The sequence below is a fragment of the Trueperella sp. HMSC08B05 genome (assembly GCF_001808405.1).
In the GTDB taxonomy this organism is placed as follows: domain Bacteria; phylum Actinomycetota; class Actinomycetes; order Actinomycetales; family Actinomycetaceae; genus Trueperella; species Trueperella bernardiae.
The window spans coordinates 189,129-244,526 of record NZ_KV793231.1; the positions used below are offsets into that span (position 1 = coordinate 189,129).

Annotated in this window: 57 protein-coding genes, 2 tRNA genes and 1 pseudogene (2 of these 60 running past the window's edge); 12 read left to right on the plus strand and 48 right to left on the minus strand. The window is 66.3% G+C overall.

The window, feature by feature from the left end; translation table 11 throughout:
- Positions 1-1,455, minus strand: partial view of a 30S ribosomal protein S1 gene (gene rpsA / locus HMPREF3167_RS02050; protein ID WP_062612544.1) — the 5' portion only. Its footprint begins 12 nt before the window's first position; only the first 1,455 of its 1,467 coding nucleotides appear in the window; the start codon lies at positions 1,453-1,455; its stop codon lies off the left edge, out of view.
- A gap of 131 nt (positions 1,456-1,586) precedes the next feature.
- Positions 1,587-4,280, minus strand: coding sequence for a DNA polymerase I (polA, locus tag HMPREF3167_RS02055; RefSeq protein WP_062612548.1), 2,694 nt, complete (start codon positions 4,278-4,280; stop codon positions 1,587-1,589).
- Positions 4,281-4,350: 70 nt separating this feature from the next.
- Between polA and HMPREF3167_RS02060 the strand changes: the two genes are divergently transcribed.
- Positions 4,351-4,716: a PaaI family thioesterase gene (locus tag HMPREF3167_RS02060; RefSeq protein ID WP_062612551.1), complete on the plus strand. Its 366-nt coding sequence runs from the start codon at positions 4,351-4,353 to the stop codon at positions 4,714-4,716.
- Between the two features lies 1 nt (position 4,717).
- On the opposite strand, the gene HMPREF3167_RS02065 is transcribed toward HMPREF3167_RS02060, so the two are convergent.
- The 9 genes from HMPREF3167_RS02065 to hisF all read right to left on the minus strand — a co-directional run bounded on the left by HMPREF3167_RS02065 (position 4,718) and on the right by hisF (position 12,010).
- Positions 4,718-5,314, minus strand: coding sequence for an ANTAR domain-containing response regulator (locus HMPREF3167_RS02065; protein WP_068538511.1), 597 nt, complete (start codon positions 5,312-5,314; stop codon positions 4,718-4,720).
- A 120-nt stretch (positions 5,315-5,434) separates the two neighbouring features.
- Positions 5,435-5,516: transfer RNA gene (locus HMPREF3167_RS02070), tRNA-Leu, on the minus strand.
- Positions 5,517-5,571: 55 nt separating this feature from the next.
- Positions 5,572-6,999: a pyruvate kinase gene (gene pyk, locus HMPREF3167_RS02075; RefSeq protein WP_062612553.1), complete on the minus strand. Its 1,428-nt coding sequence runs from the start codon at positions 6,997-6,999 to the stop codon at positions 5,572-5,574.
- Positions 7,000-7,043: 44 nt separating this feature from the next.
- Complete coding sequence (lgt, locus tag HMPREF3167_RS02080) at positions 7,044-7,994, minus strand: prolipoprotein diacylglyceryl transferase (protein ID WP_062612555.1); 951 nt, start codon at positions 7,992-7,994, stop codon at positions 7,044-7,046.
- Positions 7,994-8,803: a tryptophan synthase subunit alpha gene (gene trpA, locus HMPREF3167_RS02085; RefSeq protein ID WP_062612557.1), complete on the minus strand. Its 810-nt coding sequence runs from the start codon at positions 8,801-8,803 to the stop codon at positions 7,994-7,996. The genes lgt and trpA overlap by 1 nt, the downstream gene beginning before the upstream one ends.
- On the minus strand, positions 8,800-10,014 hold the full coding sequence (gene trpB / locus HMPREF3167_RS02090; protein WP_062612559.1) for a tryptophan synthase subunit beta: 1,215 nt from the start codon (positions 10,012-10,014) through the stop codon (positions 8,800-8,802). Before trpB ends, trpA begins: the two co-directional genes overlap by 4 nt.
- 10 nt (positions 10,015-10,024) lie before the next feature.
- The gene (gene trpC, locus HMPREF3167_RS02095; protein WP_070445195.1) at positions 10,025-10,837 is read right to left on the minus strand and encodes an indole-3-glycerol phosphate synthase TrpC; all 813 of its coding nucleotides are present in this window, start codon (positions 10,835-10,837) and stop codon (positions 10,025-10,027) included.
- A gap of 61 nt (positions 10,838-10,898) precedes the next feature.
- Entirely contained in the window at positions 10,899-11,249 is a 351-nt protein-coding gene (gene hisI, locus HMPREF3167_RS02100) for a phosphoribosyl-AMP cyclohydrolase (protein ID WP_062612565.1), read from the minus strand.
- Entirely contained in the window at positions 11,246-12,010 is a 765-nt protein-coding gene (gene hisF, locus HMPREF3167_RS02105) for an imidazole glycerol phosphate synthase subunit HisF (RefSeq protein ID WP_070445196.1), read from the minus strand. The genes hisI and hisF overlap by 4 nt, the downstream gene beginning before the upstream one ends.
- Before the next feature lie 49 nt (positions 12,011-12,059).
- Here hisF and HMPREF3167_RS02110 point away from each other — a divergent pair, with 49 nt between their 5' ends.
- Entirely contained in the window at positions 12,060-12,608 is a 549-nt protein-coding gene (locus HMPREF3167_RS02110) for an AAA family ATPase (protein WP_062612569.1), read from the plus strand.
- On the opposite strand, the gene HMPREF3167_RS02115 is transcribed toward HMPREF3167_RS02110, so the two are convergent.
- From HMPREF3167_RS02115 to HMPREF3167_RS02140, 6 genes are read right to left on the minus strand one after another with little or no spacing between them, the layout of a single operon-like run.
- Entirely contained in the window at positions 12,609-13,481 is an 873-nt protein-coding gene (locus HMPREF3167_RS02115; protein WP_070445199.1) for an FKBP-type peptidyl-prolyl cis-trans isomerase, read from the minus strand.
- Positions 13,474-14,844 (minus strand): Pup--protein ligase, encoded by a 1,371-nt coding sequence (gene pafA, locus HMPREF3167_RS02120; RefSeq protein ID WP_236698633.1) that lies wholly within the window; start codon positions 14,842-14,844, stop codon positions 13,474-13,476. The genes HMPREF3167_RS02115 and pafA overlap by 8 nt, the downstream gene beginning before the upstream one ends.
- The gene (locus HMPREF3167_RS02125; protein WP_070445201.1) at positions 14,841-15,023 is read right to left on the minus strand and encodes a ubiquitin-like protein Pup; all 183 of its coding nucleotides are present in this window, start codon (positions 15,021-15,023) and stop codon (positions 14,841-14,843) included. The genes pafA and HMPREF3167_RS02125 overlap by 4 nt, the downstream gene beginning before the upstream one ends.
- Positions 15,024-15,062: 39 nt before the next feature.
- Positions 15,063-16,649, minus strand: coding sequence for a depupylase/deamidase Dop (gene dop, locus HMPREF3167_RS02130; protein WP_062612575.1), 1,587 nt, complete (start codon positions 16,647-16,649; stop codon positions 15,063-15,065).
- Positions 16,646-18,292, minus strand: a complete 1,647-nt coding sequence (arc, locus tag HMPREF3167_RS02135) for a proteasome ATPase (RefSeq protein ID WP_070445205.1) — start codon at positions 18,290-18,292, stop codon at positions 16,646-16,648. The genes dop and arc overlap by 4 nt, the downstream gene beginning before the upstream one ends.
- A complete protein-coding gene (locus tag HMPREF3167_RS02140; protein WP_062612578.1) occupies positions 18,289-19,377 on the minus strand; it encodes a tRNA (adenine-N1)-methyltransferase in 1,089 nt (362 codons plus the stop codon). Before HMPREF3167_RS02140 ends, arc begins: the two co-directional genes overlap by 4 nt.
- A gap of 50 nt (positions 19,378-19,427) precedes the next feature.
- On the opposite strand from HMPREF3167_RS02140, the gene HMPREF3167_RS02145 reads away from it, so the two are divergent.
- On the plus strand, positions 19,428-20,249 hold the full coding sequence (locus tag HMPREF3167_RS02145; protein ID WP_068538282.1) for a RecB family exonuclease: 822 nt from the start codon (positions 19,428-19,430) through the stop codon (positions 20,247-20,249).
- Between the two features lie 50 nt (positions 20,250-20,299).
- Here the strand turns inward: HMPREF3167_RS02145 and HMPREF3167_RS02150 are convergent, their stop codons facing one another.
- On the minus strand, positions 20,300-20,953 hold the full coding sequence (locus HMPREF3167_RS02150) for an HAD family hydrolase (protein WP_062612583.1): 654 nt from the start codon (positions 20,951-20,953) through the stop codon (positions 20,300-20,302).
- 8 nt (positions 20,954-20,961) lie between these two features.
- Positions 20,962-21,795, minus strand: a complete 834-nt coding sequence (locus tag HMPREF3167_RS02155; protein WP_070445208.1) for an undecaprenyl-diphosphate phosphatase — start codon at positions 21,793-21,795, stop codon at positions 20,962-20,964.
- A 51-nt stretch (positions 21,796-21,846) separates the two neighbouring features.
- Between HMPREF3167_RS02155 and HMPREF3167_RS02160 the strand changes: the two genes are divergently transcribed.
- On the plus strand, positions 21,847-22,782 hold the full coding sequence (locus tag HMPREF3167_RS02160; protein ID WP_070445211.1) for an aldo/keto reductase: 936 nt from the start codon (positions 21,847-21,849) through the stop codon (positions 22,780-22,782).
- Here the strand turns inward: HMPREF3167_RS02160 and HMPREF3167_RS09770 are convergent.
- From HMPREF3167_RS09770 to HMPREF3167_RS02190, 6 genes are all read right to left on the minus strand, one after another.
- Positions 22,779-23,135, minus strand: coding sequence for a hypothetical protein (locus tag HMPREF3167_RS09770; protein ID WP_062612589.1), 357 nt, complete (start codon positions 23,133-23,135; stop codon positions 22,779-22,781). The genes HMPREF3167_RS02160 and HMPREF3167_RS09770 overlap by 4 nt on opposite strands.
- 47 nt (positions 23,136-23,182) lie before the next feature.
- Positions 23,183-24,508: a M20/M25/M40 family metallo-hydrolase gene (locus tag HMPREF3167_RS02170; RefSeq protein ID WP_062612590.1), complete on the minus strand. Its 1,326-nt coding sequence runs from the start codon at positions 24,506-24,508 to the stop codon at positions 23,183-23,185.
- Complete coding sequence (locus tag HMPREF3167_RS02175; RefSeq protein WP_068538275.1) at positions 24,505-25,728, minus strand: glutamate--cysteine ligase; 1,224 nt, start codon at positions 25,726-25,728, stop codon at positions 24,505-24,507. Before HMPREF3167_RS02175 ends, HMPREF3167_RS02170 begins: the two co-directional genes overlap by 4 nt.
- A 2-nt stretch (positions 25,729-25,730) precedes the next feature.
- A complete protein-coding gene (locus tag HMPREF3167_RS02180) occupies positions 25,731-26,459 on the minus strand; it encodes a glutamine amidotransferase-related protein (RefSeq protein WP_062612593.1) in 729 nt (242 codons plus the stop codon).
- Between the two features lie 30 nt (positions 26,460-26,489).
- Positions 26,490-27,332 (minus strand): shikimate dehydrogenase, encoded by an 843-nt coding sequence (gene aroE, locus HMPREF3167_RS02185; protein ID WP_070445214.1) that lies wholly within the window; start codon positions 27,330-27,332, stop codon positions 26,490-26,492.
- Positions 27,333-27,389: 57 nt separating this feature from the next.
- Positions 27,390-27,474 (minus strand) — tRNA-Leu (locus HMPREF3167_RS02190).
- Between the two features lie 142 nt (positions 27,475-27,616).
- On the opposite strand from HMPREF3167_RS02190, the pseudogene HMPREF3167_RS02195 reads away from it, so the two are divergent.
- Positions 27,617-28,048 (plus strand): annotated as a pseudogene (locus HMPREF3167_RS02195) (hypothetical protein); the annotation flags it as partial.
- A gap of 220 nt (positions 28,049-28,268) precedes the next feature.
- Here HMPREF3167_RS02195 and HMPREF3167_RS02200 read toward each other — a convergent pair.
- From HMPREF3167_RS02200 to HMPREF3167_RS02225, 6 genes are all read right to left on the minus strand, one after another.
- Positions 28,269-28,802 (minus strand): GNAT family N-acetyltransferase, encoded by a 534-nt coding sequence (locus HMPREF3167_RS02200; RefSeq protein ID WP_070445217.1) that lies wholly within the window; start codon positions 28,800-28,802, stop codon positions 28,269-28,271.
- A gap of 197 nt (positions 28,803-28,999) precedes the next feature.
- Positions 29,000-29,458 carry a hypothetical protein gene (locus tag HMPREF3167_RS02205; RefSeq protein WP_062612600.1) on the minus strand — a complete coding sequence of 153 codons (459 nt, stop codon included), beginning with the start codon at positions 29,456-29,458 and terminating at the stop codon, positions 29,000-29,002.
- A gap of 28 nt (positions 29,459-29,486) precedes the next feature.
- The gene (locus HMPREF3167_RS02210) at positions 29,487-30,668 is read right to left on the minus strand and encodes an MFS transporter (protein WP_062612601.1); all 1,182 of its coding nucleotides are present in this window, start codon (positions 30,666-30,668) and stop codon (positions 29,487-29,489) included.
- A 72-nt stretch (positions 30,669-30,740) separates the two neighbouring features.
- A complete protein-coding gene (gene dnaE / locus HMPREF3167_RS02215; protein ID WP_070445223.1) occupies positions 30,741-34,091 on the minus strand; it encodes a DNA polymerase III subunit alpha in 3,351 nt (1,116 codons plus the stop codon).
- Positions 34,088-35,629: a DNA polymerase Y family protein gene (locus HMPREF3167_RS02220; RefSeq protein ID WP_070445226.1), complete on the minus strand. Its 1,542-nt coding sequence runs from the start codon at positions 35,627-35,629 to the stop codon at positions 34,088-34,090. Before HMPREF3167_RS02220 ends, dnaE begins: the two co-directional genes overlap by 4 nt.
- On the minus strand, positions 35,626-36,321 hold the full coding sequence (locus tag HMPREF3167_RS02225; protein WP_062612605.1) for a hypothetical protein: 696 nt from the start codon (positions 36,319-36,321) through the stop codon (positions 35,626-35,628). The genes HMPREF3167_RS02220 and HMPREF3167_RS02225 overlap by 4 nt, the downstream gene beginning before the upstream one ends.
- Before the next feature lie 138 nt (positions 36,322-36,459).
- Between HMPREF3167_RS02225 and HMPREF3167_RS02230 the strand changes: the two genes are divergently transcribed.
- The gene (locus HMPREF3167_RS02230) at positions 36,460-36,990 is read left to right on the plus strand and encodes a YbhB/YbcL family Raf kinase inhibitor-like protein (RefSeq protein ID WP_062612606.1); all 531 of its coding nucleotides are present in this window, start codon (positions 36,460-36,462) and stop codon (positions 36,988-36,990) included.
- Positions 36,991-37,026: 36 nt separating this feature from the next.
- Complete coding sequence (locus HMPREF3167_RS02235) at positions 37,027-37,497, plus strand: tRNA (cytidine(34)-2'-O)-methyltransferase (protein ID WP_070445229.1); 471 nt, start codon at positions 37,027-37,029, stop codon at positions 37,495-37,497.
- Here the strand turns inward: HMPREF3167_RS02235 and HMPREF3167_RS09775 are convergent.
- Positions 37,478-38,998 carry a hypothetical protein gene (locus HMPREF3167_RS09775; protein ID WP_070445232.1) on the minus strand — a complete coding sequence of 507 codons (1,521 nt, stop codon included), beginning with the start codon at positions 38,996-38,998 and terminating at the stop codon, positions 37,478-37,480. The two genes, HMPREF3167_RS02235 and HMPREF3167_RS09775, sit on opposite strands and share 20 nt — an antisense overlap.
- 172 nt (positions 38,999-39,170) lie before the next feature.
- Here HMPREF3167_RS09775 and HMPREF3167_RS09780 point away from each other — a divergent pair, with 172 nt between their 5' ends.
- On the plus strand, positions 39,171-39,461 hold the full coding sequence (locus tag HMPREF3167_RS09780) for a helix-turn-helix transcriptional regulator (RefSeq protein WP_062612613.1): 291 nt from the start codon (positions 39,171-39,173) through the stop codon (positions 39,459-39,461).
- Here the strand turns inward: HMPREF3167_RS09780 and HMPREF3167_RS02250 are convergent.
- The 5 genes from HMPREF3167_RS02250 to glgA all read right to left on the minus strand — a co-directional run bounded on the left by HMPREF3167_RS02250 (position 39,458) and on the right by glgA (position 44,025).
- The gene (locus tag HMPREF3167_RS02250; protein WP_070445236.1) at positions 39,458-40,264 is read right to left on the minus strand and encodes a TrmH family RNA methyltransferase; all 807 of its coding nucleotides are present in this window, start codon (positions 40,262-40,264) and stop codon (positions 39,458-39,460) included. The two genes, HMPREF3167_RS09780 and HMPREF3167_RS02250, sit on opposite strands and share 4 nt — an antisense overlap.
- Before the next feature lie 72 nt (positions 40,265-40,336).
- Positions 40,337-41,443 (minus strand): SPFH domain-containing protein, encoded by a 1,107-nt coding sequence (locus tag HMPREF3167_RS02255; protein WP_062612618.1) that lies wholly within the window; start codon positions 41,441-41,443, stop codon positions 40,337-40,339.
- A gap of 17 nt (positions 41,444-41,460) precedes the next feature.
- A complete protein-coding gene (locus tag HMPREF3167_RS02260) occupies positions 41,461-41,895 on the minus strand; it encodes an NfeD family protein (RefSeq protein ID WP_062612621.1) in 435 nt (144 codons plus the stop codon).
- Positions 41,896-41,954: 59 nt separating this feature from the next.
- Positions 41,955-42,743, minus strand: a complete 789-nt coding sequence (locus HMPREF3167_RS02265; RefSeq protein ID WP_070445239.1) for an ABC transporter ATP-binding protein — start codon at positions 42,741-42,743, stop codon at positions 41,955-41,957.
- A 73-nt stretch (positions 42,744-42,816) separates the two neighbouring features.
- Positions 42,817-44,025, minus strand: coding sequence for a glycogen synthase (gene glgA, locus HMPREF3167_RS02270; RefSeq protein WP_070445244.1), 1,209 nt, complete (start codon positions 44,023-44,025; stop codon positions 42,817-42,819).
- A gap of 107 nt (positions 44,026-44,132) precedes the next feature.
- Here glgA and glgC point away from each other — a divergent pair, with 107 nt between their 5' ends.
- The 3 genes from glgC to HMPREF3167_RS09345 all read left to right on the plus strand — a co-directional run bounded on the left by glgC (position 44,133) and on the right by HMPREF3167_RS09345 (position 46,609).
- Positions 44,133-45,380: a glucose-1-phosphate adenylyltransferase gene (gene glgC / locus HMPREF3167_RS02275; RefSeq protein ID WP_062612629.1), complete on the plus strand. Its 1,248-nt coding sequence runs from the start codon at positions 44,133-44,135 to the stop codon at positions 45,378-45,380.
- Between the two features lie 97 nt (positions 45,381-45,477).
- On the plus strand, positions 45,478-46,404 hold the full coding sequence (gene serB, locus HMPREF3167_RS02280; RefSeq protein ID WP_236698634.1) for a phosphoserine phosphatase SerB: 927 nt from the start codon (positions 45,478-45,480) through the stop codon (positions 46,402-46,404).
- 4 nt (positions 46,405-46,408) lie between these two features.
- Positions 46,409-46,609: a DUF6767 domain-containing protein gene (locus HMPREF3167_RS09345; protein ID WP_168160815.1), complete on the plus strand. Its 201-nt coding sequence runs from the start codon at positions 46,409-46,411 to the stop codon at positions 46,607-46,609.
- Positions 46,610-46,684: 75 nt separating this feature from the next.
- Here HMPREF3167_RS09345 and HMPREF3167_RS02285 read toward each other — a convergent pair whose 3' ends face one another.
- The 3 genes from HMPREF3167_RS02285 to HMPREF3167_RS02295 form a co-directional block, all read right to left on the minus strand.
- Positions 46,685-47,002 (minus strand): hypothetical protein, encoded by a 318-nt coding sequence (locus tag HMPREF3167_RS02285; protein WP_070445247.1) that lies wholly within the window; start codon positions 47,000-47,002, stop codon positions 46,685-46,687.
- A 364-nt stretch (positions 47,003-47,366) separates the two neighbouring features.
- On the minus strand, positions 47,367-47,846 hold the full coding sequence (locus HMPREF3167_RS02290; RefSeq protein WP_070445250.1) for a SixA phosphatase family protein: 480 nt from the start codon (positions 47,844-47,846) through the stop codon (positions 47,367-47,369).
- Between the two features lie 9 nt (positions 47,847-47,855).
- Positions 47,856-49,472, minus strand: a complete 1,617-nt coding sequence (locus tag HMPREF3167_RS02295) for an ABC-F family ATP-binding cassette domain-containing protein (protein WP_070445253.1) — start codon at positions 49,470-49,472, stop codon at positions 47,856-47,858.
- Between the two features lie 96 nt (positions 49,473-49,568).
- On the opposite strand from HMPREF3167_RS02295, the gene HMPREF3167_RS02300 reads away from it, so the two are divergent.
- Positions 49,569-50,447 carry a KPN_02809 family neutral zinc metallopeptidase gene (locus HMPREF3167_RS02300; protein WP_070445256.1) on the plus strand — a complete coding sequence of 293 codons (879 nt, stop codon included), beginning with the start codon at positions 49,569-49,571 and terminating at the stop codon, positions 50,445-50,447.
- A gap of 5 nt (positions 50,448-50,452) precedes the next feature.
- Here the strand turns inward: HMPREF3167_RS02300 and HMPREF3167_RS02305 are convergent, their stop codons facing one another.
- The 8 genes in view from HMPREF3167_RS02305 to sufB are tightly spaced (at most 32 nt apart) and all read right to left on the minus strand, a layout consistent with a single transcriptional unit that may run on beyond the window.
- On the minus strand, positions 50,453-50,809 hold the full coding sequence (locus tag HMPREF3167_RS02305; RefSeq protein WP_062612641.1) for a rhodanese-like domain-containing protein: 357 nt from the start codon (positions 50,807-50,809) through the stop codon (positions 50,453-50,455).
- Complete coding sequence (locus HMPREF3167_RS02310; RefSeq protein ID WP_062612643.1) at positions 50,806-51,129, minus strand: metal-sulfur cluster assembly factor; 324 nt, start codon at positions 51,127-51,129, stop codon at positions 50,806-50,808. The genes HMPREF3167_RS02305 and HMPREF3167_RS02310 overlap by 4 nt, the downstream gene beginning before the upstream one ends.
- Positions 51,130-51,144: 15 nt before the next feature.
- Positions 51,145-51,585 (minus strand): Fe-S cluster assembly sulfur transfer protein SufU, encoded by a 441-nt coding sequence (gene sufU, locus HMPREF3167_RS02315; protein WP_062612645.1) that lies wholly within the window; start codon positions 51,583-51,585, stop codon positions 51,145-51,147.
- A gap of 4 nt (positions 51,586-51,589) precedes the next feature.
- On the minus strand, positions 51,590-52,903 hold the full coding sequence (locus HMPREF3167_RS02320; protein WP_062612647.1) for a cysteine desulfurase: 1,314 nt from the start codon (positions 52,901-52,903) through the stop codon (positions 51,590-51,592).
- Positions 52,903-53,652, minus strand: coding sequence for a Fe-S cluster assembly ATPase SufC (gene sufC, locus HMPREF3167_RS02325; RefSeq protein WP_062612649.1), 750 nt, complete (start codon positions 53,650-53,652; stop codon positions 52,903-52,905). Before sufC ends, HMPREF3167_RS02320 begins: the two co-directional genes overlap by 1 nt.
- A gap of 32 nt (positions 53,653-53,684) precedes the next feature.
- A complete protein-coding gene (locus tag HMPREF3167_RS02330) occupies positions 53,685-53,993 on the minus strand; it encodes a Rieske (2Fe-2S) protein (RefSeq protein WP_062612650.1) in 309 nt (102 codons plus the stop codon).
- Positions 53,990-55,123: a Fe-S cluster assembly protein SufD gene (gene sufD, locus HMPREF3167_RS02335; protein WP_062612652.1), complete on the minus strand. Its 1,134-nt coding sequence runs from the start codon at positions 55,121-55,123 to the stop codon at positions 53,990-53,992. The genes HMPREF3167_RS02330 and sufD overlap by 4 nt, the downstream gene beginning before the upstream one ends.
- Positions 55,123-55,398, minus strand: the 3' portion of a protein-coding gene (sufB, locus tag HMPREF3167_RS02340) for a Fe-S cluster assembly protein SufB (RefSeq protein ID WP_068539260.1). The gene runs 1,164 nt beyond the window's last position; 276 of the gene's 1,440 nt are visible here — the last part of the coding sequence; its start codon lies off the right edge, out of view — the gene reads right to left on this strand; its stop codon occupies positions 55,123-55,125. Before sufB ends, sufD begins: the two co-directional genes overlap by 1 nt.

Consider the following 55,398-nt stretch of genomic DNA (forward strand, 5'->3'; position numbering starts at 1 on the left):
CAGCTTCTCGCGCAGAGCGGCGAGCGCCTCATCGGACGCAAGCGTGCCAGCGGAGTCGTTACCGGACGAGAACGAAGTCGGAGCGGCCTCGGCCGGAGCGGAAGAATCGCCCGCGGCAGCGGCCTCGGCGTCGGCCTCCATGTGAGCCATGACCTGCTTCTTGTGAGCAATCCAGCGCTCCTCGGCCTTCGCGTACTCGGCCTCCCAGGCAGCCTGGTTCTCCTCGTAGCCCTCGAGCCACTCGTTCGCCTCGGGGTCGAAGCCCTCCGGGTACTTGTAGTTGCCCTCCTCGTCGTACTCGGCAGTCATGCCGTACAGCGACGGATCGAAGTCCTCCGAGTGCGGGTCCACGCCCTCGTTCGCCTGCTTGAGCGACAGGGAGATGCGACGACGCTCAAGATCGATGTCGATGACCTTGACGAAGACCTCGTCGCCCACCTTGGCAACCTGCTCCGGCAGGTCGATGTGGCGCTGCGCCAGCTCCGAAATGTGAACCAGGCCCTCGATGCCGTCCTCCACGCGAACGAACGCACCGAACGGGACCAGCTTGGTCACGCGGCCAGGAACAACCTGACCGATGTGGTGGGTGCGGGCGAAGGTCTGCCACGGATCTTCCTGGGTGGCCTTGAGCGACAGGGAGACGCGCTCGCGGTCCATGTCCACATCCAGCACCTCGACCGTGACCGGGGTGCCGACCTCGACAACCTCGGACGGGTGGTCGATGTGCTTCCAGGACAGCTCGGAGACGTGCACGAGGCCGTCCACGCCGCCCAGGTCAACGAACGCACCGAAGTTAACGATCGAGGACACGACGCCCTCACGAACCTGGCCCTTCTGCAGGGTGTCGAGGAAGTGCGCGCGGATCTCGGACTGGCTCTGCTCCAGCCAGGAGCGGCGGGAAAGAACAACGTTGTTGCGGTTCTTGTCCAGCTCAATGATCTTCGCCTGGAGCTCACGGCCGATGTAGGGCTGCAGGTCGCGCACGCGACGCATCTCCACGAGCGAGGCCGGGAGGAAGCCGCGCAGGCCGATGTCGAGGATGAGGCCGCCCTTGACGACCTCGATGACCGTGCCGGTCACGACGCCGTCGGCTTCCTTGATCTCCTCGATCTTGTCCCACGCACGCTCGTACTGCGCACGCTTCTTCGACAGGAGAAGACGACCCTCCTTGTCCTCCTTCTGGAGAACGAGAGCCTCGATCTGGTCACCAACTTCGACAACATCATCGGGATCGATGTCGTGCTTGATGGAAAGTTCCTTGGAGGGGATAACACCCTCGGTCTTGTAGCCGATGTCGAGCAGGACCTCATCCCGATCGACCTTGACTACGGTTCCTTCAACGATGTCGCCATCGTTGAAGTACTTGATGGTTTCGTCGACAGCGGCGATGAGATCTTCTTCGGTGCCGATGTCGTTGATTGCGACCTCAGTGGAGGTCTGGTTGTTAGTTGTCATAGAGTTGGTGACTCCGGATTATATGATTGTTACGGACATGGTGCCGGGCGGCACCACCTGCCAAGTTTACGGGGAAAAACCGCCGTGATTCAAGCGGACTTGCGGGCCTAAATGCCGAATTGACCACAGCGTCAGTGGGCCGCGTCGCGCCAGTTGCGCCCCACCCCCACGCTCACCGACAGCGGCACCGAGAGCTCCGCCGCCTTCGCCATCTCCTCGCGCACGATCTGCTCCACCTGCTCGGCCTCGGAGGCCTTGACCTCGAGCACGAGTTCGTCATGTACCTGGAGCAAGACGCGCGAGGCCAGGCCCGCGCTTGCGAGCGCCTCGTGGACGGCGACCATCGCGAACTTGATGATGTCCGCCGCCGACCCCTGGATGGGGGCGTTCAGTGCCATGCGTTCGGCCGCCTCGCGCACCTGCCGGTTAGGGTTGTCCAGCCCCGGCAGGTAACGACGCCGCCCCCAGATCGTGGACGTGTAGCCGTCCTTGCGCGCCTGGGAGACGACGGCGGTGAGGTACTGGCGCACCTTGCCAAATCGGGCGTCGTAATCCTTCATGAGCGCCTCGGCCTCTGGCACGGTGATGTGGAGCTGCTGGGAGAGCCCGTAGGAGGACAGGCCGTAGGCGAGCCCGTAGCTCATCGCCTTGATCTTCGAGCGCTGCTCGCCCGTGACCGACTCCTGCGGCACGCCGAACACGCGCGAGGCCACGAAGCTGTGCAGGTCCGTGCCCTGGCGGAAGGCGTCGATGAGGTCCGCGTCCCCCGACAGGTGCGCCATGAGGCGCATCTCGATCTGGGAATAATCGGCCGTCATCACGTAGTCATAGCCCTCACCCGGCACGAAGACGCCGCGGATCTGGCGGCCCTCCTCCGTGCGGGCGTGGATGTTCTGCAAGTTCGGATCCGTGGAGGACAGTCGGCCGGTGGCCGCCACGGTCTGTTGGTAGGTGGTGTGGATCCGGCCCGACATCACAGAGCGCTGCAGGCCCTCCACCGATTGGCGCAGCTTGAGCGCATCCCGGTGCTCGAGCAGGCCGGCCAGGAACTCCTGGGCGGACAGCGCCACGTCATCCTCCCGGTGGGCGATCTTCGCCAGGAGCTCAGCCAGCGCGTCCGCGTTCGTGGTATAGCCAGACTTCGTCTTCTTCGTCACCGGCAGCTTCATGCGCTCAAAGAGCACCTCTTGCAGTTGCTTGGGGCTGGAGAGGTTGACCGAGTCATCGCCGATGGCCTCATGCGCCTTGCGGGCTGCGTCCTCCACGCGCGTGTTGAAGGCGTGGTAGAGCGATTCAAGCAGGTCCTCATCCACCGCTATGCCCACGCTCTCCATCTCGAACAACACCTTGGCCACCGACAGCTCCAGCGCCATGAGCGCGCCCTCCGGATCTGCCTTACGCAGGTCCTGATCGAAGGCGTCGCGCAGATCGAGCAGCACGCCCGCGCGCTGGGCCGTGGCTGAGTGGACAATCGCGCCATCCGCACCGATACCCAGCGTGTCATCTTCAGCCGCGGCGATATCCACGGCCAGGTAACGCTGGGCGAGGTCGGTCAAGTCATACGCACGCTGGTCCGGGTGGAGCAGGTAGGCGCCGATCTCCGTATCCCCGACAACGCCGGCCAGGCTCACCCCCACGCCCTTCCACGCGTGGGCCAGGCCCTTCGTGCCGTGCCCCACCTTGGGCTGATCCGCGTCCTCAAGGAAGGCCACGAGCGCCTCCTCGTCCGCCGCGTCGAGCCCGGCCCGGTCCCCGTAGTACACGTGGTGATCGGCAGAGGCCACCGCGTAGCCTGCCACATCGCCCCGCATGGGGCGCCGGTCCCCGTCAATCTCAATACCCCACGGGCCCTCGTGCCCGGCCAAAAACTCTTCAAACGGCACGCTGCCCGCCGCGACCAGCGTGGCCTCCACCGCAGGCTCGGACGCCACCGCTTCCTCCCCGCCGCGCATCGGCAGCTCGCGCAACACCCGCTCGCGCAGGCGCGTGAAGTCAAGCGTGTCGAACAGTTCGTGCATCTCCTCGCGAGCAACGCCCACCGGGCGCAACTCGTCAAAGTCCTCCACAATCGGCAGGTCCCGCACCAGGGTGTTGAGCGCGCGGTTACGGCGCACCATCTCCACGTTCTCCCGCAGGTTCGCCCCCGTCTTGCCACCGATCTCATCGGCGTGCTCGAGCAGGTTCTCCAGGCCCCCGTAGTGGTTGAGCCACTTCGCCGCAGTCTTCGCACCCCACAGCGGCACGCCCGGGATGTTATCGGCTCCCTCCCCCACCAGCGCCGCCAGATCCGAATACAGCTCCGGCTTCACGCCCGCCTTCGCCTCGATCCCCGCCGGATCGAGCACCGCCATCTGCGAGCGTGGCATCGGGTAGACCAGCGTGATCGCGTCATCCACCAGCTGGTACGTATCCTTATCACCGGAGGAGATAAAGACCTTCATCCCCCGCTCTTCGCCGCGCGTGGCCAGGGTTGCCACGATGTCATCGGCCTCGAAGTCCTCCACCGTCAGCCACGCCACGCCCAGCACGTCCAGCACCTGCTGGATCACCGAGATCTGGCCCTTGAACTCCTGCGGGGTCTCGGCACGCCCGCCCTTGTACTCCGCGTACTGGCGCGTGCGGAACGTACCGCCCGGCAGGTCAAAAGCCACCGCCACGTGCGTGGGCTGGTAGTCACCAACCAGCTTGAGCAAGGTGGAAGTAAAGCCGTGCACGGCGTTCGTGTACTGGCCCTGCGCCGTCAAAAAGGAATCGGCGGGCAGCGCGAAGAACGAGCGGAATGCCAGCGAGTGGCCATCGAGCAGAAGCAGAGTTTCTTGATTCACGCCACCAGCCTATCGCGGACCACCGACAAACATGACGGTTCACCCTGCGCGCCCTTGCTACGCTGGCACCATGACCACACTCGACAAGACCCTCGCCATCACAGTCGAGGCCCACACAGCCGATATCTGCACCGTCTCCATGCCCACCGCCCACGCTCACCAGCCCTACGGCGTCGTGCACGGGGGCATCAACGGGGTGCTGGTCGAGCACGCTGGATCACTCCTCGCGCTCACGAACGCCCCCGAAGGCAAGATCGCGGTGGGCACCGAGCTGTCCGTCTCGCACGTGGCGCCCAACGCCACCGCCCTGGTGCGTGCCACGGCGCGCGTCCTCAAAGTAACGCGCTCGTCCGTCATCACCTCGGTGATCGTCTCGGACGAGCGCGGGGAGATGACCGCCGCCGGGCGGCTCACTTGCGTGTTTATCAGCGCCTAGGCTACTTCTGGCCCACCTGCTCGACGACGGCGTCCGCAACCTCGCGCATGGTCAGGCGCCGATCCATCGACGTCTTCTGGATCCACCTAAACGCCTCCGGCTCCGTCAGGCCCATCTTCTCCTGGAGCAGGCCCTTGGCCTGGTCCACGCGCTTGCGGGTCTCAAACTTATCCGTCAGCGAGGACACCTCGCTCTCCAGCGAGGCGATCTCCTGCGAACGCGAGAGCGCGATCTCGACCGCCGGGATGAGGTGTTCCGGGGTGAAGGGCTTGACCACGTAGGCCATCGCACCCGCGTCGCGCGCCCGCTCCACAAGCTCGCGCTGGGAGAATGCCGTGAGCATGACGATCGCAATCTGCTGCTCGGACAGGATCTTCTCCGCCGCAGTCAGTCCGTCCATGCCGGGCATCTTCACGTCCATGACGATGAGGTCCGGGTTGTACTCGGCTGCTAGCTCAACAGCCTCATCCCCCGAGGCACCCTCGGCCACCACCGTGTAGCCGGCATCCTGCAGGGTCTCTACAATGTCCAGGCGAATGAGGGTCTCATCTTCAACCACGAGCACCCGCACAGTTGCAGGATCCGTGTCCGCCTCAATCTTCTCCACCCGGCGCCCGGCTACTTCCTCATTCACGACTTCCTCCGATCTCTTCCCGCTCGCCGCGGCTCACACCAATCTTACAAAGTGGCAGGCGACGGCGCGTGCATTTACCCTAAGTGCTCCCGGCGGGACTCGAACCCGCATGCCTTTCGGCGCTGCATTTTGAGGGCAGTGTGTCTGCCAATTCCACCACAGGAGCGTGCGACCTCACCTTACAGCAAGGCCGCTTCATCCCCGCAAAATGCGGAGATTCGTCACATCGCCGAGGCGAAGGTCTCCCCCATCTTGTGCACCCGGATTGTGTTCGTGGAGCCCACCTTGCCGGCGGGCATGCCCGACACGACGACGACCCGGTCCCCGTCCACCGCGTAGCCGCGGTCGCGCAGGGCGTGGTCGACCTGCTCGATCATGTGGTCGGTGTCCTCCACCTCGGGCACGATGATCGTCTGGGTTCCCCACGTGAGCGCCAGCTGCTGGCGGATGTCATTGTTCGGGGTGAAGACCAGCAGCGGGATGCGGGCGCGCAGGCGGGCCATGCGCCGCGCTGTCTGGCCCGAAGAGGTAAATACCGCCAGGTACTTCACGCCAAGCGCCTCGCCGATGTCCATCGCCGATCGGGTGATGACGCCGTTGCGGGTGCGGTGAAGGTTGCCGATCGTGGGGATCGACTCCAGCCCGTGCTCTTCGGTGTACTGGATGATGGAGGCCATCGTCTGCACGCACACAATCGGGTACTTGCCCACCGAGGTCTCGCCCGAGAGCATGACCGCGTCCGCGCCGTCGAGGATCGCGTTCGCGCAGTCCGAGGTCTCGGCGCGCGTGGGCGTGGGGGCGGTGATCATCGACTCGAGCACCTGGGTGGCCACGATCACCGGCTTGGCGTTGCGGCGCGCAATGTTGATGGCGCGCTTTTGCACGATCGGCACCTGCTGGAGCGGGAGCTCCACGCCCAGGTCGCCACGAGCGACCATGATGCCGTCAAACGCGGTGACGATCTCCTCTAGAGCGGTGACCGCCTGCGGCTTTTCGATCTTCGCAATGACCGGGATGCGGCGGCCGACCATGTCCATGACCTGGTGGACGTCCTTCACGTCCTCCGCCGAGCGCACGAAGGACAGCGCGCAGATGTCCGCGCCGTAATTCAGCGCCCACTCCAGGTCCACCTTGTCCTTCTCCGACAACGCGGGGACGGACACGGCCACACCGGGGAGGTTGACGCCCTTGTTGTTCGACACGGTTCCGCCGATAACCACCTCGGTGGTGACCTCCGGGCCATCCACCGACACGACTCGCACCTGGACTTTGCCGTCGTCGATCAGAATGAGATCGCCCGGGCTGCAGTCACCCGGCAGGCCCTTGAACGTGGTGGAGACCAGGTCCTTATCACCCGGCACGTCCTCCGTGGTGATCGTGAAAATATCGCCCTGCTCGAGGAGGACGGGGCCCGATTCGAACGTGCCGAGGCGGATCTTCGGACCCTGCAGGTCAACGAGGATCGCAACAGCCGCCCCGAGTTCGTCCGCCGCCTCGCGCACCATGTCGATTCGCTGCTCGTGCTCGGCGTGCGTGCCGTGAGAGGCGTTAATGCGGGCGACGTTCATGCCCGCCTTGACGAGTTCGACTATTCGCTCTTTGGTGTCGGTGGCTGGACCTAACGTACAAACAATTTTTGCTCTGCGCATGGCCTCCATCCTACCCGATTAAGCTCGCCTTCGAAGAGCCGAGGCTAGTCGTGTTCGGCGGGCGAGGTGGATGCGGGTCCGACGACGCCGTCCGCCCCGGTCTCCTCGGACGCGGGCTCGCTGCCTTCCGCCTCCTCGCCGGCGGACTCCACCTGTTCGGGCGCGCGGCCGGGCAAATGGATATCGCCCAGCTCGGGCCGGGTACGGTGGAGCTTGGTGAGCACGAGGAAGCCAAGGATGGCGGCCGCGAGCACGATGAGCGACGTCCACACGTTCAGCCGCAGGCCCGCAACGATCTGAGCCGTGTCGATCCGCATGTTCTCGATCCACATCCGGCCGAGCACGTAGAGGATGACATACATGAGGGTGGTCTGCCCGCCCTTGAAGCGGAACTTCTTCTCCAGGGCGATAAGGATCCCCGCCATCGCCACGCACCAAATCGCCTCGTAGAGGAAGGTGGGATGGAAGAGCGTTCCCGAGGTGTAGCCGGCGGGCAGGTGGGCGTCGTCGATACGCAGGCCCCACGGCAACTCGGTGGGCCCACCGAAGAGCTCCTGGTTGAAATAGTTGCCGAACCGGCCAATCGCCTGGGCGATGAGCACGCCAGGGGCCACGGCGTCGGCGAACGGAGCAAAGCGCAGGCCGCGCCGATGGAGCGCGATGAAGCCGCCGATCGCACCCGCGGCGATGCCACCCCAGATGCCGAGCCCGCCCTCCCAGACGCGCAGGGCCTTGAGCAGGTCGCCGTTAGGGCCGAAGTACGGATCGGGGGTGGTGATGACGTGGTAGATGCGCGCGCCCACGATGCCAAAGAGCACCATCCACACGGCCACGTCGATCGAGACCTCCTCCGGGCCGCCCCAGCGCACATAGCGCCGGTCGGCCAGTTTCCAGGCGACGATAATGCCCGTGAGGATGGCGAGGGCGTAGAAGTGGATGGTCAGCGGCCCGAGCGGGATCGCGCTGATGGACGGTGAGGGGATGGCAGTCAGCACTAGCGGCTCCTGGGAGTGTGGGCTCCGGCGGCGATGTCCGCCGTGATGGCCGAGACGGCGCGCAGGCTCGCCGCGCGGTCGCCGTCGTTATCGATGAGGGCACGGATGATAGCCGAGCCGACGATGACGCCGTCGGCGAACTGGGCCACCTCCACGGCCTGGTCGTGGGTGGAGACCCCGATACCGACGCAGACGTTCTTCGCGCCCGCGGCACGCGTGCGCGCGACCAGCGACTCCGTGTCGGAGGACAGGGTTGCGCGCGGGCCCGTGACGCCCATGCGCGAGGCAGCGTAGACGAAACCGCGCGCGGCTTCGGCGTTGACCCGCAGCCGTTGGTCGGTGCACGAGGGTGCCACGAGGAAGATGCGCTCGAGGTCGTATTTATCGGAGGCCTCGATCCACTCCCCGCACTCCTCGACGATGATGTCGGGGATGATCATGCCGGCGCCGCCGGCGTTGGCCAGGTCGCGCGCGAAGTTGTCCACGCCGTAGTGGAAGACGGGGTTGTAGTAGGACATGACGACGGCCGCCGCGCCCGCGTCCGCCACGGTCTCGACCATCTTGAACACATCCGCGCGCTTGAGGCCGCGCTCGAGCGCCTTCGTACCCGACTCCTGGATGATCGGCCCGTCCATCGTGGGATCGGAGTATGGGAAGCCGACCTCGATGATGTCAGCGCCGGCGTCGACAACGGCGCGCGCGACGTCGAGCGAAAAATCCACGTCTGGGTATCCCGCCGACAGGTAGGCCACGAACGCGGCGTGGCCAGCCTCGCGCGCCTGCTCAATCTTTTGTGCCGAGTACATCATTCGTTCTCCTTGGCCAGGTCAAAGTACGTCATCGCCGTTTCCATGTCCTTATCCCCGCGCCCCGAGAGCGAGACGGCGATCGTGATCTTCTCACCCTTCTCGGCCGCCTCCTTGCCGAGCTTCATCGCAACCGCGAGCCCGTGGGCGGATTCGATGGCGGGGATGATGCCCTCGGTGCGGGCCAGACCACGGAAGGCATCCATCGCCTCGGCGTCGTTGATGGGCCAGTACTCGGCGCGGCCGGTCTGGGCGAGCCAGGCGTGTTCGGGGCCCACCCCTGGGTAGTCAAGGCCCGCCGAGATCGAGGTGGAATCGATCGTCTGCCCGTCCTCATCCTGAAGCACGTACGTCTTCGAGCCGTGCAGCACGCCTACGTCGCCCTGCGTGATGGAGGCCGCGTGGCGCCCGGTCGCCATGCCCTCGCCCCCGGCCTCGCCGCCGATAATGCGGACCGTGGGGTCGTCAAGAAAGGCGTTGAACATGCCAATCGCGTTTGACCCGCCGCCGATGCAGGCGACGACGGCGTCCGGCAGCTCACCCGTGAGCTCCAGGATCTGGGCGCGGGCCTCCTCGCCGATGATCTTCTGCAGGTCGCGCACGAGCGTGGGGAACGGGTGCGGGCCGGCGGCGGTTCCGAAGATGTAGTTGGTCGAATCGATGTTCGTCACCCAGTCACGGAAGGCCTCGTTGATCGCATCTCGGAGAGTGCGCGAGCCGTTGTCGACAGCCACGACCTTCGCCCCCAACAGTTCCATGCGGGCCACGTTGAGGGACTGGCGGCGGGCGTCCTTGGCCCCCATGTAAATCGTGCACTCGAGGTCGAGCAGCGCGGCCGCAGTCGCGGTGGCCACCCCGTGCTGGCCGGCGCCCGTCTCCGCGATCACGCGCTTCTTGCCAAGCGCGCGGGTGAGGAGGGCCTGGCCGAGCACGTTGTTAATCTTGTGGCTACCCGTGTGGTTCAAGTCCTCGCGCTTCAAGATAATGCGCGCGCCGCCGCAGTATTGGGCACCGAAGCGCGGGGCCTCGGTGATGATTGACGGCCTGCCCGAGTAGGTGCGGTGCAGGTGGTCGAGCTCGGCGATAAAGTCCGGGTCCACCTTGAGGGCGAGCCAGGCCTGCTCGAGCTCGGTCAGCGCCTTCACCAGCGCCTCGGGGATGTAACGGCCCCCGAATTCGTCAAAGTAGGGTCCCTGTACCTCAGCTAGTCGCATTGTTCACCTCTTAAATCGAAAAAAGAGAGGGGTGCTGGCCGGCGGCCACCATGTCCCGTACCGTCCGCAGCGGGTGCCCGTTGGTCACGAGTACCTCGCCCATCAACACCGCGTCGGCGCCCGAGCGGGCGTAGTTCAGCATGTCCTGAGCGGAGGCCACCCCGGATTCGGCCACGCGGATCACCGAATCGGGCACCACGTCGACCACCTCGTCGAACGTTCGCATGTTGACCTCGAGCGTCTTCAAGTTCCGGGCGTTGATGCCGATCACCTGCGCCCCGGCGTCGAGCGCGCGCAGGGCCTCGGTGCGGCTATGGGCCTCGACGAGCGCCGTCATGCCCAGGGAGTGCACGCGCTCGATGAGCGAGGTCAGCACCGTGTCCTCGAGGGCCGCGACGATGATGAGCGCCAGGTCGGCCCCGTGCGCGCGGGCCTCCCACACCTGGTAGGGCGTGACAATGAAGTCTTTGCGCAGCACCGGGATCTCCACCCGGGCTCGCACGGCGTCCAGATCCGCGAGCGTCCCGTTGAATCGCCGTTCCTCGGTCAGCACCGAGATCACGGCCGCGCCGCCCTCCTCGTACAGGCCGGCAAGATAGGCCGGGTCCGGGATGTCGGCCAGTTCTCCCTTTGACGGCGACTTGCGTTTGACCTCCGCGATGACCTGCACGGAGCGGTGATCGTGGGGCTTGAGGGCAGAGATGGCGTTGCGCGCGCTTGGCATCTTCGCCGCGCGCTCCTTCAGCTCGTCCAGGCTGACGGCGGCCTCGCGCCTGGCGAGGTCGATGCGCACGCCAGCAATGATGTCATCGAGCACTGTCATGGTTCGTCCTTCCCCTTGACTTCACTCTACCGGCGCTCACGCCGTGTACGAAAAGGGAGTCTCACAGCCCCTCGATGTGGTCGGGGATGGCAACCGGCAGCTCTCCCCCGGCCAGGAAGCACGTGCGCTCCCCCGTGTGGCAGGCTGCACCACGCTGGTGCACGCGCACCAGCAGCGTGTCGCCGTCGCAATCCACAGCCACCGATTTGACCAGCTGGATCGCGCCCGACGTGTCGCCCTTACGCCAGTATTCCTGGCGGGAGCGCGACCAAAACCAGACCCGCCCGGTGATGAGCGTGCGCTCGAGGGCCAGGTCGTTCATGTAGCCGAGCATGAGGACCTCGCCCGTGGCCTCTTCCTGGATGATGGCCGGGACCAGGCCCTGACCGTCGAACTTCACGCGTTCGATCACAGGCGCACCTCGATGCCTGCGGCGTACAGGGCCTCCTTGACCTCGCGGACGGTGAGCGCGCCGAAGTGGAAGACGGATGCGGCCAGGACGGCGTCGGCGCCCGCCTGCGCGGCCTCTACGAAGTGCTGCGCGGTTCCCGCCCCGCCCGAGGCGATGAGCGGGACGGCGACAGCGGCGCGCACCTTCTCAATCAGCTCCAGGTCGAAACCGTCGGTGGTGCCGTCCGCGTCCATCGAGTTGAGCAGGATCTCCCCCGCGCCGAGCTCGGCCGTGCGCATGGCCCACTCCACGGCGTCCACCCCGGCGCTGCGCGTGCCACCGTGCGTGGTGACCTCGAAGCCGGAGGGCATGCCGGCGGCCCGCCGCGCGTCGACCGACAAGGTGATGACCTGGTTGCCGAACTGGCTGGCGACCTCTGTCAGCAGCTCGGGGCGGGCGAGCGCGGCGGTGTTGATCCCCACCTTGTCCGCGCCGGCCTCGAGCAGCGCGCGCACGTCCTCCACGGACCGGACGCCCCCGCCTACCGTCAGCGGCACGAACACGTCGGCGGCCGTCTTCTTCACGACGTCGATCATGGTCCCACGCTCTTCGACCGACGCCGAGACATCGAGGAAGGTGACCTCGTCGGCGCCCATCTGGCTGTACCGGCTCGCGAGCTCCACCGGGTCCCCGGCGTCCTTCAGGTTTTCAAAATTCACGCCCTTGACCACTCGCCCGTGCGAGACGTCCAGGCACGGAATGACCCTGATTGCAACCCCCATGCCACTCCTTTCGTTGCCGTCTATCGTAACGCGATTTAGGATGTGAGCCGTGAACGACCACCCAGCGAACACCGCCGCCCGCGCCTGCATTGTGGCCGAACAGATCGGGCCAGGGCGGTGCCTGGTAGGCATCGACGGGCGCTCCGGCTCGGGCAAAACCACCCTCGCCCGCGCGCTCGCGGTCCTTCTCGAGCGGCGCGTCGAAATCATCGAAGTTGAGCTCTTCATCGGCGGCTGGGACGCACTCACCTCCGACATCGGGCGCGTAGCCGAGCTCGCCCGGGACCTCCGCCGCGGCCACGCTACCGCCCGGGCATGGGACTGGCACGAGGGCCGCTGGGGACGAAACGTGTGGATCCCGCAGACCGGCGAGGCCGACGTCGTGATCATCACCGGATGCGGCGCCACGTCCGCGCCCGTACGCGAGCACCTCGACCTCACCGTCTGGATTGAGGCCCCCGAAGCCGTGCGCCGGGAACGTGTGCGCGCTCGCGACCCCTACGACTGGTCAGCGCACTGGGACACCTGGGCGCGCCAGGAGGAGGCCCTACTCGCGCAGTTCCCCTCGAACGCGCGCAACGACCTCATTCTGCGGTGATCATTCATCCGTAATCTTGGCCAGCACGTCGATGACGATCGCCACGTCCGCGTCCCCCTGCGCCATCTCCGCCGGGATTCCCAGCGCCAGGCGCGAGCCCACCCGGGCGTCCTTGAGCCCGTCCCGAAGGCCGTCGAAGACATCGTCGACGGGCATGACCACCGGGCGCGGCGCGTCCCACGTGTTTTCAATGACGGCGCCGTCGACCGAGATCAGCAGGTAGTTGACGACGACCGTGTCGCCGGCCTCCACCTGCTCCCCGCCACCCCGGATGATCGCCGCAGAGGTCAGCGCGCTCACCTCGCCTCCGCCAGCGACGACGACGGGACGGCCGGCCTCGTCCGTGCTGACGCCGGGCAGGCCTCCGCCCGCCTGGAGGTCGCCCGGTTCGCCGGGCAGGACGGTGGGAAGGATGTCGATAACCGAGATGACGCCCGCCCGCGGGGTCTCGGGCTCGATGAGCACGATGCGGCTGCCCTCGGCTTCGCCGATCACGTAGCCGGCATAGTAGCCCAGCGACTCCGAGCCGGTCGCGCCCGTGTAATAGCGCGAACCGGTCTCCGTGGTCAGCCCATCCTCGCGCAGGTAGAACGTGCTCACCCGGGCAAGAACCTGGCCGCCCTCCTCGATCGTGCGACCCGTGCCAGCGATGTCGACACTCGAGAAGGCGTCCGCCAGCCCCTCATCCGTTGAAAAACTCGCGTTGCCGTTCACGATCACCGCCACCGAGGCGCCGAACGAGCCGGCCACCTCCACCGAGATCGGTTCGCGCGCCAACGCGATCCGGTACTGGGCGCTGGCAACGGCGAAGCCCATCGTGAGTCCCAGAATGACGCCGAAGATCGCCAGCCCGACGCGCTGCCACCTACTCACCGATGATCTCCATCAGCTCCTCAACCTCGGCGCTCACCGGGTTGAACGGGTCCTTGAGAAGGACCTGGTGGGCGCCCGCGTCCTCGAGCAGGCGGATGTTCATCCAGTCGACCATGTAATCGCGCCGGTGCTCCATGGCGAGCGCCACGAAGTCCCCACGCACCTTCGCCCGGGTCGTCTGCGGTGGGATACCCATCGCCTGGGCGATCGTGTCGTCAGAGATAAGCTTCTTCAGCCCGCCGCTGGCCTCGAGCTTGTGGCGCAGGCCGGCGCCCGTGATGTCGTGCCAGGCCAGGTCGAGGCGCTGCACCCGCGCGTCGTCAAGGCCGGTGCCCAGGCGCTCGGCCAGGCGGCCCAACAGCTTGCGCTTGGCAATCCAGTCGATCTCGGTGGAAAGCGAGTCGTGGTCGCCGCGCTCGAGGGCGTCGAGCGTGCGGCCCCACAGGTCAAAGACGTAGGCGCGCAGCGGATCGAGGCCCATCCAGCCGTTGGCCTCGAAGTGGGCGCGCACGAGGTCATGGACCTCGCGCTGGATGTCGATCGCGCGCATCGTGGTGCCGTCGGCCAGCTTGAGCACCGCCCCGCACGTCGTGTCCGCCGAGACCTCGCGGATCGCCCGCACCGGGTCAGCCAGGGCACGGTTCGGTAGGCGCAGCCCGTCCTCCACCGCGTCCAACACGGCCTCCGTGGCGCCCATCTTGAGCGCGGCCGTGGCATCGCACATGTTCGAGTCCCCCACAATCACGTGCATGCGCCGGTAAAGCTCTGCGTCCCCGTGGGGTTCGTCGCGGGTATTGACCATCGGCCGGGAGCGGGTGGTGGCCGCCGAGACGGCGTCGTTCATCTTGTCCGCCCGCTGGGAGATACGGTAGCTGGCGCCCTCCGGGCCCACGTGCAGGTAGCCGGCACCCACCATGATCTGGCGCGTGACGAAGTACGGAATGAGGCCGTCGATGCGCTGGCGAAAGTCGCGCCGGCGGCGCACCAAGTAGTTCTCGTGGCAGCCGAAGGAGTTGCCGTAGGAATCGAGGTTGTTCTTGAACAGGTGCATCCGCCCGCCCGAAAGCTTGACCTCCGCCTCGGCCGCCATCTGCGCGTACAGGGCGTCGCCCGCGCGGTCATTGGCCAGCAGATCGGCCAGCTGATCGCACTCGGCGGTGGCGTACTCTGGATGGGCCCCGACGTCGAGGTAAAGCCTGGCGCCGTTGGGTAAAAACGCGTTCGTGGAACGCGCTTTGTGGAGCAGCGGCTCAAAAAGGTGGTGTGCCGTCTCCTCCGGGTCGAGCAGTTGCTCGCCCGTGGTGGTGGAGGCATACAGGAGGCCGTACTCGGTCTCGATGCCCATGATCCGGCGAGGTTTCACTGACCACCCTTTTGCACGAAGCCCTGCACGAAGCCCGTGGCGTTCTCCTCGAGGATCGAATCGATGTCGTCGAGCAGGTCGTCGACGTCGAAGTCGACCGCCGGCACGTTCACCTGCGGCAGCTCCTGGGCCTCTTCCTCCTCGCGGCGGCGAGGCTGCATAAATTCTTGTTCAGACATAGTTTCCTTTCCGGATCAATTCTAGGGCGAGCGCGCCGCTCAGGCCGTGGTCAGCCTCACGAGGAAATCCTCGACCGAGACTGCGCCCTCGAGGATCTCCCCCACGAGCTCGCGCGTGGCACGCTCGGGGTGCATGAGCGGGATGCGCACCAGCGAATCGTAGCCGGGTACGTCCAACGTCACCCCGTCCCAGCCGGCGGCCGCCACCCGCTCCGGGAAGCGGCGGATGAGCCCGCCGCGCAGGTAGGCGCGCGTGGACTCGGGCGCGTGGCGCACCGCCCACATCACCTGCTCCGGGCCGAAGAGCCGCTCGATGCGCCCTGCCTGGTCGAGCCGGTTGACGATCGAGCGCTCCGGGCGCAGGTCGTGCCACTGCAGGTCGAAGGCGCGCAGCTTGTCGTTATCCCACGAGCCGCCAGTGCGCTGGCGCATCGAATCGAGCATCTGGTACTTGGCCACCCACTCCACCTTGCCCGAGGCGGCAAAAATGTCGGTGCGCAGCAGGTCGAGCACCTCCTGCCAGGTGGCCAGGATCTCGCGGGTGTCGAAGTCCACCTCACAGCGCCCCTCGAGAGCCGTGCGCACGGCGTCGAGGTAAATCTGCTGGATATCGATGGCCGTGCGCTGGGAGCCGTCCTGCATGTCAATGAGGCGGGTGAGGCTCGGGTCGTGTGAGACCTCCCACGTAGCGCGCACCGGCTCTAGCAGCATCATCGCATCCATGCCGAGCGGCAACGCCTCCTGCTCGAGCATCCAAAGCACAAGCGAAGTGGTGCCCACCTTGAGCAGGTTCGACACGTCGAACTGGTTCGCGTCCCCGCCGATCACGTGCAGGCGCCGGTAGCGGGCCGCTTCCGCGTGCGGCTCGTCGCGCGTGTTGATGATGGGGCGGTTGAAGGTGGTCTCCAGCCCCACATCGTTTTCCACGTAGTCCGCGCGCTGGGAGATCTGAAAGCCCGGCTGCTGCGACTTTTGCCCTAGACCCAGCCGTCCAGCCCCGCACAGGATCGGCCGGGTGACGAAGAACGGCGTCATGTAGCGGATGATGTCGGTGAAGTCGAGGGAGCGGTCCACCGTGTAGTTTTCGTGCGTGCCATAAGCCGCGCCCTTGCCGTCCACGTTATTCTTATAGATGACGACGTGGCGGCCGGCCTCGGCCAGCAGGTCCATCGCCTCCGCCGCGATGTAGTCCCCCGCCCGGTCCCACAAGATCGCTTCGCGCGGGTTCGTCACCTCCGGCGCCGAGTATTCAGGGTGAGCGTGGTCCACATAGAGGCGCGCGCCGTTGGTCAGCACCGCGTTGGCCGCGTGCGGCAGGGCGAGCTCGGCCTCCGATGGGCGCGCCACCCGCTCCAACGCGTCGCCCGACGGGGCGGGTGCGGCCGGATCGTCGGTCAGGAGCGACGGGTGGGCCGCGGCCCGGTCGAGCCGGTAGCCTCGGGCGTCGTTGAGCGGGTCCTCCCCGTGATAGTCCCAGCGGATCGCGCCCGCCCCGCCCGAGGCGCTGCCGCGCCCGCCGTAAGCGTCCACTACCTCGGTGGACAACACGATGGGGTTCGCCCGCGGATTGCCCGCGTCCGTGATCCCAAACTCTGTCTCGAGCCCGATCCCTCGCCTCACGCTCATATCAGTCCCTTCCTCACGACACCGTCCCATTCCGTTACCGGCCGCTCGGGCGCCGGGGCCTGGTCACTTTCGACCTTCCTGGTAACCAGCGATTTGACGAACGTGACCCGCTTGCCCGAACCGCGTCCGTGGATGCGGGCCCACTCATCGGGGCTGGTCATCTGGGTCAGGTCCTCGTTCTCGCGCATCTCCTCGGCCAGCGCGGTGAGCATGTGGGAGGTGCGGATCCCGCGCTCGCGGGAGGCCAGCAGGTCCTTGATCGCCAGCTTCTTTGCCCGGTCCACGATCGCGGCCAGCATCGCGCCCGAGACGAAGTCGGACACGTAGAGCACCTCGCTCGAGCCGTCCGCGTAGGAGACCTCCACGAACTCGTTATCCGAGTCCCGGGTGAAGAGGCGCTCGACCGTGGCGCGGGCCATCGCGCGGACCGCCGCCGCGGCGTCGCCGTGGGCCTCGATCTCCGCGGGGTGGATCGGTAGGTCGGGCGTGAGGTACTTCAAGATGATGTCCCACGCGCCGTGCTGGTTCGGCCGCTCGATGCGGATCTTGATGTCGAGGCGCCCGGGGCGCAGGATCGCGGGGTCAATCATGTCCTCGCGGTTCGAGGCGCCAATGACGATGACGTTGTCCAGCTGCTCGACGCCGTCGATCTCGGCCAGCAGCTGCGGGACCACGGTCGTCTCCACGTCTGAGGAAATGCCCGAGCCGCGCGTGCGGAACAGCGCCTCCATCTCGTCGAAAAAGATGACGACGGGGATTCCCGACGCCGCCCTGTCACGCGCCCGGGAGAAAATCTCGCGGATCTGGCGCTCGGTTTCGCCCACGTACTTATCCAGCAGCTGGGGGCCCTTAATGTTGAGGAAGTAGGAGCGGGACTTTGCCTGTCCGTCGCGCCGGGAGATCTTCTCCGCCAGCGAAGTGGCCACGGCCCGCGCGATGAGGGTCTTGCCCGTGCCGGGCGGGCCGTAGAGCAATACACCCTTGGGTGGCTTGAGACCGTGCTCCCGGTAGAGCTCGGGCTGCTCGAAGGGCAGTTCCACCGAGTCCTTGATCTGCACGATCTGCGCGTCCAGGCCGCCGATGTCCTCGTAGGACACGTTCGGCACTTCCTCGAGCAGGAGGTGTTCGACATCGGGGCGCTCCACGTGCTCGAGGATGAAGCCCGAGCGCAGGTCCGCCAGTACCGTGTCACCAACCTGAACCCCCTGGTCCTGGAGGCGGCCGGAGATCCGGAGCACCCGCTCGTCGTCGGCATGGACCTGCACGAGCACGCGCGAGGCGTCAATCACCAGCTTGACCGTGACGATCTCACCCGTCCGCTCATACGTGGTAGCGCCGACGACGACGAGCGCCTCGTTAAGCAACAGCTCCTGACCTGGCCGGATGCGGCCGAGCTCGACCAGGGTGGAGGCGGACAGGATCATCTTGCGGCCGTTGACGAGCGCGGTGACCTCGTGGCGCTCATGGTTGGCGCCGAGGAACGTGGCGGTGGAGCCCGGCGGCTGGGAAAGCTTTTCTACCTGCTCGGACAGCTCCTGGATCCGCTTGCGCGACTTTTGTAGTGCGCCGGCAAGCCGGTCGTTCTTTTCCTCGAGCGAGGCGATCGCGGTCTGCAGCCCGAAGATTTCTCCCTGGTCGCTCACTTGTCTTCCTCCCGCTGGCGGTTGCGCTCGGCCGCCTCCTCATCCAACTCGCGGCGCATCTTCACACTATTGTCCCCCGCTTCCGAGTATCCGGAAACTTCCACGTCCGCGCGGTGCGCCACATCGCGGCGGACCTTGCGTAGCTTCTTTTCCGAGATCGCGCGCTGGGGCAGGTCGGCCGGGTCCCAGTTCTCCCACTCGGGCAGGTCCGGGCGGGCGGCCGGGGCCGGGCGCCTCGTGGGCACGAGCGGGGACGAACCACGGGCGATCCTGCGGGCGATCACGAGGAAGCCGGTGTGCCCGACCATCGAATGGTTCGGGCGCACCGCCAGCCCATCCAGGTGCCAGCTACGTAGCATGGTCTCGAACGCGTCCGGCTCGGTGAAGTACTGGCTGTCGCGCAACTTTTCGACAAAGCGGGACAGCTGGGTCGTCGTGGTGACGTAACCGACGACGACGCCGCCCGAGCGCAACGCCCGAGCCGCGGGCTTGATGACCTCCCAGGGGGCGAGCATGTCGAGCACCACGTGGTCGAGGGATTCTTCGGCCATCTCTTCCAGCGCGGCGGCGGCCTCCCCCACGAGCAGCTCCCAGGGCGGAACGGCAGGCCCGTACCAGGATTCGACGTTGGCCTGGGCGATCTGGGCGAACTCGTAGCGGCGCTCGCAGGAGGTAAGGTGGCCCTCCGGGCCGATCGCGGCGAGGAGGGACAGCGACAGGGCACCCGATCCGACCCCGGCCTCGAAGACGCGGGCACCCGGGAAGAGGTCGCCCTGCTGGATAATCTGGCCGGCGTCCTTGGGGTAGACCGGGGTGGCGCCGCGTGGCATGGAGAGCACGTAGTCGGCCACCAGCGGGCGCAGGGCCTGGAGCACGTGGCCGGTCTCGGTCTCGAAGACCGTTCCCTCAGGTTTGCCGATGAGCTCCCGGTGGCGGAAATTGCCGCGCTGGGACTGGAAGTAGCCGTCGTGGGTGAGGAGCGTGGTGTACTTGCGGCCCTTGGTGTCTGTGAGCTGGACGCGCTCGCCAGCGCGGAACGGGCCGCGGCGGCGGTCGGCGCCGAGCGGATGTGGATAGGTACTCATTGGATTCATCTTACGGAAAATTGTCGGAGGCAGTCGCTACGGTTAGGAGCATGAAACGTCACGCTGCCATTTCGCCCTCACGGGCCAACGATTTTAAGTCCTGCCCACTCAAATTTCGCTTCCGGGTGATCGATAAGCTGCCAGAGCCCCCGTCGGTGGAAGCGCTGCGCGGCACGCTCATCCACGCCGTGCTCGAGCACCTGTACGATTCGCCTGCGCTCGAGCGCACGCCCGAACGCGCCCAAGAGCTCCTCGATCCGATGTGGGCCACGCACCTGGAGAAGGAGCCACAGGCGCGGGAGCTGTTCGATTCAGAGCAGGCGCTGGAGGAATGGCTCGGAAGCGCCCGGCCGCTGATCGCGAACTACTTCAAGCTGGAAAACCCCGTCTTCCTCGAACCCTTCGCACGCGAGGAGTTCGTGAACGCCACCCTGCCCTCGGGCCTGGCGATCCGTGGGATCATTGACCGGATCGATCGGGCCCCGAACGGGCAGATCCGCGTGGTGGATTACAAGACGGGCAAGTCACCCTCCCCGCGATTCCAGGGCGAGGCGATCTTCCAGATGAGGTTCTATTCGGCCGCGCTCTACTTCGCGGAGGGCACGCTGCCTACCCGCACCCAGCTCATCTACCTCAAGGACGGGCGCGTGCTCACCTACGATCCAGTGCCGGCGGACGTGGACGCGTTGGCCATGGAGGTCGATGCGCTGTGGTCCGGCATCCGCGCCCGGCTGGAGGACGGCTTCGAGGCGAAGAAGGGCCCGCTGTGCAACTGGTGTCACTTCCAAAGCATCTGCCCGGCCTTCGGCAACCAGGCACCGGAGATGAGCGAGGCCGGGGCGAAGGACCTGCTGACGGCCGAGGTGGGCTGAGCGGGCTGTAAGCCGGGTCGCGGCGTCGTGAAGGGCTCGAGGGTGGCGGTTTAGGGCATGACGGCGCGGAGGAAGGCCTCGTCCACGTCTGCGAGTGAGTCGATGAGGATCGCTCCGTCCACGCCGGAGATGTCCACCTTGAGCGGCACGCCCACGGTCACGCACCCGGCGGCGAGCGCGGAGGTCAGCCCGTGCACGGAGTCCTCGAAGGCGAGCGTGCGCTCGGCGGGCACGCCCAGGCGCTCGATGCCCATGAGGTAGGGCTCCGGGTCAGGCTTGCCGATGAGGGTCTGGTCGCCAGTCACGGCCACCTCGAGCGTGCCGGCCGGGGCCTGCTCCAAGGCGAGCTGGGCGAAGGCCATGTGGGAGGCGGTCACCAGCGCGCTCGGAATCCCTAGGCGGGCCACCAACTCAAGTATCTCGTAGGCGCCCGGACGCCAGGGCATCCCCTGCTCGCGCCCAATCGCGGCGACTCGCTCGGTCAGCATCCACCCCAGCTCGGCCGGCTCGATGTCGATCTCGAGCATGGTGGCAAGGTGGGTGGCGGCGTCGATGAGGTTGAGCCCGATGATGTCCATCTCGTCCCCGGCGCGCCAGGGCCGACCCAGCTCGCCTAGCACCTCGGTTTCCGCCTGGAACCATAGTTTTTCGGTGTCGGTCAGGGTCCCATCCATGTCGAACAGGATCCCCCATGGCAAAGACATGACGCTCCTTACGCGCTCATCATTCCCTGGCCGAGCAGGAAGACCAGCAGGCCGGCCAGCAGGAGTCGGTAAATGACGAATGGCAGGTAGTTCTTGGTCTCCACCAGCTTGAGGAAGCCCACAATCACGGCGTACCCCACCACGAACGCCATCGCGGTGGCCACGAACGTGGGCATCGCGCCGGCCTGGGGGCCGGTGCCGTCGTCGGTAAAGAGCCGGTAGAAGCCCGAGCCGAGCACGGCCGGGACGGCTAGGAAGAAGGAGATGCGGGCGGCGGCCACGCGCGTGTAGCCGAGCGCGAGGCCCACCGTAATCGTGCCGCCGGAGCGCGACACGCCCGGCACCAGGGCCATCGCCTGGGCGAAGCCGAGCGTAATGCCGTCGCGCAGGCTCATCTGCTCCAGGCTCAGGCGGCGCTTGCCGTAGCGGTCGGCGAGGGCGAGCAAGATTGCGAACACGGCGAGCATGAGCGCCGTGATGTAGAGGTTCCTGAACGTCGTGTCGATCCAGGTCTCTAAGAGCAGGCCGAGCATGACGATCGGGATCGAGCCGAGGATGACGATCCAGCCCATGCGGGCGTCGGGATCGGTGGAGGGCGTGCGCTTCCACGGGCCGGGCAGCGAGGTGACCCAGCGCTCGATGATCCGCCAGATGTCCTTCCGGAAATACAGGAGGACCGCCACCTCGGTGCCGATCTGGGTGACGGCCGTGAAGGTGACGCCCGGGTCTCCTAGCGAGGGGAACAGCTCGCCCACGATGCGCAGGTGCGCCGAGGAGGAGATCGGCAGGAACTCGGTGAGCCCTTGAACAATTCCTAATATGATGGCTTCGAAAATACCCACGCGCCCAAGCCTAAACCAGTTGCGGCGCGATCGTACGTTAGGCTCAGGGATATGAAGCACACGTTTTTGGGCGGCAGTGGCCTGCGTATGGGCAGCCTCGGGCTCGGCACCCTCACCTGGGGGCGCGACACGGACGTCGAGGACGCCACCAAGATGGTCACGGCTCTGCTCAACCACGGCGGCACCACGATTGACGTCTCCCCCGTCTACGGCGACGGCCTGGCCCAGCAGGTGCTCGGCTCGATCTTCTCCGGCGGCGTGGACCGCTCAGAGGTAGTCATCATCGCCCATGCAGGAGAGTTTTATCACGACGACGGGGTGCGGTTTAACGGCGGACACGCGGCCCTGACCGCCTCGCTCAACGCCACGCTGACCGAGCTCGGCACCACGTACGTGGACGTGTTGCAGGTGGCGGCGCCCGACCCGCGCGTCGGAATCGAGGAGCAGCTGGAGAGCCTGGCGCAGATCGTGCGAAGCGGGGCCGCGCGCCACATTGGCCTGGCCAACCATCCGGCGTGGCGGGTGGCCCGTGCCGCGCAGTACCTGGCTGACCTTCACCTGCCGCGGCTCGCCGCGATCGGGGCCGAGTATTCAGTGCTGCACCGCCAGCCGGGCGGAGACCTGACGGCAGTCGCGCGTGAGTTCGACCTGGGGATTATCGCCCAGGCGCCGCTTGCCGGCGGGGTGCTGACCGGGAAGTATCGCCACACGATTCCTGCGACATCGCGGGCGGCCACCGAGCACCTGTCCGCGACCGTGGATCCCTACCTCACCGACAAGCCTCGCCGCATCGTCGAGGCCGTGACCAAAGCCGCCGACGGCCTGGGGCGCACACCGGCCGACGTCTCTCTCGCCTGGCTCCTCGATCAGCCGCAGGTGACGACAGCGCTCATCGGCGCGCGCACGCACGCCCAGTTTGACCAGGTCCTGTCCCTGCCGATCGAGCCGCTACCCGGGCCGGTCGCGCAGGCGATCTCCGAGATTTAGAGGTTGAACTCCTCCAGGTCGTCCTCGTCGAAGTCCTCGTCATCATCGAAGTCGTCGAAGTGATCGTCGTCGTCGAAATCGTCATCATCTAGCTCGTCGTCGAGATCGTCATCGTCGTCGTCCGACTCGTCGAAATCGTCGTCGTGATCGTCGTAGTCGTACGTATCGAGCGGGGTCTCCACGCCGTACTGGGTGTAGAGGGCGTCGTCGTAGACCGTGTAGGCGTCCGCAAGCGCATCGGCCGCCGCCACGACGGAAGGATCCTCTGGATCGCGCGCCGAGATCGCCGCCGCGTTGAACTCCTGAAGTGCAAAGATCAGCCGATCAAATGCCGCTTGTGTTTCGTTAGCCATACCTGAAAGCCTAGCTCACACCGGCGATTTTCTGTACCGCAAACTCCTTAGAGCCGGTCGATGAACTCGCGCAACACCTCGGCGCCGAAGGCGAGGGAGTCGACCGGCACGCGCTCGTCCACCCCATGGAACATCGCCGGGAAGTCGAAGCCCTCTGGCAGGCGCACGGGCGAGAACCCGTAACCCTCGATGCCAAGCGAGCCGAGCGCCTTGTTATCCGTGCCTGCCGAGAGCAGGTAGGGAAGCACGTGCGCGCCCGGGTCCTTGGCCAGCACCGCGGCCGTCATCGCCTCCACGAACGAGCCCTCGGTGGTGGACTCATACCCGTCCATGGACGACAGCCAGCCCACCTCGATGCCCTCGGTCAGCTCCTCGATGCGGCGTGCCACCTCTCTCTCGGTGCCAGGGATGGCCCGCACGTCGGCCGTCGCCTCCGCGCTGCCCGGCACCACGTTCTGCATGTAACCGCCGTTGAACGAGGTGAGGTTGCAGCCCGTGCGCAGCGTGGCGCCCACGTAGGCCTTCGCCGGCCCGAGCGCGTTCACCAGCGCGTTGATGCTCGCCTCGTCGTCGGGGTCGAAGGGCAGGCCGGAGATCTCGGAGGTGCCTTGGAGCAGTTTCGTGACCGTGTCGGTGAGCGTGAGCGGCCAGGGCTCGGAGTCGAGCGCCACGAGCGCGCGGGAGAGCTTGGCAATCGCGTTGTCGTTGTTGATCTGGGAGCCGTGGCCCGCCTTGCCCTCGGCGCGGAAGGTGTACCAGGTCAGCGCCTTCTCCCCCGTCTGTAGCAGGTAGACACGCTCGCCGTTGACGTACGTGTTGTAACCGCCGACCTCCGAGATCGCGTGCGTGGCGCCCTCGAACAGCTCGGGGTGGTGCTCCACTAGCCAGCGGCAGCCCTGGTGGCCGCCCGCCTCCTCGTCGGCGAACATGCCGATAATGAGGTCGCGCGGAGGGACGTAGCCGGTGCGGGCGATCTCGCGCACCACGGCCAGGATCATTGCGTCCATGTTCTTCATGTCCACCGCGCCGCGACCCCACAGGAAGCCGTCTTTCACGACGCCGCCGAACGGGTCCACCGACCAGTCCCTCGCCACCGCTGGCACAACGTCAGTGTGCCCATGGATGACGACGGCGCCCCGGCGCTCGCCCGTGACAGGATCAACCTCGACCTCACGCTTCTTGCCCGGGATGCGCACCACCACCGACGGCCGGCCAGGCGTCGGCCCGAGGTACTCCGGCTCGAGGCCGACCTCGCCCAGCAGGTCCATGACGTAGTCGGCCGCCGGCTTCTCGATCACGTCCCGGCCGTCATTGGACGTGTCGAAACGGATGAGGGTCTGGGCAATCTCGAGGGTTTCGGAGTAGGCGTTCACTGGGGGTCCTTCACGGTCTTTTGTTCCGGGTCGTAGGCCTGGGCGTGCTGTTCCTCGGCGGCGGCAATCCCGTCGAGCTCGCGGGCGTCCGGATCGAGCGGGTGGCCCGCCTCCATCTCCGCGATCATGAAGTCCACGATCGCCTCCCGCGCTCGCTCGAAGTGGGAGCCTGCGCGCAGCATGCGCTGGTAGGGCGCGCCAAGTTCGTGCACGCGGCTCACCATCTGCAGCTCCTCGAGGCAGCCCAGGTCCCGCGCGATCGGGGTGAGTTCCTCGACCATCCGCGCCAGCGTGGTCCCCACCAGCTCCTCGTTGCCCTCCTCATCAAGGATAAGGATCGCGTCCATGCCATAGCGGGCGGCCCGCCACTTGTTCTCCACCACGAACCAGGAGGGTAGGGCGGGAAGCGCGCGGCCGGCGTCGTACTCGCGCGAAAAGTACTCAACCAGGCACTGCGACAGCGCGGCGACCATTCCCACCTCGGACAGATTCGTGGCCGCGTCCGCCACGCGGAACTCGAGCGTGCCGAACTTGGGCGAGGGCCGCACGTCCCAGCGCACCTCGTCGAAATTGGAGATCACGCCCGTCTTGACCATGCCCGCGTAGTAGCCCTCGAGGTCGGCCCAGTTCGTGAACTGGTGCGACACGCCGGCGGTGGGCAGCTGCTGGAAGACCATCGCCCGGTTGTCCGCATAGCCGGTGTTCTTCCCGCTCCAGAACGGGGACGACGCCGTGAGGGCCTGGATGTGGGCGGAGCGGGTGAGCACGGCGCGTAGGATCGGCAGCACCTTGGCGCGGTCCTCGATGCCCACGTGCACGTGGGTGCCGAACAGCAACATCTGCCGCCCCCAGTACCGGGTGCGGTTAACGAGCTCGGCGTAGCGCTCGCTGTCCGTCACGCGCTGGTAGACCGGGTTGGCGAACGGGTGGGTACCCGAGGAAGCGAGCGTGATGCGCATCGGCTCCAGCACCGGCTCGAGGATATCGAGGCATTGACGCAGGTCCGCCACGCATTCGCCCACGCGCTCGTGCGGGCGCGAGACCAGCTCGATCGTGTTGAGCAACATCTCCCCGTGGATCATCGAGGTATCCGCATCGAGCCGGCACACCTCGGCGAGTACTGTGTCGGCCGCCTGGCGCAGGTCGTTCGAATCACGGTCGATGAGCTGGAGCTCCCACTCGATGCCCACGGTCGAGCGGGGCGAGGACGCAAATTCCATGGTCAACTCCTGTACCTGTCCACAAACGCGCCAATGAGCACCGCGCACGCCGCATAGTCATGGCTGGTGGTCTGGGCCCGCACCCGCTCCACCTGCTCGGCGGCAAAGTACACGTCCCCGTAGTAATCGAGGCGCAGCCCCACGCCATCCGCGTCGATCTCGGGGTGGAACTGCACGCCATACACGTTGTCCCCGTATCGGATCGCCTGCACCGGGCACAGCTCCGAGGAGGCCAACACCGTGGTGTTCGCAGGCACCACGCCGATCGCGTCGTCATGCCCCACAATCGCCGGGAACGAATCGGGCAGCTGGGAGAAGATCGGGTCGGCGCGGCCGTCGTCGTTGAGATGAATGGAGACAGTGGACAGCTCCTCGCCGTACTCAGCGCTGAGCGTGCCGCCGAGCGAGAGCGCTACCGCCTGGTGACCGTAGCACAGGCCGAGGAAGGGCAGGTCCTTGGCGAGCACCTGCTTCACCACGTCGAACAGGACCTCCTCGGTGGCGATCTGATCGGGCGTCTTGGCCTCGTCTACCACACCGAAACCGTACTGCGAACCCGACACGATGATCCCCGCATAGTCCTCCGGGTCGATCTGCGGGCGCTCGGCAAGGGGAAGGTAGACGATCTCGGCGTCGGACAGGCGCCCGTCGCGTTTGACGACGGCGAACTCGTCGCGGCGGATGTCGGCCGCGAAGGCTGGGCGCGCCGCAAGGAAGGCAAACGGTTTCATAGGGACAGCGTAGCGAAGGTGTGGCGCAGTTTAGGAAGTTACGGCCCGGTAGGCCACCTCCATCGGCATGTCGATCCCCAGCCAGATCTTCTCCGCGATCGCCGCTTGGCCCAGCAGCATCCGCAGGCCTTCTACCGTTTTCGCGTCGGCCTCGCGAGCCTCGGCGATGAGGCGGGTGATGCGCGGGTGGTAGACGACGTCGGCCACCGTGTGGCGCGGCGTGATCCATCTCGCATCCACAAGCGTGTCGTCCGCAAGGCGACCCATGCCCACCGAGGTGGCATTGATGATGATGTCCGCCTCGGCGCACGCCGCCTCCAGGCCGCCACCCTCGAACGTCTGCAGCGACAGAGCGCAACCCGTGCGCTCGGAGAGCCGCGAAAGGGTGGCGCCAATCGACTCGAGCTCGGGCTTGGCACGGTTGAACACGCTCACCGCCGCCGCCCCATCGAGCGCCGCCTGGGTCCAGATCGACGACGCCGCTCCCCCGGTCCCCAGCAGCAGGATCCGGCTACCGGTCACGGGTGTGCCCTCCGCCTCGATCTCGCTCAGCAGCCCTGCGCCGTCGGTATTATCCCCGTGCGCGCGGCCACCTCGGAACGTGATCGTGTTAACCGCGTTCATCTCCCGGGCCACTTCGCTCACCGAATCCAGGTGCTCGATCACGTCCGCCTTGAACGGCATCGTGACGTTCGCCCCCGCATAGCCCAACGCGCGCATGGACGCGACCGCCACCCCGGCGTCGTCCACCTCGTGCGCCACGTAAACCGCGTTAATGCCGAGGTGGGCGAAGACCGCGTTGTGCAACTCCGGCGACTTCGAATGACGAGCCGGGTTGCCAATAATTGCGAAAACCTGGGTGCGAGCGTCCATGGCTCTACCATGCCACACGGGCACGAAAAAGGCCGGTATCTCTACCGGCCTCATCTGTGCGCGGAGGGGGACTTGAACCCCCACCCACTATACGTGGACTAGCACCTCAAGCTAGCGCGTCTGCCTATTCCGCCACCCGCGCAGGTGTGCGTTTGCAACAGGTAAGAATCTATCACCGAAGGTCACCTGCGCAAAATCTGCCGCTCACAATTCTTATGTGATCTGAGCCAAGTTGAGCGACAGGGTAAATTGGAGGCATGAATTACGTACCTGATCCGAATCGCCCCGAAGACCTCGTCCGCCAGTTCCACGAAACCTACGGCCTGCCCATCGTCACGGGCACCCCGAACGCCGACCGCGACCGGGTCCACATGCGCATGAGCCTCGTGGCCGAAGAGTTCTCCGAACTCGTGGGAGCCATCTACGGCGCGAAGGCCCGGGCCCTCATTGAGGAGGCCTACGACGCCGCCCGCGCCGCCGACGACCACACGCGCGACACCGTCCAAACTGCCGACGCGCTCGCCGACCTCACCTACGTCATTTACGGCATGGCCCTCGAACTCGGCATCCCGCTCGGCGACGTGCTGCGCGAGGTGCAGGCCTCTAACATGTCCAAACTCGGCGCCGACGGCAAGCCCATCTACCGCGAGGACGGCAAGGTGTTGAAGGGACCCGGCTTCTTCGACCCCGACATCGCGGGAGCGCTCGGGCTGTAGCGGCGCCCGGGCAAGGCGCGGGTCCTGCTCGAAAGCCGGGCGACGGCGTCGTGCGGGAGTCGACCGACGGCTGAAGCCTAAGTCCACGCACCGCTGCACTGCTTGCCACAAGGTTCCTTCATAGTCGACGCACTGCACAGCGTCATCAACTATGATTCCCTGATATTCCTCCTGCTGCTCAGCAGCCACGAGATCTTGGCAAGTGGGATCCCTGCGTCGGTTACGCCTCTTCGATCAAAGCGAGTGGAGCACCACTGGGAACGGGATCGCTGCGCAACCGACCGTATGTGCAAACGTCGATCCGTTCGCCGTCGACGAGGAACTTCGCACGCTCCGTTCCCTCTCGAACGAATCCAGCAGCCCTCGCAATATGCCCGGAAGCCGGATTGTTCACTCGGTGTCCCAGTTCCAGACGCTCAAGACCGCGCGCGTTCAGCGCCCACTGCGCAACAGCTACCGCAGCGCGGCTTGTCCAACCACGGCCACGCGCAGACTTCGTCATCCAGTACCAGAACCAGCCGCTGAGATTGGTCTCGTCAACGGTGACACACACGAGTCCAACCAGCACGTCACGTTCAGCGATTGCCCACGCCTCGTGCGGTGAATCCGCCGCGATGAGCCGATCGATGTAGCGCTCAGCGTCCTCCAGTGACGCAACATCCCCCTGCCTAGCCATGTCAGGGGACGCTGTGAATGCTTCAAACACCGCGGGCGCATCCGTAGCACGGAGTCGACGCACCACCACGTTGGCCATCAAGACCTCCCCCGCTCGGCGCGCATCCGGTCAATGAACGCCACAATCGTTTTGGGCATCCTATCAGTTGCTCCCCACTCAAACAGCAGCGTCACCAAACCCGATTCCAGCCCCGGTACCGATCGGCGTCAAAACTCACGGGCCGATCTCCCCGTGACCCGCGGTGCAGATCGTCAGCAGCGGGAGGTGTCGTGAACCTAGCGGGCGTCGTCGATGACCTCGGCGTCCTCGATGTCGTCTTCGAGCGTGAGGGCGAGGATCTTGGCCGAGAGAGAATCGAGGCGTTCCTCGAGGTGGCGCATGTTACCCCGGCGCACCTTGCCCTTCATCGAGGACACGACCGGCAGGGAGTTCTCCAACCCGTCCAGCTCGCGCCGCCACGCTGTGGCCTGCTCCGCCACGGAGGCGTTGTTCGCCGTGCCGTAAAGGTAGGTGGTCTGCTGGCGGAGCACCTCGATGCGGGTCTGCAACCGCGGCGCTCCCCGCTTCACCTTTGACACCCCCGCCAGCGCGCCGAGGCGGCCCTTGAGGCTATCGAAGAAGTCCGGGTTGTCATCCATGAGCTTGCGGATCTGCGGGCCGTACTTGCGAACAACCTCGAAGACCACCGGCCCCGCCGTCGTCGCGATCTTCAAAAGCATCTTCATTTTGCCCATGCCTGGCCCCTTTCGTCTGCCTCACATTCTAGCGTGAGGCAGGCTCCGCGTTCGAGCTCAGCAAGGCAAACAGTGCCACGACGCCAAGGCAAGCGAACGCCAATCCCAGCGCGGCCGGCCAGCGGCCCAAGTCCCACGCCAGGCCGAACAAGATTCCACCTAGCGAGGAACCGCCGTAGTAGTGCGTGAGGTATAGGCCCGATCCGATCCCCGGTTTCGGGTGCAGGCTCGTGGCGCGCCCGGACTGGATCGAGTGCATCGCGAAGAAGCCTCCGCATATGATGAACAGGCCCGGCCACAGAGTGTAGACCGTGGGCTGGATGAGCAGCGCGATCCCCAGCGCCATGGTGGCCGTGCCCGCGATCATCGCCCCGCGGGCACCAACGCGCGCGATGAGGCGGCCCGCCCGTGCTGAGGTCACCGTTCCGGCGAGGTAGCCGAGGAAGAGGAGCGATGTGACCGACGTGCCCAAACTCAGCGGCGGTTCGGAGACCCGGTAGACCACCACGTTGTACAGGCCGACGAACGTGCCCATGCCGACGAACGCGAACAGGTAGGCCAGCAGCCGCTGGCGCTTTCGCCACGGACTCTCCGGGCGCGGGGGCGGCAACTCCCCCGCCGCGCGTCCCTTCGTTGCTGGAAGGAGGAGATGGGCTAGCCCGCCCATCACGGCGGAGACGAGCGAGACAGCGGCCAGGCCGATGCGCCAGTTGTCCGTCACCTCGTTGACGAATCCGGACAGGAGGCGGCCTGCCATCCCACCCACGGTGGTGCCGGCAATGTAGAGACCGGAGACCTGGGCAACCGATGACAGCTCAACGTGGCGGCCCACCCAGGCGAGTGCCGCGGTGAAAGGCGCGCCGAGCGCGATCCCCTGCGCCACGCGCAGCGCCACAATCACGCCCCACGCGTGAGTGAGCGGGATGGCGAGCGAGACGAGCACGGCACCCGCCAGACCCCCGATGATGAGGCGCCGCTCGGACACGCGCGCTAAGACCGCTCCCCAGAACAGCACGGATATAGCCAGGCCGAACGTGGCGGCCGAGAGCAGCAGGGCCGACTGCGAGGCTCCTACCCCGAACTCGTCGCCAATCACGCGCAGCAGCGGCTGGGGCGCATACGTCAGGGCATACGCCCCGATCCCAATGCAGAACAGCGCGCCGAGCGCGCGCCCGTAGTCGGGTGTTCCGCGGCGAACAAGTTGACCCATGCCTCGGACTATACGTCAATCGCATTCATGCTTTTCTCCTTTCCTCTCTGCCGACGCTCACCCGCGTTCGCGTTAGCGGAAGTCCCGCGACGGGAGCGGGACCGCCAGCTCGAGGCGTTCGACCCCGTCGGCAACGAAGTTCATCACGTCATCCGCCCGCTCCACCACGCCGCGGATAATCAGGCCTTGGGAGGTGCGTAGCACCTTGCGGTGCTTCTCCCATAGCCCCACCGAGCACACCACGTTGAGCAAGCCCGACTCGTCCTCCAGGGAGAGGAAGGTGATGCCGGAGGCCGTGTGCGGGCGCTGGCGGTGGGTGACAATCCCCGCCACGCGGATCCGCTCCCCCGGCTCGTAGCGGGATAGGTCCGCGATACGCACCACCCCACGTTCGGTCAGCGATGGGCGCAGGAAGTCCATGGGGTGAGTGCCCACTGAGATACCCGTGGATCGCAGTTCGGCCATATTCTCCTCCACCGGGCTCATGCGGGGCAGGCGCGGCGGCGTGGCGCCCACGTGCAGCCCGGGCAGGCTGGGCTGGAAGGAATCGCCGAGCCTCTTGCCCGTGTAGGCCAGGGCCCCGGCCGCCCAGATTCCCTCCCGGCGTGTCATCCCCAGGCTGGTCAGCGCGCCGGCCGCCGCGAGCTTCTCCAGCTCCGGCGTGGTGAGCTTGGCCCGGCGGGCCAGGTCCGCCACCGAATCAAACGGGCGCTGCGCGCGGGCGGCGAGGATGCGTTCAGTGGCCCTCAAACCCTTGATGTTCGATAGGCCTAGCCGCAGGCCCCGGCGCGGATCAACGCTCACCAACGGGTGGGCTCTCACCTTCCGCTCCGGGGTGACCTCCACGCACGAGTGCTCTTCTGAAAAGCACACGTCCACCGGCAAGACGAGCACGCCGTGCCGCCGCGCGTCGGCCACCAGGGTCTGCGGCGAGTAGAAGCCCATGGGCTGGGCCGCGAGGATGCCCGCGTAGAAGTTTTCGGGGTGGTGAACCTTGAGCCAGGCGCTCGCGTAGACAAGGTAGGCGAAGGAAAAGGAGTGCGACTCGGGAAAGCCGAACTCGGCGAAGGCCTCCAGCTTGGTGTAGATCTCCTCGCGCACCCGCGGGCCGATCCCGCGCTCATCCATCCCGGCCATGAGATCCCCGCGCAGATCCCGCATCCGGTCATGACTGCGCTTGGCTCCCATCGCCTTGCGCAGCTGGTCGGCCTGTGCCGGGGTGAAGCCGGCCGCGTCGATCGCGATCTGCATGAGCTGCTCCTGGAAGAGGGGCACGCCGAGCGTCTTTTCCAGCGCGCCCTTGAGGAGCGGGTGTGCGTAGGTGACCGGTTCGCGCCCGCGGCGGCGGTTGATGTAGGGGTTGACCGAGCCGCCCTGGATCGGGCCGGGCCGAATGAGGGCTACCTCGATCACGATGTCGTAGAACGTGCGCGGTTGGATGCGCGGGAGGGTGGCCATCTGCGCCCGTGACTCCACCTGGAACACCCCGATCGTGTCCGCCGCACACAGCAAGTCATAGACCCGCCCGTCCTCCTGGTCGATGTTGTGCAAGCCCAGCGGCTGACCATCCGCAGCCCGCACGCCGCGCTCGGTGAGCTCGGTGAAGGAGATGCGTAGGGCGCTGAGCATCCCCAGCCCGAGCAGGTCGAACTTCACCAGCCCCGCCTCGGCGCAGTCATCCTTATCCCACTGCAGGACGCTCCGGCCCTCCATGCGCGCCCAGCCCACCGGGCACACCTCGATCACCGGCCTATCGCACAGCACCATCCCGCCCGAGTGGATGCCGAGATGGCGAGGCAGGCGCTGGAGCCGACCAGCGATCTGCACCACCCGTTCCGGCACCTCGGATTCGATCCCCCAGCGCAGCGCGAACCGCGCCCCGGCCTCCGACGTGATCTCTTCTCCCTCCACCTGTGAGCCCGGCACGCGCTCTTCTGCCTCCGGCGCGCGCTCTTTTACCTCCGGCTCCGATCCCGGCCGCCGCTTCGGGCTCCCGGCCAACTCCGGCGCCCGCGAGCGGGCATCGGACGCCCGGCGCTCGACCGACTTCGCCCACGCGTCCGCCTGCCCCGCGTCATACCCCAGGGCGCGCGCCGCGTCGCGAATAGCCGAACGTGGCCGATAGGTGATGACGTTGGCCACCTGAGCTGCGTGCCTGCGTCCGTAGCGGGCATAGACGTGCTGGATGACCTCCTCGCGCCGACCGGCCTCAATATCCAGGTCAATATCCGGCGGCCCAGAGCGCCCGGGCGAGAGGAAGCGTTCGAAGAGCATGCGGTGGCGCACGGCGTCCACCGCCGTGATCCCGAGCGCGAAGCAGACCGCCGAGTTCGCCGCCGAGCCGCGCCCCTGGCACCAGATCTCCTGCTCGTGGCAGAAAGAGACGATCTCGTGGACGATGAGGAAGTATCCGGGGAAGTGCAGCTGCTCGATCACCCCCAGTTCGTGGTCGATCTGCCGCCAGGCACGCGGGTGGGCCTGCCGGCTCCCGTACCGGCTAAGCGCCGCCTGCTCCGTGAGGTGGCGCAGCCAGGTGGCTTCGGTGTGACCCGGTGGGGTGGGGAACGGCGGTAGGTCCGGTGCCACGAGGGTGAGGTCAAAGGAGCACTCCTCCCCAATCTCCGCGGCCGCCGCGATAGCACCGGGATGTTCGGCGTGCAGGGCAAGCATCTGTTCGCCCGACTTGAGGTAGGCAGGCCAGGCCGGCAGCCAGCTCCGGTACTCCTCGAGTGGCCGGTTCGCACGCGTGGAGGCCAGCACGTCAGCGAGCACCGCGTCCGACGCACGGGCGGCGTGGACGTTGCCCGTGGCCACCACCCGCAGCCCCGCCTCCTTGGCCAGGGAAACAAGGAGCCGATTGCGTTCGCGATCGTAGGGCTGGTTATTGTGCGTGATCTCCACCGCCACGGACTCCGCGCCGAAGAGCGCGGTGAGGGTGGAAAGGTACCCGCGGGCGGCATCCACCGCCCACACCCCCGGCTCCCGCTCAAGCGCTCGGCGTACCCCACCCTTGCGGCATCCGGTGAGAATCTGCCAGTCCGTCGCCCCCGCCGCGAGCGATTCGAGGGTGTGAGCGGCGTGGCCCTTCTCCCCCGAGGCCAGCATCGCCTCGCCGATCGTGCGCGACAGGGCGTGATAGCCCTCCGCGCCGCGCGCCAGGACGATGAGGTGATCCCCGTCCGGATCTTTCTGCCCCGGCCGGGGCCGGCCACCCACCGTGATCTCGGAGCCGATCACCGTGGGCAGGCCGTGCCGCCGCGCCGCGCTCGCCAGCTGCACGACGCCGGGCAGCCCGTCGTGGTCCGTGAGCGCCAGGGCGCTCAGCTCGAGTTCCACCGCCCGCTCGACCAGATCGGCCGGCATCGAGGCCCCGTCGAGGAAACTGTAGGCCGAGTGCGCGTGAAGTTCGGCGTAGGGAATCATTCGTACACCCCCGCCAGCCACCACTGCCCACCCTCCCGATAGGCGAGGTAGCCGCGCCCGCGTAAATCGGCGAACTCCATCCACGCCTTGCGCTGCTCCGAGGTCGGCACCCACCACCCCGTGGCCTGCAACCACGGCCCAGCCGCCGTGACGAGCCGCTCCGGCGCCCCGCCTGCCACCAGCGCTGCGGGGCGTGGATGGGCGCACCCGTGAGCGCAGGAGAAAGTCCCCAACGCGGTGAGCGCGCAGTCGTGCCCGCGCGCGTCAAGCACCGCGATCTTCTCCGGCGCTGCCTTGACGAAGCTGGGCCAGGGTTCAGGGAGACGGCCCGGCCACGGATCGGCCCGCAGGGTATCGGAGGGCGCCTGCTCCCACAGCCGCATCTGATGCGCCTCCAGGGGGTGGCGCCCACCCACGTGCTCCGGAGCCACCACGGAATCCTCCCCCAGTAGGCTCTGAATGCGGCTCACCGCCCGCGCGGCCGCATCCGCACTGGCACGATCCGAACCCCACAGCGCGCCCTGGGCACGGCCCGCGGGCAGAATCGCGCTGGCGGCGATCGAAATGCGGGAAATCCCGTGCTGCTCCTCGGACATCCAGGCGCTCAGCTGCCAGCGCACGCGGTCAGAGATGTCCTTAGCGCTGGCCGCGTCGAGCGACCAGGCACGTCGGCGTTCCACGCTACTGCGGGTGCAGATCGTCAGCTCGCGGGCGATCACGCCCCGGAGGGTGAGGGCCTCGGCCAGCTCCTCCCCCATCTGACGTGCCAGGAAGGCCGCCTGGTCGAGGTTGGCCAACGGCGGATCCGCCTCCCGTTCCACCACCAGCTCCTGCACGCCGTAGCTTGCCCCGTCCCGCTCCGGCTCTCCCCCGTCAATCAACGACAGGACCCGCCCGGCCACCTCGAAACGGGTGAGCAGGGCAGCCCGGTCCAGCCGGCGAAGATCCCCGATGGTAAGCACTCCTAGGTTCTCCATCGCGCCGACGAAGGCGCGCATCTGCTCCCGCGATCGCGCCGTGGCCGCCCCGTGAAGGATCGCCCCGACCGGGTGGGCGTCGAGGAACGGGGGCGCGTGGCGGACGTGGGCATCCGTCCGCGCGGCCAGGATGGAGGTGAGTAACCCGTCCCCGAATCCGACGTGGGCTTCTAGACCGGTGTGAAGCGCGATGTCCCCCACCAGGTTCTCCGACAGCGCCCGCACGCTACCAGCCGCTCCCACCGGCCCACGCGCGAGGAAGGTGATGAGGCCGGGTTCGAGCACGCTGAGGTAGGCGATGTGTTCCTCGCACACCCGCACAACCCGCTCGAAACTAGCTACCTCCAGATCCGGATCTTGCCGGATGAGATGCAACCCGGAGGCGACCGACTGCGCCTGGCGCCGCTTCATCCCCTCACGCACGCCCTCCGCGTACGCCACCCCGTTGACGGCGACCACGCGGTTGGCGTAGATCGCCACCGGTTCTTCCGGCAGCGCGCGGCCGGCCATGATGGCACTGGCCACCGGCCAGTCCGGAACCCAGACACTGCCCCGCATCATGAGGCCCGGCCTCCCACCGCTCTTAGGTCGCCCTCATAGCGCGCCGGCTCCCAGCCGTCCCGCTCGTAGCGCACGGAGGCACTCCCCCAGCGCGTGGCGATCTCATAGTCAACGCCGCTGATGTGGCCCTCCTCCAGACCCCGCACCCCGACCAGCCGGCAGCGCATACCCACGGAGGCCTGCGGCCAGTTCATCGCCAGCAACAGCGCGCCCTTGGACATCGCACGCCGATGGAGCACGCGGCGCTCGCGGGCGTCAAGCGACACGTCCCCCAGCACCACCGCGTCAAAGCCGTCGATCGCGGCGCTGACCACACGGGCCCCCTGCGCCTCGATCCGTGGAACGGCAACGACCCGGCCCATATCCAGGCCCAGCCGTTCCGCGCATGCCCACCCCACGTCCGGAGCGCCGAGGAAGGCGATCCAGGCCTCCTGCCCAGAGAGGAGAGCGGCCAGGAAGGTCAGAAGGAAGGGCGAGCCTTCCACGCTGACTACCCCGCGCCGGATGAGGCCGTGCGGCAGGGCGGCTACGAGGTGGGATGGAACGGAAAAGGCATCGGAGGCCACCTCCCCGCTCAGCGTTCCTCCCGCCTGCACCTCCTGCGCCTGCACCTCCTGCGCGCGCACGACGCGCAGGCCCGCGCGCATCTCTGCCGCAGCCAGCGCTTTGCGCGCGGTTGCAAGCTTATCCATCAGCCACCCCCTTCGAACACATGTTCGATACTCATCTTAGGAGCGGCCCCCGACAAAAACTAGCCGCCGGGAAGTCCCAAGCCGCACGCACGGGCCAGAACCTGCCCACCTGTGACCTACTTCGCATATGATGGGGCCATGAACCTCGAACGACCCCTCGCGCCAGATCCCTACGAGCTTCTTCCCGCAGTCCCCTCGTTCACGCTGACAAGCCCCACGCTCACCGATGGCGGCGTCATGCCAGAATTCCACCTCGGCTTCGCGGACAACGTCTCGCCCGCCCTCGAGTGGTCCGGCTTCCCGCCAGAGACCCAAGGTTTCGCCGTCACGTGCTTTGACCCCGACGCGCCCACGCCCTCGGGTTATTGGCACTGGATCGTGCTCGACCTCGCGGACATCACCTGCCTGGAGGAGGGCGCCGGCCAGCATGACCTGACGCTCCCCGGCGCGGCGAGCCACATCCGCAACGATGCAGGCGAGTTCGCCTACTACGGGGCCGCTCCCCCGCCGGGCGACGTGCACCCGCACCGTTACATCTTCGTGGTCCATGCCCTCGATGTGCCTTCGCTCGAGCTTGACCCGGAGGACACGACGCCGGCTGCCGCGGCCTTCCACACCGTCTTCCATACGCTGGCGCGCGCTCGCCTCACGGTGACCTACCAGCGTTAGGTTCGACCAGTTGAACACCCGCGCTACACTGGGCGGGTGCTCAACTTCGTTTTCCATGAACCTAAGATCCCCGGCAACACCGGCAACGCCATTCGGCTGGCCGCCTGCACGGGCGCGCGATTGCACCTTATTGAGCCGCTCGCCTTCACCTTCGACGACGCGCACCTAAAGCGCGCCGGGCTCGACTACCATGACCTGGCCGACCTCGTCATCCACAAGTCATGGGAGGACGCCAAGGCCTACTTCGGGCCCGACCGGCGGATCTTCGCCTTCACCAGCCACACGTCCAACAACTTCGCCGACGAATCCTACCGCGACGACGACGTGCTCCTGTTCGGCACGGAGCCGACCGGGCTGCCAGAATTGGTGCTTGATGATCCGCGGGTCACCAAGTGGCTCCGAATTCCAATGCTACCCGGCCGGCGCTCCCTCAACCTGGCCAACGCCGCCTCGATCGCGGTGTACGAGGCCTGGCGTCAGCTAGGATTTACCTCCGCTTCGATGTAGAGCGCGCCCCCGCAACGAGCGTCACTCCCAGGCCGGCCAGCCCCACAGCCATCGCCGCGAAGGGCAGCGAGAAGGCGCCGGTGTTGGCCAGAACGGCCGGCGGGGTGCTCGGCTTCGGCTCGGGCGCCGGTACCGGAGTCGGTTCTGGCTTCGGCTGCGGAGCGGGAGTCGGTGTCGGCTCAGGTGTCGGCTCCGGCGTGGGCTCCGGCATGGGCTCGGGTGTCGGCTCCGGCATGGGCTCGGGTGTCGGCTCGGGTGTCGGCTCCGGTTCCGGTTCGGGCTCAACGAACACCGTCTCATCGGGCTCGAAGAACGGCATGGCTACGTTATCCTGCGGCAGGCCGGCGAAGTCGCCGTCGTCGCGGAAATGGCCGTCCACCACCACGGTGTACCAGCCGGGGCTGGGCTCGTGGTCGAAGACCACCTCGTACGTGCCGGGCTCGATGACGCTCAAGCTCACGGTTTCCGCAGCCTCCACGCCGTCCGGCACGGCCTCTTGCTCTTCGAGCTGCTCCTCGAACGGCCCGTAGAGGCGCGCGGTGAGGTCAAAGGTGGCGGGGATGCGCTCGACCTTGGGCCACTCATCGGCGCTCACGGTCACAAGATCGCGGATTGCGCCCGAGTCCTTGATGGCCGCCTTGGTCGAGATGCTCACCTTCGTCTGGCTCGGCGCGTTGCGCAGCACCGCGTTTTGCTCGATCGCGCCGCTTTCGCCGCGCATATGCAGGTCCTGGGCCACGGAGTGGTGGCCAGTGGCGAACGAGTGGCCGGGGATCTTCGAGTAGGTGACCTTGAGCGTTACCTCACCGAAGGCCGGCGCCGTGACCGCGAAGCTCTGCTGCTCGGCGCCCGTGGTGCCCGTGAGCACGGCCTCTCCCGTCGATTCCCACGTGGCGCCCGAAAGCTCAGCGCTAAACGGCACGCCCACGAGCGGCACGCCAGCCTGGCCGATCACCGTAAAGCCGCTCAACTTGCCGTCGGCGAAGGTCAGCTCTCCGGCCTTGTGCGGCCCGGCAATCTTTGCCGCTATCTCCAGTAGCTTGCGTGCCTGATCCTGCCACGCCTTCTTCGACGTCGAGGCGATCCCGCGCGAATCGGCGGTCAGCTCGTGGACGGCGAGAGTGAAGGCCTCGGGCGCGATCCCCGCCACGGCCTCGGTGCCCCATAGGTCGAACATCGCGGCGACCTTGCCGGTGTCGGAGGCACTGATCGAGGTTTTCCACCCCACCTCAGTGCCCTGCTGCGTGTAGGGCTCCCCGGCGCGGGTGAGGCTTCGGGATTCGAAGTCGGCCTTCTCCATGCCGGGCTGGTAGCTGAAGTTCAGCTGGGTGTCACCGGTGCAGATGGCGATCGGCACGTGCGGGCTCGACAGCGCTCCCCACCGGCTCGGTTCGGTTGCCACGCGCGTCCAGCTCTGCTCGCCTGCGACGGCGAACGGAACGAAAGCGAAAAGTGCGGCTGCGAGGATAAAAATAAATGATCGACGAATGATGGTGTCCATGTTTCTCCCTTCGACGAGACCATCATGTCGAGAATCGCAAGACTCCGTTTTTGCAAAGTGCCCAAATGTGGATAGAGCGTGCACGAACGGAATTGTGCATAACTTTTTTGAAGAAAACCCACGCCGGGTATACCCCGCTGACCTGCGCCGGGTAAACACGGACCATGTTCGCGTGACCGAGTATTCCCCCGCCGAACGCGCCTTTGCCTCCACCTTCGCCAAGACTCTCATCGAGCGCCGCAGGCGCATGGGGCTCACCCAGGAGCAGGTGGCGCTCGCGGCGGATATCAACCGCAATCACTACCAGCTCATGGAGCACGCCCGCGCCGACCGGCGCACGAACAGCCCGGCCAACCCGCGCATGAGTACGCTCATCAAACTCGCCAAGGTCTTCGACTGCTCCGTACCCGACCTCCTCGAGGCCGCCCTCGCCGATTACCAGGCAGTCGAGGATCGCAGCTAGGGCCGTAGCGCCCAGGCCGCCAACGCGCTCGTGGCCGCCACGTTAAGCGAGTCCACCCCGCCGGCCATAGGGATCGTCACCACGTAGTCACTCTTCGCCAGCGTCGCATGCGCGAGCCCGTCACCCTCCGCGCCGAAGATCATCGCCACCTTCTCCGCGGCCATATCCGCTGCGAACTGATCGAGCGTCACCGCGTTATCCGACAGCGCCAACGACGCTGTTACCCACCCCGCGTCGGCAAGCGCGGCGATCGCGTGAGGCCAGCCCTCGATCCGGGTCCACGGCACCTGGAAGACCGTGCCCATCGACACCTTGACCGAGCGCCGGTAGAGCGGATCGGCGCAGTGGTCGGTGACCAGCACGGCGTCGACCCCGAGCGCGGCCGCCGAACGGAAGATCGCACCCACGTTCGTATGGTTGACCAGGTCCTCCAAGATAAAAATCCGCCGGGCGTCCGGGCACTGCGCGAGGAACTCCCCCAGCCCCTGCAGCGCGGGCCGGTTCATCGAGGCGATCGCGCCGCGGTGTACCTGGAAGCCCGTGAGCTCGGTCAGCAGATCCTCGGGCACGATGAACTGCGGCACGTCGCCCGGGAAGAAATCGGCCAGGGACTCGATCCACCTTTCGGTCATGACAGCGGCGCGCGGCGTATGGCCTGCGGCCACGGCGCGCCGGATAACCTTGTCCCCCTCCGCCAGGTACAGACCGCGCTCGGTCTCCAGCTTCTTGCGCAACGCCACGTCCGTGAGGCGAAAGAAGTCATCGAGGCGCGGATCGGTCAGGTCATCAACGTAAGTGAGCACGGATCATACTTTGCCACACCGCCCGGGTACACAAAAGGTGGCCACCTCTCGGCGGCCACCTTTCGCTGTTGCTTACTCGCCTCTCTGCTCCGGCATATCCGGGTGCTGGCCGAGCTCGGCGCGCGGATCGAACGGCTTACCCGAGTGGGTGCCGGATTCCTCCGCCTCCGACGACGCCCGGGTCGCCTCGCCGCGGGCGCTCGCCAGCGCCTCATCCACGTCCTGCAGGCTCGTGGAGGCAAGCGAATCGGCGATGTCCTCGTCCAGGCCCTCGAAGTTCACGGTGACCGGCTCGTCCCCGCCACGGCCGGTGAAGCCCTTGGTGACGGCGTCGAGAGCGGCGGTGAGTTCGGTGGGGACGATCCACAGCTTCGAGGACTGCGAATCGGCGATCTGCGGCAGGATCTTCAGGTACTCGTAGGACAGCAGCTTTGGATCGGCGTTGCCGCGGTGGATGGCGTCGAACACTTGGAGGATCGCGCGGGATTCACCCTGGGCCTCGAGGATTGCCGACTGGGCCGCGCCCTCGGCACGCAGGATGGCCGACTGCTTCTCACCCTCAGCGGTGAGGATCGCAGACTGCTTGACGCCCTCGGCCGTGAGGATCGCGGCGCGGCGGTCGCGCTCGGCCTTCATCTGCTGCTCCATGGCCGACTGGACGGTGGCCGGCGGGTCGATCGCCTTCAGCTCCACGCGCGAGACGCGGATGCCCCAACGGCCGGTGGCCTCGTCGAGAACGCCGCGTAGCTGGCCGTTGATCTGGTCGCGGCCCGTGAGCGCCTGCTCCATGTCCATCGAACCGATGATGTTTCGCAGCGTGGTCACGGCCAGCTGCTCGATGGCCGACATCGGGTCGGCGATCTCGTAGGTGGCGGCCTCCGGCTGCGTGACCTGGTAGTAGATGACCGTGTCAATGTTGACCACGATGTTGTCCGACGTAATCACGGGCTGCGGCGGGAACGGCACAACCTGTTCACGCATGTCGATACGCTGGCGGACCGAATCAAGGAACGGGATGAGGAAGTGAAGGCCGGGCCGGAGGGTCTTGTTGTACTTTCCAAGACGCTCGATGATGACCGTGAAACCTTGGTGGACCTGAATGACGGACTTCGCAATGCCGACGACGACAAGCAGCGCCAGAATCGCGAGGAATGCGAGCAGAATCGTGTTTTCTGACATGATTCCTACTTTCTTTTCTAGGACTCGTTGCGGACAGGTGTAACGACCACGCGGGCGCCCTCCACGGACTGGATGACAACGGCCGAGCCCTCATCGATCGGTTCGCCGGCGCACTTCGCGCTCCAAACTTCACCGCCGATCTTGACGCGTCCGGCGTTAGCGGTGATATCCGACAGGGCCTGACCGGTCCTACCCGCGAGGGCGTAAACGTTGGATTCGCCGCGCGAGGAATCGTTGACGTGCCTGCGCGCCCACGGGCGCACGAAGGCGATACCGAGCGTAGAGATGATTCCAAAGACGACGATCTGTAACGCAAGGGCCGACGGCGACGCGAGGGAGACGAAAAGCGCCGCGAGCGTTCCGGCCGAAAACATCATGAACAGGAAATCAACGGTGATCGTTTCAACGATGAGCAAAGCTACCGTGATAATCGCCCAAATACCCCAGGCCATGGATAACCTCCTTGGTCAACTCCAGTATACGTGCAAGGCTGACGCTCGCGCCCGTCGAGCTACGACTGCCACGCCCGTGCGGTGTAACGGCCGGCGTCAAGTGAGAGATCGACGTCGACACCGAACACGGACGACAGGGTCTTCGAGGTCATGACCTCCTCGAGCTCTCCAGCGGCGGCCACCTGCCCGTCCTTGAGCAGGAGGCCGTGGGTGAAGCCCTGCGGGATGTCCTCCACGTGGTGGGTGACGAGCACGATGACCGGCGCGTAGATGCCGCCCGCCAGCTGGGACAGCGAGGTGAGCAGCTGCTCGCGCCCGCCAAGGTCGAGGCCGGAGGCAGGCTCATCCAGGACCAGCACCTCCGGGTCAGGCATGAGAGCGCGGGCGATGCCCACGCGCTTGCGCTCCCCCGAGGACAGGGTGCCCCACCGCTGATCGGCAAGCCCCGCAACACCGAGGGCATCGAGCAGGCCGAGCGCCCGCTCGTCATCGAGCTCCTCGTAGGACTCGCGCCACGTGCCCACCATGCCATAGGCCGCGCTGCGCACGACGTTGAGCACGGTTTCGGCGTCGTTGATGCGCTGGTCGAGCGCCGAGGATGCAAGTCCCACGAGCGGGTAGAGTTCGGAGACGTCGGTGTGCCCCAGCTGTTCGCCGATGATCGTCACCTTGCCCGACGTCGGGTGCATCCGCCCGGAAATGAGGCGGATGAGCGTGGTCTTGCCCGCGCCGTTCGGGCCGAGCACTACCCAGCGCTCGCCTTCGTTGACCGACCAATCAATGCCATCGATGATGTGGCGCCCGCCGCGGCGGACAACCACGTTGCTTACCTGAAGTACGTCTCCCATATCAACCAGCCTAGTTTACGGAAGGGCCGGCGCGCTCGTCGCACGCCGACCCTCCTCGCGATTGGTCCGACTCTTAGCGGCCGAGGATGTCGTCGTAGAAGGCCATGGTCTTCACCGCAATGGATTCCCACGAGAAGTGGTCTTCCACGCGCTTACGCCCGGCCTTACCCATCCCCTTGGCGCGCTCCGGATCAGCGACCATGTCCGCCAGCGCCTGGCCCAGGTCCTTTTCGAACTTGTCCGGATAAAGCGGCGTGCCCGTGCCGTCCTGCTTCTGCTCGATCGGGACGAGAGTGCCCGTCACGCCGTGATCGATGCAGTCCGGGATGCCACCGGTGGCCGTGCCAACCACCGGCAGGCCCACCGCCATCGCCTCCAAGTTGACGATGCCGAGCGGCTCGTAAACGGAGGGGGTGACAAAGGTGGTCGAGCACGATTCGAGGGCCACGATCTTGTCATGCGGTAGGTGCTCGTCGATCCAGACCACGCCGGTGCGCGTCTTTTGCAGCTCCTCCACGAGCGCCCGGGTCTCTTCCAGGATCTCCGGGGTATCCGGGGCGCCGGCGCACAGGATCACCTGCACCTCCTCCGGCACGTAGCGCAGGGCGCGCAACAGGCCCGGCACGCCCTTCTGGCGCGTGATGCGGCCGACGAAGATGATCGTGGGCTGATCAGGATCCAGGCCGTAGGAGCGGAAGTACTCGCGGGCCTTGTCCCACTCCTCCTGCGTCTGCGGGGCCTTCCAGTCATCGAGGTCAATGCCGTTGTGGATCACCCGCACCTTGTCCGGATCCACGTTCGGGTAGGCGCGCAGGATGTCGTCACGCATGCCGTTGGAGACGGCCACGATGCCGTCAGCCGCCTCGTAGGCGGTCTTCTCGATCCAGGACGAGACCTCGTAGCCGCCACCGAGCTGCTCACGCTTCCAGGGGCGCAGCGGTTCGAGGGAGTGGGCTGAGATGACGTGCGGGATACCGTACATGAGCTTGGACAGGTGGCCGGCCATGTTGGCATACCACGTATGGGAGTGGACGAGGTCCGCCTCCCCCGTCTTGTCGGCGATCAGAAGATCCACTCCCAGCGTCTTGAGCGTGCCGTTCGCGTCGGCCAGCTCAACCACATTGGTGTACCCGTGGACGCCCTCCTCCTCGCGCGGGCCATCGAAAGCGTGGACGTGAACCTCTGCGTGTGCGCGAAGAACCTTCGCCAATTCGGTGACGTGTACGCCCGCTCCGCCATACACGTGAGGCGGGTATTCGCGAGTGAGCAGATCGACTCTCATCGGGTTTCCTTTCCTAAAGATGAACGCCTCTTTAAGCCTATCGTCAAAGCTTGGGCAATTCGTTAGAACGGACAAATTCGTCGGCCCAACCGGATATGGTTAGGAATATGAGATCAAATCCACGTGTACTTGCCATTGTCCTTGCGGGAGGCGAAGGAAAGCGCCTCATGCCGCTTACGCAGGATCGCGCTAAGCCGGCGGTCCCTTTCGGCGGCACGTACCGCCTCATCGATTTTTCGCTGTCCAACATCGTCAACTCGGGCTACCTGAAGATCGTGGTGTTGACGCAGTACAAGTCGCACTCGCTTGACCGCCACATTTCCAAGACGTGGCGCATGTCGAGCCTGCTGGGCAACTACGTCTCCCCGGTCCCGGCTCAGCAGCGCGTGTCGAAGGAGTGGTTCTCCGGCTCGGCGGACGCGATCTTCCAGTCGCTCAATATCCTCGACGACGAGCGGCCCGATTACGTCCTTATCACGGGCGCGGACAACATCTACCGCATGGACTTCTCCCAGATGGTCCGCCAGCATATCGACACGGGCGTGGGGATGACGATTTCCGGTATTCGCCAGCCGATTGAGATGTCCACGTCTTTCGGCGTGATCGATACCGATCCGAACAACTCGAAGATGGTCCGCCAGTTCCTTGAGAAGCCCGCTCAGGTGGACGGCCTGCCGGATTCCCCGAACGAGATCCTCGCATCGATGGGTAACTACGTCGTCACCGCTGACGCGCTTTACCAGGTGTTGCACGAGGACGCGGACAACCTCGAGTCCAAGCACGACATGGGCGGCGACATCGTGCCGAAGTTCGTGGAGAACGGCGACTGCGGCGTCTACGACTTCACGTTCAACGACGTGCCCGGCTCCACCGAACGCGATCGCAACTACTGGCGCGACGTCGGCACGATCGACATGTTCCACGAAGCGAACATGGACCTCATCTCGGTCAACCCGATCTTCAACCTGTACAACGACAAGTGGCCGCTCTACACCGGCTACACCGGCCTTCCGCCGGCCAAGTTCGTCTACGGTCACCGCGAACGCCTAGGCCACGCGCTCGATTCGATCATCGCCCCCGGCGTCATCATCTCCGGCGGCGAGGTCCTCGGCTCGGTGCTCTCCCCGCATGTGCGTGTGAATTCGTGGTCTTCGGTACGCGATTCGGTGCTGTTCGACGGCGTCAACGTTGGCCGCAACGCCACCGTGGTCGGCGCAATCCTGGACAAGTATGTCCAGGTGGACGAGGGCGCCCAGGTGGGTATCGATCACGAACACGACCGGGCTCGTGGCTTCCACATTTCCGACGGTGGAATCGTGGTGGTCCCGAAGGGCATGCGCGTCACGATGCACTAAGCACATCGGCAGAAAGTGGGGGTAGCCTCGGGCGCCCCCACTTCGCTGTTAGTGACATGGCGAGACGTAGATGTGGCGCGGCGACTAGCCTAGAGGCATGTTGCATCGTTTCTCGCTCGTGGCCCCGCACCCCATCCCGGCATCGTTGTGCCATCATGTGCGGCTGGCGATTGAGGATGTGACCTCCGATTACGACGCGCGGCCGGTCGCCACAGTTGGCCTGCACGCCCACACCTGGCTCTTTGACGGCCCAGACGAGGACGCCCCGGGTAGCTACGGTTCGCGCTACGCTTCCCGTGCCGAGTTCTACGACGAGCTGCGCGGCCCGGCGATCGCGCTTGCGATCGATTCGGCGCTCATCGCCGGCCCGATGGCGAAGGCCGGCCCGGCGGCGATCGTCACTGATGTTGACTCCACGTTCATTACCACCGAGGTCATTGAGATGCTGGCGGCCCATGCCGGCGCCGAGGAGGAGGTCCGGGCGGTGACTGAGGCCGCGATGCGCGGTGAACTCGACTTTGCCGAGTCCCTGGCCCACCGGGTGGCCAAGCTCGCCGGCGTGAGCGAGGGGGTTTTCGGCCACGTGCTGGCCGAGGTGCAGCTGACCCCGGGCGCGCAGAGGCTCGTCAGGGCCGTCCACGCCCGCGGGGGCAGGTTCGGCCTGGTCTCGGGCGGCTTTACCGAGGTGGTCGGTCCGCTCGCGGAGCGCGAGGGGATCGACCGCTTCGTCGCGAACGGCCTCGAGGTCGAATCCGGCGCTCTCACTGGGCGCACCTACGGCCCGGTCATCGACAGCGCCGCCAAGGTCGCCGCGATCGAGGGCTGGGATCGCGAGTGGGGCATCGAACAGGATATGGTGCTGTGTGCCGGGGACGGCGCGAACGACCTGCCGATGATGCGACGCGCGGGGCTCGGCGTGGCCTTCCAGGGCAAGCCGATCGTGCGCGAGCAGGCCGACTGCGCGGTCAGCTTCCCGCGCCTGGATGCGATCGCGGCCCTCGTGGGGTGGGACATCGATGCCTAGTCCCATGTGTCCATTGCGTTTCGGGGAGCCGTGCACCCTGTGCCAGCTCTACATGACGGGCCCGGAGGATTGCCAGACCGTCAAGCTCGTCATGGAGGATCCGGAGCTGCGCGCGGAGTGGGCGGCGCGCCGGACCGAATACAACCGCGCCAAGCGGGGAGGCTCGACACAACCCCGGAACGTGGACCCACCCAGACCCATATAGCAATCGGCAACCGGTATATTCCAGAAAACTGTCGCGCCGCGACCCGCCCTACCTCGGTACCGATCTGCCCAGCGTTTAGCTATCGCCGCAGGACACTGGAGACCCTCTGCGGCATGACACAACGGACAGCCCAGCGCCGATCGCAGCCCCGAGGTTGAAGATCCACAGGAATCCCGTGGGCGCCAAGGCCATGATGCTAAAACCGACGACCATTGCCCACGGCGCGCTCTTGATCCACCCTGCACATACTGTGATCGCGCCGGCAACAGCCGCGATAACGAACGGGTAGAGTTCGGTGGTTCCGCCCTGGTAAATAAATGCGACGTACGTGCCGTAGGCAACACCGCCGAGCCCGAAGAGGAAGGCGATTGCGAGAGCAACGTTGAGTTTCATAGTATCGCCCTTCACCACGTACTAGAACTACTGGTCTTTGATGCCGTCGCCATATGCGTGCCGGGACAAGCGCGGCTTTGCCAAAATGATACCCAATGTGCCCCATTGAACTGAGAAGTGTGCGTATTGCGAAGTTCAATGGCCTGCCATCTTGAGGTGGCATTACACCAGAGCCAATCGGTATGGAACGTGCCCGAAGATCTACCGACCACAGTCGATGATGGCGTCCTATCCAGACGTGTAAGGGGCGGCTTGTTAGCGTGATTCCATGGCACACCGAATCATCTGTAGAGCCTGAATACCGCCCACGCTCGTGACGATGCATACGCCCGTCCCGTAGCTCTCAGGGCTACGCCTTGCGTTGCTACATCGGCGCCCGGATGAAGGCCTGCAGCGGGAGCGAACCAAGGGATAGCTCCTCCCACGCGTGACCGCCACCGAAGATCGCCGCCCCCGCCGTCGGGAAGCCCGAAGCGAAGCCGGCCTCGCCCACCCGGTCCCACAGCTGGTAGGACACGGCGGACATGGTCGGCTCGTGCCCGACCACCATGACCACCCGCCCATTTGCCGCCACGCGTAGCAGCTCCACGACGTCGTCCCCGCCGGCCGAATACAGGCTCGGCTCCACGAAGCGTTCCTTGACGACCAGTCCGCCCGAGGTCAACGACTCGAGGGTCTGGAGGGTGCGGGCGGCATCGGAGACGAAGAGCTGGTCGACCTCACCCACGGCGCGGTCGATCGCTCCCCCGACGAAGCCGGCCTGCCGGCGTCCGTGGTCGGTGAGCGGGCGGGCGTGATCGGGCGAGCCGTGTCCGGCCTTAGCGTGGCGCATGATGATGAGCATGGCTCCAGCCTAAGCCAAGGAGATGAGGTCGATGTAGTCATCAGACCACAGGTCCTCATCCCCGTCGGGCAGGAGGAGCACGCGCTCGGGTTCGAGCGCGCTGACGGCGCCCTCGTCGTGGGTGACGAGCACGACCGCGCCCTCGTACTTGCGCAGCGCGTCGAGGATCTTCTCCCGGGAGGCCGGGTCGAGGTTATTGGTCGGCTCGTCGAGGAGCAAGACGTTGGCGCCGCTGGCCACGATCGTGGCGAGGGCCAGGCGCGTCTTCTCGCCGCCGGAGAGGACGCCGGCGGGCTTGTCGGCGTCCTCTCCGGAGAAGAGGAAGGAGCCGAGCACCGTGCGCACGTCCGTGTCCGTGAACTCGGTGGGCGCGGCGCGGCGCATGTTCTCGTACACGCTGGCGCCGGTGTCGATGAACTCGTGTTCTTGGGCGTAGTAGCCGAGCTTGAGGCCGTGGCCGTCCTGGACCTCGCCTGTGTCGGGTTGCTCGACCCGGGCGAGCAGGCGCAGCAGCGTGGTCTTGCCGGCGCCGTTGAGGCCGAGGATCACCACGCGCGAGCCGCGGTCGATCGCGAGGTCCACGCCCGCGAACACCTCGAGCGAGCCGTAGGACTTGCTCAGCCCCTCGCCGCGCAGCGGGGTCTTCCCGCACGGCGCTGGCGTGGGGAAGCGCAGGTTCGCCACCTTCTCCGCCGCGCGCTCGGCCTCCAGGCCCTCGAGCATGCGCTCGGCGCGCTTTTCCATGTTCTGCGCCGCCACGGCCTTCGTGGCCTTGTAGCGCATCTTGTCGGCCTGGGCCATGAGGGCCGCGGCCTTCTTCTGCGCGTTTTGCCGTTCACGACGCCGGCGCTTCTCGTCCGTCTCGCGCTGGAGCACATACTTGTCCCAGCCCATGTTGTAGATGTCGAGCGTGGAGCGGTTCGCGTCCAGGTACCACACCGTGTTCACCGTCTCCTGCAGCAGCTGGACGTGGTGGGAGACGATGACGTAGCCGCCACTATAGGCCTTGAGCCAGTCGCGCAGCCATAAGATGGAATCATGGTCGAGGTGGTTGGTCGGCTCGTCGAGCAGCAGGGTCTCGGCGTCGGAAAACAGCACGCGGGCGAGCTCGACGCGCCGGCGCTGGCCGCCCGAGAGGGTCTCGAGCGGCTGGTCGAGCACGCGGTCGGGAAGCCCGAGGGCGGCGGTGATGCGGGCGGCCTCCGAGTTGGCGGCCCATCCCCCGGCGGCGGTGAACTCCGCGTCCAGGCGCACGTAGCGTTCCATCGCCTTTTGCTGCTTGGGGCCGGTGAGGGTGGACATCTCGCGCTCGGCACGGTTGATCCGGGCGATCATCTTCTCAATCCCGCGCACCGACAGGATCCGTTCGCGCGCGATCTGCGTAAGGTCCCCCTCGCGGGTGTCCTGGGGCAGGTAGCCGACCTTGCCGCGCCGGTGGATCGCTCCCCCGCGTTCGACGACGTCGGAACTCGCCTCCTCGCCAGCCAGCAGGCGCAGCAGCGTGGTCTTTCCGGCGCCATTTCGCCCCACCAGCCCGATCCGCTTGCCGCGGGCGACGTTGAGGGAGACCTCGTTGAGGAGGACGCGCTCGCCGATGCGCATGTGAACGTTGAGTCCCTGAATCATTACCCCAGTCTAACGGGAGCGGGCTTGCGCGCCCGAGTCAGTACTTGTCGGATGGGCAGGATAGACTCGTGGCAAAGAACACGAAAGGGGCCTGGCATGACCTTCAATGACAACGCTCAGCTCAACACGTCCGGGGTGAGCAGGGGCCGACGCGGCGCCGCAGTTGGCGGAATCGGAGGCTTTGGCCTGGTGGGAGTGGTCATCTACTTCCTCCTCACCGGCACCCTGCCCGATTTCGGCCAGTCCTACCAGGCACCCGTCCAGAGCGAAGACACGTCGGCAAGCCTGGAGCAGATGTGCCAAACGGGCGCAGACGCCAACAAGTACGTGGAGTGCCGCATGGTGGGCGGGAAGAACTCCATCGACGACTTCTGGGGCCGCCAGACCCCCGAGGAGCTGGGTATCCGCTACCGCCCGGCCTCGCTCAACCTCTTCTCCGGCCAGGTCTCCACCGCGTGCGGCGCGGGATCATCGCAAACCGGGCCCTTCTACTGCCCGGGCGATCAGACGATCTACATCGACGTCACGTTCTTCGACCAGCTCGAAAGCCTTGGCGCGGACAACGCCCCGCTGGCCCAGCTTTACATCCTTGCCCACGAATACGGCCACCACATGCAGCTGCTGACGGGCGACTTGAACAAGATCGATCATCGCTCCAGTGGCGAGGACTCCTCTATGGTCCGCTCCGAGCTGCAGGCCGACTGCCTGGCGGGCGCCTGGATCCACAACGCCGCCACCACCACCGATGCCAACGGCAATACGTTCATGAAGCAGCCCACCCAGGAGGAGTTGCGTGCCGCGCTGAACGCCGCCCAGGCCGTGGGCGATGACCGGATCTACGAAAACGCGGGCCTGCAGGCCAACCCGGACAACTTCTCCCACGGCTCTGCCGAGAAGCGCATGGAGTGGCTCACCCGCGGTATCAACGGGGGCACATACGAAACGTGCGAGACCTGGAGCGTCGCACATCCGTAAAGCGTCTACTTGACGATCGAGATCCCGGTCGCCTCGGCGGCCTCTTCGAGTGAGCCAAGGTTGACCACGTCGGTGAATCCTTGCTCCTCCATGTGGGCCTTGGCCTGCCCGGCGCGGTTGCCCGAGCGGCAGTAGAGCAGGTACTGCTCGTCCTTATCGAGCTCCGCGATCCCCGACGCGAATTCCCCGGAATTCCAATCGAGGTGGAGGGCGCCATCCAGGTGGCCGGCGTCGTACTCCTCGAGGGTGCGTACGTCGATCACCACGGCGTCGCCCGAAAACTCCTCCGAGGTGATCGGCGAATTGGACGAGCAGGCGCTCAGGCTCAACATGAGAGCGGCAAGAGCCGCGACGCGTCTCATACGTTGAAGCCTAGGGCTCGCAGCTGGTCGCGCCCGTCGTCGGTGATGCGCTCCGGGCCCCACGGCGGGAGCCACACCCAGTTGATCCGAAGGTCATCCACGAGCCCGGCCACCGCCTGGCGCGCCTGCTCCTCAATGACGTCAGTGAGCGGGCATGCGGCTGAGGTAAGGGTCATGTCCGCGATCGCGGTGTTGCCATCGAGCGTGACGCCGTACAGCAGGCCGAGGTCAACAATGTTGATGCCCAATTCGGGGTCGATGACGTCGCGTAACGCTTCTTCGATGTCTGCGACGTTCGGTGGTGTCTGAGTCACTGCCATCTCCTATTCTTGGCCCTACTCGAGGGCCTGGTCCGTTGCGTCGCGCAATGCCATCCATCCCAGCAGCGCGCATTTGATTCGCATGGGGAACTTGGACACGCCTTGGAAGGCCGAGGCGTCCTCGAGCAGGTCGGCGTCCTCGTCCGAGATCGCCCCGCCCTGCTGGTCCATCATGTGGCGGAAGGTGTGGTAGAGCAGGTCGAATTCCTCCACCGTCTTGCCGTCCACGAGCTCGGCCATGATCGAGATTGACGCCTGCGAGATCGAGCACCCGTGCCCGTCCCAGGCCAGGGCGATCTTGCCGTCCTCGATGTTGACCTGCATGGTGACCTGGTCGCCACACGTGGGGTTGACCTGGAAGGATTCCCCCGCCGGGTCGGTCAGGCTCCCTTCGCCGTGGCGTTCGCGCGCGGCGTCGAGAATGATCTCCTGGTACATCTGTTCGAGTTCGTTCATCGCCTCAATCCTTTAGTCCAAAGAACGAGCGTACACCGGAAAGTACCTCGAGGAACACGTCGACTTCTTCCGCCGTGTTGTAGGGCCCGAACGACGCGCGGCTGGAGGCGTGAACTCCGAAGTGGGCGTGGACGGGCTGGGCGCAGTGGTGGCCCACCCGGATCGCGATGCCCTTCGAGTCGAGCACCTGGCCGACGTCGTGCGGGTGGACGCCGTCGACGTCGAAGCTGACGATACCGAGCCGGTCGCCGGCGTCGGTGGGGCCAAGCACGCGCACGCCCGGGATCTTCGCCATCCCCTCGAGCGCGCGGGCCGTGAGGGCGGCCTCGTGCTCCTCGACCCTGTCCATCCCGATATTCATGAGGTAGTCGGCGGCCACTCCCATGCCCACGGCCTGCGCAACCGGCTGCGTGCCAGCCTCGAAGCGCGCCGGCGGCATCGCGAACGTGGTCTTGTCCATGGTCACGATCTCCACCATCGACCCGCCCGTGAGGAACGGCGGGAGCGCCTCGAGCAGCTCCTTGCGCCCGTAGAGCGCGCCGATGCCGGTGGGGCCGAGCATCTTGTGCCCGGAAAAGACGGCGAAGTCCACATCGAGTGCGTGGAAGTCCACCGGCATGTGCGGCACCGACTGGCACGCGTCCATGACGACGACCGCGCCCACGCCCCGCGCCAGTTCCACGATCCGCGCCACGGGCGCGACGACGCCGGTCACGTTGGCCACGTGGGCGTAGGCAACTACCTTCGTGCGCTCATCGACGATCCCGTCGGCAATCCCGCGGTCGACGTCGATCCGCCCGTCCTCCGTCAGCTCGAACCAGCGCAGTTCGGCACCGGTGCGCAGGCACAGCTCCTGCCACGGGATGAGGTTGGCGTGGTGCTCGGCGCGGGTGATGACGATGTTGTCGCCCTCCCGCAGCGTCATCCGTTCCTGGGCCCGACGCAGCTTCTCCGCGTGCTTGCGCCCGCCGCGAATCACGGACTCCCCACGCCCGCGTGAGATGTCGTCGAACGCGTAGGCAACGAGGTTGAGGGCCTCGGTGGAGTTTTTCGTCCACACGATCTCATCCGTATCGGCGCCGACAAAGCGCGCCACCGACGCGCGGGCCCCTTCGTAGGCCTCCGTGGACTCGGCGGCCAGCTGGTGGGATCCGCGCTTAACCGCGCCGTTGTGGTGCAGCTCCTGGCGGTCGACGGCGTCGATCACCACCTGCGGCTTTTGCGACGTGGCGCCAGAATCAAGATAAACGAGGGCCTCCCCGCCCTGCATACGACGTTGCAGGACGGGGAAATCCTCTCGCGGAGCAACAGAGTGCATTACTTCTCGAAACGCTCGTAACCCTCGGCCTCAAGCTGATCGGCGAGCTCGGGGCCGCCCGAGAGCGCCACGCGGCCGTCCACGAACACGTGCACGTGATCGGGCTTGATGTAGCGCAGGATGCGGGTGTAGTGGGTGATGAGCATGATGCCGTTGCCGTTGGTGGCATGGACACGGTTGACGCCCTCGGACACGAGGCGCAGCGCGTCGATGTCGAGGCCCGAGTCGGTCTCGTCCAGGACGGCGAACTTCGGCTTGAGCATCTCCATCTGGAGAACCTCAAGGCGCTTCTTCTCACCGCCCGAGAAGCCGACATTGACGTCGCGGCCGGCCCACTCCTTCTCCACCTTGAAGTTCACCATCGCCTCATCCAGCTCCTTGACCCACTGGCGCAGCTTGGGGGCCTCGCCGTCGATCGCGGTCTTGGCCGAACGCAGGAAGTTCGTGACGGTCACGCCCGGCACCTCCACCGGGTACTGCATGGCGAGGAACAGGCCAGCCTTGGCGCGCTCGTCGGCGGTGAGCTCAACGATGTTCTCCCCATCGAGGAGGATCTCGCCCTCGGTGATGGTGTAGCTCGGGTGGCCCGCGATCGCGTAGGCGAGCGTAGACTTGCCGGAACCGTTCGGGCCCATGATGGCGTGGATCGCGCCGTGCTCGATCGTCAGGTCAACGCCCTTGAGGATCGGCTTGGGGCCCTCGGCGGTCTCAACGGACACGTGCAGGTTCTTAATTTCGAGAGTAGACACGAGTTTTCTTCTTTTCTCTTGAGGATCAATAGTTACAGCGTGAGGAGGACGCTTTCGCCGTCCACCCGCACCGGATAGGTCTGGATCGGCACGGTGGCCGGTGGGGAGAGCGGCTCGCCAGTTTCCACACTGAAAGCCGCGCCATGACGGGTGCATTCGATTTCGTCATCGAAGACCTCGCCCAGGGAGAGCTTGAAACGCCCGTGCGAGCACTGATCATCCATGGCGAACCAGCGCCCGGCCTCCGTGTGGATCACCGCGATGTCCTTGCCATCCATGGTGAATCCCTCCACGGTTCCGGGTGCCACATCCGACACGGAGCAGATTGGCCGTTCGCTCATTCGGCAAGCTCCAGCACGATGTCGAGTTCCTTCTCAATGGACTCCATGAGCTTGGACTGCACCGACTCCACGCCGATCTGGTTGATGAGCTCGGCGAAGAAACCGCGCACTACCAGCCGGCGCGCCTGATCCTCCGGGATGCCGCGCGAGCGCAGGTAGAACAGCTGCTCATCGTCGAAGCGGCCGGTGGCAGAGGCGTGGCCGGCGCCCTCGATCTCGCCCGTCTCGATCTCCAGGTTCGGCACGGAGTCGGCGCGCGCGCCCTCGGTAAGGACCAGGTTGCGGTTGAGCTCATAGGTGTCCGTGCCCTCGGCGTTGGGCTGGATCAGCACGTCGCCGATCCACACCGAGTGCGCGTCATCGCCCTGCAGCGCGCCCTTGTAGGTGGCGTTCGACTTGCAGTTGGGCTGGTTGTGGTCCACGAGCAGGCGGTTTTCGATGTGCTGGCCGGCGTCCACGAAGTAGGCGCCCAGCAGGTTGACCTCGCCGTTTTCGCCCCCGAAGTCCACCGACGTGGTGGTGCGCACCAGGTCGCCGCCGAGCGAAACCACGATGTGCTTGAGGTTGCCATCCCGGGCCACGTGGGCGCGATTGGAGGAGGTGTGGACGGCGTCGTCGTCCCAATCCTGGATCGTGACGAAGGTCAGGTGCGCGCCGGACTCGACGTCGATCTCGATACCTTCGGCGAGCCGCGCCGAGCCGACGTGGTTGACCACAACAGTGGCCTCGGAAAACGGCTGGGCATCGATGAGCAAGTGGAGGGCCGACACGTCCTTCAAACCGGAGCCGTTGATGGTCACCACGACCTCGCGCTCCAGCTTCGTATCCTTCGGAAGGGTGAGGACGTAGGCATCTTTCGAGCTGTTCCAGGCGAGGGCGGCCACGCGGTCCTCCGGGGGCATGATGCGGCCGAGGCGGTCGTCGTCGTGCGTCACCTTCTCCAGCAACGACGGCTCGGAGGCACTGATGGCCGGGAGCTCGCCGGAGACCTCGTCGGCGAAGAAGTCCTCCATGCGCTCGAGCGGGGTGAAGCGCCACTCCTCCTCCGTGCCCTGCGGGACCGGGAAGTCCCCCAGGTTAAAGGAGAGCAAACGCTCCGCTCGAGACGCTGCGGGTTGAATGGTAGTCATCAGCCAACGGATCCTTCCATCTGAAGAGCAATAAGGCGGTTAAGTTCGAGCGCGTATTCCATCGGGAGTTCGCGGGCGATCGGCTCGACGAAGCCGCGCACGATCATCGCCATCGCCTCTGTCTCCTCGATTCCGCGGCTCATAAGGTAGAACAGCTGATCGGCCGACACCTTCGACACGGTGGCCTCGTGGCCCATCTCCACGTCGTCGGTACGCACGTCCACGTACGGGTAGGTGTCCGAACGCGAGATCTGGTCGACCAGCAGCGCGTCACA

Bases quoted from the DNA above. Each gene is read 5' to 3' on its own strand.
- HMPREF3167_RS02060 (WP_062612551.1), top strand. From the start codon at position 4,351: ATGACCACACTCGACAAGACCCTCGCCATCACAGTCGAGGCCCACACA.
- pyk (WP_062612553.1), bottom strand. From the start codon at position 6,999: ATGCGCAGAGCAAAAATTGTTTGTACGTTAGGTCCAGCCACCGACACC.
- trpA (WP_062612557.1), bottom strand. From the start codon at position 8,803: ATGATGTACTCGGCACAAAAGATTGAGCAGGCGCGCGAGGCTGGCCAC.
- trpB (WP_062612559.1), bottom strand. From the start codon at position 10,014: ATGCGACTAGCTGAGGTACAGGGACCCTACTTTGACGAATTCGGGGGC.
- trpC (WP_070445195.1), bottom strand. From the start codon at position 10,837: ATGACAGTGCTCGATGACATCATTGCTGGCGTGCGCATCGACCTCGCC.
- hisF (WP_070445196.1), bottom strand. From the start codon at position 12,010: ATGGGGGTTGCAATCAGGGTCATTCCGTGCCTGGACGTCTCGCACGGG.
- HMPREF3167_RS02125 (WP_070445201.1), bottom strand. From the start codon at position 15,023: ATGTCTGAACAAGAATTTATGCAGCCTCGCCGCCGCGAGGAGGAAGAG.
- dop (WP_062612575.1), bottom strand. From the start codon at position 16,649: ATGAGCGTGAGGCGAGGGATCGGGCTCGAGACAGAGTTTGGGATCACG.
- HMPREF3167_RS02140 (WP_062612578.1), bottom strand. From the start codon at position 19,377: ATGAGTACCTATCCACATCCGCTCGGCGCCGACCGCCGCCGCGGCCCG.
- HMPREF3167_RS02145 (WP_068538282.1), top strand. From the start codon at position 19,428: ATGAAACGTCACGCTGCCATTTCGCCCTCACGGGCCAACGATTTTAAG.
- HMPREF3167_RS02150 (WP_062612583.1), bottom strand. From the start codon at position 20,953: ATGTCTTTGCCATGGGGGATCCTGTTCGACATGGATGGGACCCTGACC.
- HMPREF3167_RS02160 (WP_070445211.1), top strand. From the start codon at position 21,847: ATGAAGCACACGTTTTTGGGCGGCAGTGGCCTGCGTATGGGCAGCCTC.
- HMPREF3167_RS09770 (WP_062612589.1), bottom strand. From the start codon at position 23,135: ATGGCTAACGAAACACAAGCGGCATTTGATCGGCTGATCTTTGCACTT.
- HMPREF3167_RS02175 (WP_068538275.1), bottom strand. From the start codon at position 25,728: ATGGAATTTGCGTCCTCGCCCCGCTCGACCGTGGGCATCGAGTGGGAG.
- HMPREF3167_RS02180 (WP_062612593.1), bottom strand. From the start codon at position 26,459: ATGAAACCGTTTGCCTTCCTTGCGGCGCGCCCAGCCTTCGCGGCCGAC.
- aroE (WP_070445214.1), bottom strand. From the start codon at position 27,332: ATGGACGCTCGCACCCAGGTTTTCGCAATTATTGGCAACCCGGCTCGT.
- HMPREF3167_RS02200 (WP_070445217.1), bottom strand. From the start codon at position 28,802: ATGGCCAACGTGGTGGTGCGTCGACTCCGTGCTACGGATGCGCCCGCG.
- HMPREF3167_RS02205 (WP_062612600.1), bottom strand. From the start codon at position 29,458: ATGGGCAAAATGAAGATGCTTTTGAAGATCGCGACGACGGCGGGGCCG.
- HMPREF3167_RS02210 (WP_062612601.1), bottom strand. From the start codon at position 30,668: ATGGGTCAACTTGTTCGCCGCGGAACACCCGACTACGGGCGCGCGCTC.
- dnaE (WP_070445223.1), bottom strand. From the start codon at position 34,091: ATGATTCCCTACGCCGAACTTCACGCGCACTCGGCCTACAGTTTCCTC.
- HMPREF3167_RS02220 (WP_070445226.1), bottom strand. From the start codon at position 35,629: ATGATGCGGGGCAGTGTCTGGGTTCCGGACTGGCCGGTGGCCAGTGCC.
- HMPREF3167_RS02225 (WP_062612605.1), bottom strand. From the start codon at position 36,321: ATGGATAAGCTTGCAACCGCGCGCAAAGCGCTGGCTGCGGCAGAGATG.
- HMPREF3167_RS02230 (WP_062612606.1), top strand. From the start codon at position 36,460: ATGAACCTCGAACGACCCCTCGCGCCAGATCCCTACGAGCTTCTTCCC.
- HMPREF3167_RS09775 (WP_070445232.1), bottom strand. From the start codon at position 38,998: ATGGACACCATCATTCGTCGATCATTTATTTTTATCCTCGCAGCCGCA.
- HMPREF3167_RS02255 (WP_062612618.1), bottom strand. From the start codon at position 41,443: ATGTCAGAAAACACGATTCTGCTCGCATTCCTCGCGATTCTGGCGCTG.
- HMPREF3167_RS02260 (WP_062612621.1), bottom strand. From the start codon at position 41,895: ATGGCCTGGGGTATTTGGGCGATTATCACGGTAGCTTTGCTCATCGTT.
- HMPREF3167_RS02265 (WP_070445239.1), bottom strand. From the start codon at position 42,743: ATGGGAGACGTACTTCAGGTAAGCAACGTGGTTGTCCGCCGCGGCGGG.
- glgA (WP_070445244.1), bottom strand. From the start codon at position 44,025: ATGAGAGTCGATCTGCTCACTCGCGAATACCCGCCTCACGTGTATGGC.
- glgC (WP_062612629.1), top strand. From the start codon at position 44,133: ATGAGATCAAATCCACGTGTACTTGCCATTGTCCTTGCGGGAGGCGAA.
- serB (WP_236698634.1), top strand. From the start codon at position 45,478: ATGTTGCATCGTTTCTCGCTCGTGGCCCCGCACCCCATCCCGGCATCG.
- HMPREF3167_RS09345 (WP_168160815.1), top strand. From the start codon at position 46,409: ATGTGTCCATTGCGTTTCGGGGAGCCGTGCACCCTGTGCCAGCTCTAC.
- HMPREF3167_RS02285 (WP_070445247.1), bottom strand. From the start codon at position 47,002: ATGAAACTCAACGTTGCTCTCGCAATCGCCTTCCTCTTCGGGCTCGGC.
- HMPREF3167_RS02290 (WP_070445250.1), bottom strand. From the start codon at position 47,846: ATGCTCATCATCATGCGCCACGCTAAGGCCGGACACGGCTCGCCCGAT.
- HMPREF3167_RS02295 (WP_070445253.1), bottom strand. From the start codon at position 49,472: ATGATTCAGGGACTCAACGTTCACATGCGCATCGGCGAGCGCGTCCTC.
- HMPREF3167_RS02300 (WP_070445256.1), top strand. From the start codon at position 49,569: ATGACCTTCAATGACAACGCTCAGCTCAACACGTCCGGGGTGAGCAGG.
- HMPREF3167_RS02305 (WP_062612641.1), bottom strand. From the start codon at position 50,809: ATGAGACGCGTCGCGGCTCTTGCCGCTCTCATGTTGAGCCTGAGCGCC.
- HMPREF3167_RS02310 (WP_062612643.1), bottom strand. From the start codon at position 51,129: ATGGCAGTGACTCAGACACCACCGAACGTCGCAGACATCGAAGAAGCG.
- sufU (WP_062612645.1), bottom strand. From the start codon at position 51,585: ATGAACGAACTCGAACAGATGTACCAGGAGATCATTCTCGACGCCGCG.
- HMPREF3167_RS02320 (WP_062612647.1), bottom strand. From the start codon at position 52,903: ATGCACTCTGTTGCTCCGCGAGAGGATTTCCCCGTCCTGCAACGTCGT.
- HMPREF3167_RS02330 (WP_062612650.1), bottom strand. From the start codon at position 53,993: ATGAGCGAACGGCCAATCTGCTCCGTGTCGGATGTGGCACCCGGAACC.
- sufD (WP_062612652.1), bottom strand. From the start codon at position 55,123: ATGACTACCATTCAACCCGCAGCGTCTCGAGCGGAGCGTTTGCTCTCC.